Annotated in this window: 41 protein-coding genes, 2 pseudogenes and 1 riboswitch; of the genes and pseudogenes, 35 read left to right on the forward strand and 8 right to left on the reverse strand. The window is 40.1% G+C overall.

The window, feature by feature from the left end:
- Positions 1-310 precede the first annotated feature (310 nt).
- From AB7942_RS25420 to AB7942_RS25510, 19 genes and pseudogenes are all read left to right on the forward strand, one after another.
- Positions 311-1,546, forward strand: a complete 1,236-nt coding sequence (locus tag AB7942_RS25420; protein ID WP_369449014.1) for a Zn-dependent hydrolase — start codon at positions 311-313, stop codon at positions 1,544-1,546.
- A gap of 186 nt (positions 1,547-1,732) precedes the next feature.
- Positions 1,733-3,202, forward strand: a complete 1,470-nt coding sequence (locus tag AB7942_RS25425; protein ID WP_369449015.1) for a PstS family phosphate ABC transporter substrate-binding protein — start codon at positions 1,733-1,735, stop codon at positions 3,200-3,202.
- A gap of 280 nt (positions 3,203-3,482) precedes the next feature.
- Complete coding sequence (gene atoD, locus AB7942_RS25430) at positions 3,483-4,142, forward strand: acetate CoA-transferase subunit alpha (protein ID WP_369449016.1); 660 nt, start codon at positions 3,483-3,485, stop codon at positions 4,140-4,142.
- Positions 4,142-4,807 (forward strand): 3-oxoacid CoA-transferase subunit B, encoded by a 666-nt coding sequence (locus AB7942_RS25435; protein ID WP_369449017.1) that lies wholly within the window; start codon positions 4,142-4,144, stop codon positions 4,805-4,807. The genes atoD and AB7942_RS25435 overlap by 1 nt, the downstream gene beginning before the upstream one ends.
- Before the next feature lie 87 nt (positions 4,808-4,894).
- Positions 4,895-5,122 (forward strand): annotated as a pseudogene (locus AB7942_RS25440) (thiolase family protein); the annotation flags it as partial.
- 394 nt (positions 5,123-5,516) lie between these two features.
- Positions 5,517-6,956: a GntP family permease gene (locus tag AB7942_RS25445; protein WP_369449018.1), complete on the forward strand. Its 1,440-nt coding sequence runs from the start codon at positions 5,517-5,519 to the stop codon at positions 6,954-6,956.
- A gap of 56 nt (positions 6,957-7,012) precedes the next feature.
- Positions 7,013-7,798 (forward strand): 3-hydroxybutyrate dehydrogenase, encoded by a 786-nt coding sequence (locus AB7942_RS25450; RefSeq protein ID WP_369449019.1) that lies wholly within the window; start codon positions 7,013-7,015, stop codon positions 7,796-7,798.
- A 128-nt stretch (positions 7,799-7,926) separates the two neighbouring features.
- A complete protein-coding gene (locus AB7942_RS25455; RefSeq protein ID WP_369449020.1) occupies positions 7,927-9,348 on the forward strand; it encodes a sigma-54 interaction domain-containing protein in 1,422 nt (473 codons plus the stop codon).
- A 131-nt stretch (positions 9,349-9,479) separates the two neighbouring features.
- Entirely contained in the window at positions 9,480-11,096 is a 1,617-nt protein-coding gene (locus tag AB7942_RS25460; protein WP_369449021.1) for an ATP-binding protein, read from the forward strand.
- Positions 11,097-11,281: 185 nt separating this feature from the next.
- Positions 11,282-13,030 (forward strand): ABC transporter ATP-binding protein, encoded by a 1,749-nt coding sequence (locus AB7942_RS25465; RefSeq protein ID WP_369449022.1) that lies wholly within the window; start codon positions 11,282-11,284, stop codon positions 13,028-13,030.
- A gap of 23 nt (positions 13,031-13,053) precedes the next feature.
- Entirely contained in the window at positions 13,054-13,728 is a 675-nt protein-coding gene (locus AB7942_RS25470) for a response regulator transcription factor (protein ID WP_369449023.1), read from the forward strand.
- The gene (locus AB7942_RS25475) at positions 13,725-14,762 is read left to right on the forward strand and encodes a sensor histidine kinase (RefSeq protein WP_369449024.1); all 1,038 of its coding nucleotides are present in this window, start codon (positions 13,725-13,727) and stop codon (positions 14,760-14,762) included. The genes AB7942_RS25470 and AB7942_RS25475 overlap by 4 nt, the downstream gene beginning before the upstream one ends.
- 134 nt (positions 14,763-14,896) lie before the next feature.
- Entirely contained in the window at positions 14,897-17,089 is a 2,193-nt protein-coding gene (locus AB7942_RS25480; RefSeq protein ID WP_369449025.1) for an alpha-galactosidase, read from the forward strand.
- Between the two features lie 209 nt (positions 17,090-17,298).
- Positions 17,299-17,400, forward strand: a pseudogene (locus AB7942_RS25485) (aquaporin); the annotation flags it as partial.
- Positions 17,401-17,567: 167 nt separating this feature from the next.
- Entirely contained in the window at positions 17,568-19,058 is a 1,491-nt protein-coding gene (gene glpK, locus AB7942_RS25490) for a glycerol kinase GlpK (RefSeq protein ID WP_369449026.1), read from the forward strand.
- 43 nt (positions 19,059-19,101) lie between these two features.
- Positions 19,102-20,763: a glycerol-3-phosphate dehydrogenase/oxidase gene (locus AB7942_RS25495; RefSeq protein ID WP_369449047.1), complete on the forward strand. Its 1,662-nt coding sequence runs from the start codon at positions 19,102-19,104 to the stop codon at positions 20,761-20,763.
- A gap of 263 nt (positions 20,764-21,026) precedes the next feature.
- Positions 21,027-22,409 carry an L-cystine transporter gene (locus AB7942_RS25500; RefSeq protein ID WP_369449027.1) on the forward strand — a complete coding sequence of 461 codons (1,383 nt, stop codon included), beginning with the start codon at positions 21,027-21,029 and terminating at the stop codon, positions 22,407-22,409.
- A 250-nt stretch (positions 22,410-22,659) separates the two neighbouring features.
- Complete coding sequence (locus tag AB7942_RS25505) at positions 22,660-23,505, forward strand: VOC family protein (RefSeq protein WP_369449028.1); 846 nt, start codon at positions 22,660-22,662, stop codon at positions 23,503-23,505.
- Positions 23,506-23,527: 22 nt separating this feature from the next.
- Positions 23,528-24,598 carry an LLM class flavin-dependent oxidoreductase gene (locus tag AB7942_RS25510; protein WP_369449029.1) on the forward strand — a complete coding sequence of 357 codons (1,071 nt, stop codon included), beginning with the start codon at positions 23,528-23,530 and terminating at the stop codon, positions 24,596-24,598.
- A 164-nt stretch (positions 24,599-24,762) separates the two neighbouring features.
- Here the strand turns inward: AB7942_RS25510 and AB7942_RS25515 are convergent, their stop codons facing one another.
- Both AB7942_RS25515 and AB7942_RS25520 read right to left on the reverse strand, forming a co-directional pair.
- Complete coding sequence (locus AB7942_RS25515) at positions 24,763-24,942, reverse strand: DUF3934 family protein (RefSeq protein WP_369449030.1); 180 nt, start codon at positions 24,940-24,942, stop codon at positions 24,763-24,765.
- 94 nt (positions 24,943-25,036) lie between these two features.
- Positions 25,037-25,270 carry a hypothetical protein gene (locus AB7942_RS25520; RefSeq protein ID WP_369449031.1) on the reverse strand — a complete coding sequence of 78 codons (234 nt, stop codon included), beginning with the start codon at positions 25,268-25,270 and terminating at the stop codon, positions 25,037-25,039.
- Positions 25,271-25,612: 342 nt separating this feature from the next.
- Here AB7942_RS25520 and AB7942_RS25525 point away from each other — a divergent pair, with 342 nt between their 5' ends.
- From AB7942_RS25525 to ebgA, 9 genes are all read left to right on the forward strand, one after another.
- Positions 25,613-26,368: an NRDE family protein gene (locus AB7942_RS25525; protein WP_369449032.1), complete on the forward strand. Its 756-nt coding sequence runs from the start codon at positions 25,613-25,615 to the stop codon at positions 26,366-26,368.
- 243 nt (positions 26,369-26,611) lie between these two features.
- The gene (locus AB7942_RS25530) at positions 26,612-28,345 is read left to right on the forward strand and encodes a sensor histidine kinase (protein WP_369449033.1); all 1,734 of its coding nucleotides are present in this window, start codon (positions 26,612-26,614) and stop codon (positions 28,343-28,345) included.
- A complete protein-coding gene (locus AB7942_RS25535) occupies positions 28,323-29,117 on the forward strand; it encodes a response regulator transcription factor (RefSeq protein ID WP_369449034.1) in 795 nt (264 codons plus the stop codon). The genes AB7942_RS25530 and AB7942_RS25535 overlap by 23 nt, the downstream gene beginning before the upstream one ends.
- A 121-nt stretch (positions 29,118-29,238) precedes the next feature.
- A complete protein-coding gene (locus AB7942_RS25540) occupies positions 29,239-30,519 on the forward strand; it encodes an ABC transporter substrate-binding protein (protein WP_335400955.1) in 1,281 nt (426 codons plus the stop codon).
- A 20-nt stretch (positions 30,520-30,539) separates the two neighbouring features.
- A complete protein-coding gene (locus AB7942_RS25545; RefSeq protein ID WP_369449035.1) occupies positions 30,540-31,484 on the forward strand; it encodes a carbohydrate ABC transporter permease in 945 nt (314 codons plus the stop codon).
- Positions 31,485-31,520: 36 nt separating this feature from the next.
- Positions 31,521-32,351 (forward strand): carbohydrate ABC transporter permease, encoded by an 831-nt coding sequence (locus AB7942_RS25550; RefSeq protein WP_088085250.1) that lies wholly within the window; start codon positions 31,521-31,523, stop codon positions 32,349-32,351.
- 120 nt (positions 32,352-32,471) lie between these two features.
- Positions 32,472-33,770, forward strand: coding sequence for an MFS transporter (locus AB7942_RS25555; protein WP_369449036.1), 1,299 nt, complete (start codon positions 32,472-32,474; stop codon positions 33,768-33,770).
- Positions 33,771-33,785: 15 nt separating this feature from the next.
- Positions 33,786-35,489 (forward strand): amylo-alpha-1,6-glucosidase, encoded by a 1,704-nt coding sequence (locus AB7942_RS25560; protein ID WP_369449037.1) that lies wholly within the window; start codon positions 33,786-33,788, stop codon positions 35,487-35,489.
- A 73-nt stretch (positions 35,490-35,562) separates the two neighbouring features.
- Entirely contained in the window at positions 35,563-38,619 is a 3,057-nt protein-coding gene (gene ebgA / locus AB7942_RS25565) for a beta-galactosidase subunit alpha (protein ID WP_369449038.1), read from the forward strand.
- 97 nt (positions 38,620-38,716) lie between these two features.
- Here ebgA and AB7942_RS25570 read toward each other — a convergent pair whose 3' ends face one another.
- Positions 38,717-39,547: a metal-dependent hydrolase gene (locus AB7942_RS25570; protein ID WP_369449039.1), complete on the reverse strand. Its 831-nt coding sequence runs from the start codon at positions 39,545-39,547 to the stop codon at positions 38,717-38,719.
- A gap of 367 nt (positions 39,548-39,914) precedes the next feature.
- Here AB7942_RS25570 and AB7942_RS25575 point away from each other — a divergent pair, with 367 nt between their 5' ends.
- Positions 39,915-41,090 (forward strand): ABC transporter substrate-binding protein, encoded by a 1,176-nt coding sequence (locus tag AB7942_RS25575; protein WP_179195696.1) that lies wholly within the window; start codon positions 39,915-39,917, stop codon positions 41,088-41,090.
- Positions 41,091-41,150: 60 nt separating this feature from the next.
- Here AB7942_RS25575 and AB7942_RS25580 read toward each other — a convergent pair whose 3' ends face one another.
- From AB7942_RS25580 to AB7942_RS25590, 3 genes are read right to left on the reverse strand one after another with little or no spacing between them, the layout of a single operon-like run.
- On the reverse strand, positions 41,151-42,293 hold the full coding sequence (locus tag AB7942_RS25580) for a glycosyltransferase family 4 protein (protein WP_369449040.1): 1,143 nt from the start codon (positions 42,291-42,293) through the stop codon (positions 41,151-41,153).
- A gap of 22 nt (positions 42,294-42,315) precedes the next feature.
- A complete protein-coding gene (locus AB7942_RS25585; RefSeq protein ID WP_369449048.1) occupies positions 42,316-42,837 on the reverse strand; it encodes a phosphatase PAP2 family protein in 522 nt (173 codons plus the stop codon).
- Between the two features lie 35 nt (positions 42,838-42,872).
- On the reverse strand, positions 42,873-43,487 hold the full coding sequence (locus tag AB7942_RS25590) for a hypothetical protein (protein ID WP_369449041.1): 615 nt from the start codon (positions 43,485-43,487) through the stop codon (positions 42,873-42,875).
- 333 nt (positions 43,488-43,820) lie between these two features.
- On the opposite strand from AB7942_RS25590, the gene AB7942_RS25595 reads away from it, so the two are divergent.
- From AB7942_RS25595 to AB7942_RS25620, 6 genes are all read left to right on the forward strand, one after another.
- Entirely contained in the window at positions 43,821-44,711 is an 891-nt protein-coding gene (locus AB7942_RS25595) for an acyl-ACP desaturase (protein WP_369449049.1), read from the forward strand.
- An 88-nt stretch (positions 44,712-44,799) separates the two neighbouring features.
- Positions 44,800-44,899, forward strand: a riboswitch (purine riboswitch).
- A gap of 74 nt (positions 44,900-44,973) precedes the next feature.
- A complete protein-coding gene (gene add / locus AB7942_RS25600) occupies positions 44,974-45,969 on the forward strand; it encodes an adenosine deaminase (RefSeq protein WP_369449042.1) in 996 nt (331 codons plus the stop codon).
- Positions 45,970-46,134: 165 nt separating this feature from the next.
- On the forward strand, positions 46,135-46,542 hold the full coding sequence (locus AB7942_RS25605) for a hypothetical protein (protein WP_369449043.1): 408 nt from the start codon (positions 46,135-46,137) through the stop codon (positions 46,540-46,542).
- Position 46,543: 1 nt separating this feature from the next.
- On the forward strand, positions 46,544-47,230 hold the full coding sequence (locus AB7942_RS25610) for a PspA/IM30 family protein (RefSeq protein ID WP_369449044.1): 687 nt from the start codon (positions 46,544-46,546) through the stop codon (positions 47,228-47,230).
- A 147-nt stretch (positions 47,231-47,377) separates the two neighbouring features.
- Positions 47,378-48,052 carry a response regulator transcription factor gene (locus AB7942_RS25615; protein WP_335400979.1) on the forward strand — a complete coding sequence of 225 codons (675 nt, stop codon included), beginning with the start codon at positions 47,378-47,380 and terminating at the stop codon, positions 48,050-48,052.
- On the forward strand, positions 48,042-49,448 hold the full coding sequence (locus tag AB7942_RS25620) for a sensor histidine kinase (RefSeq protein WP_369449045.1): 1,407 nt from the start codon (positions 48,042-48,044) through the stop codon (positions 49,446-49,448). Before AB7942_RS25615 ends, AB7942_RS25620 begins: the two co-directional genes overlap by 11 nt.
- Before the next feature lie 88 nt (positions 49,449-49,536).
- On the opposite strand, the gene AB7942_RS25625 is transcribed toward AB7942_RS25620, so the two are convergent.
- Positions 49,537-50,346, reverse strand: coding sequence for a Cof-type HAD-IIB family hydrolase (locus AB7942_RS25625; RefSeq protein ID WP_335438306.1), 810 nt, complete (start codon positions 50,344-50,346; stop codon positions 49,537-49,539).
- Positions 50,347-50,544: 198 nt separating this feature from the next.
- A complete protein-coding gene (locus tag AB7942_RS25630; RefSeq protein WP_369449046.1) occupies positions 50,545-51,510 on the reverse strand; it encodes a LacI family DNA-binding transcriptional regulator in 966 nt (321 codons plus the stop codon).
- Between the last annotated feature and the right edge of the window lie 611 nt (positions 51,511-52,121).

Genomic DNA, 52,121 nt, shown 5'->3' on the forward strand with positions numbered 1-52,121 from the left:
CACCGTTCGTGGACAAATGTCCACGAACGGTGCCTGACACCTTTTTATATTTTGTGATGTTACCAATACATACAAACTATAAAACATTTTGTGTGTAAGATTTGATGTTTTGTCTAATGACAGGTCTAGGCAGTGGTGTATAATTAGGTTATTGACTGAATATTTACATAAATTTAGCAATAAGCTCACCTTGGGTCTTAGGACTGCTTCATAGTCGAAAGTCTGCAAATTTACGTATTTATACTCCACGAGATTTTTTAAACATTGAATTATGCACTTAATCTCAGATAAAAAAGGGGAGTGTTTAATCATGCAACGACAAAAATTATTGATTAATGGAGAAAGACTGAAGACGACATTGGAACAATTTGCAAACTTTGGCCGGACAGAAAACAATGGGGTCACAAGGTTGTCTTTATCAAAGGAAGATATTCGGGTAAGAGATTACTTCCGTTCCTGTTGCGAGGAATTAGGGTTGACAGTCAAGGTTGATGATATGGGCTGCATGTATGCGACACTGGCTGGAACAGAAGATAAGCCTCCAATTCTTATTGGATCCCATTTGGATTCGGTGAAAAAAGGCGGCCGTTTCGATGGTGTCTTAGGGGTAGTGGCTGGATTAGAAGTGGTTCGAACGTTGGTCGAGAATCAAATTAAACCACAAATTCCAGTAACGATTGTTAACTTTACGAATGAAGAAGGTGCGCGGTTTGAGCCTTCAATGATGGCTTCTGGTGTACTCTCTGGTAAATTTGAGAAGTTAGTTATGTTAAAAAAGGTAGATTCAGAGGGAGTTACTTTTGGGGAGGCTTTAAAGTCGAGCGGGTACGAAGGCGATGTGGAGAATCGATTGAAAGAGGCATCGGCCCTTTTAGAGCTCCACATTGAGCAAGGCCCAATCCTTGAAAAGGAAGCACTCACAATCGGTGTCGTCGAATGTGTAGTGGGAATGGCTTGCTATGAGATTGAAGTAACAGGGGAATCTGACCATGCCGGCACAACTCCAATGAATATGAGAAAAGATGCCTTGTTTGCCACTAATAACTTAATCAATGAAATCCGCAGGCGGTTAGGAGTTTTAGATGAAGATTTAGTCTTCACGATTGGCAGAGTAAACGTGTACCCAAGCATCCATACGGTCATTCCGAACAAGGTGGTCTTTACTCTTGAAGCACGCCACAAGGACATGGAAATTGTCCGCACGGTTAAAAACTTCATCGAAGCACTTCCGAATTTAAAGTCGTTAAATGAAGGCTGTGAGGTAAAAACAACAAAATTATGGGATCGGGACACGGTTTGGTTCGAACCAGAAGTCTGCCAACTTTTAGAAGAATCGGCACGGTCGCTCGGCTACTCTAATAGAAGAATGGTAAGTGGTGCCGGCCATGATGCGCAATTCATTGCGAGCTTTGTTCCAACGGCTATGCTATTTGTCCCTAGTATTAACGGCAAAAGCCATTGTGAAGAAGAGTTAACCACTTGGGAAGATTGCGAAAAAGGGATCAATGTTTTATTAGATACGGTTTTAACGATGATAGCAAAATAGTTTTTAATTAAATAAGCTAGTTTTAAAGGGACCTTTTCGTGATGCGGAAGGGTCTCTTTTTTTTTTTTTTTTTTGGTGATCTTTTTTTTAAAAAGTTCTGTATTGTAAAATTTGCCAATAAAGTGTAAAATTACACTATTATTTATTAACGATGTAACTACTTTGTTGGTAAAAAGGAGCGTTGATATGGGGAAAAAAGTAAAGTTCATATTGTTGTATTTTGGGATTGTGCCGCTTGTAGTTTCATTTGGAGAATTAGCAATACTGATGGAGTTTGATCATATCCTTTTAGCATCATTGCCTGTCTTGATTATCTTCGGATGCCTTGCTGGGTTTCTAGCTAGTAAAAAACTCCTTAAGCAGGCCAACTTGAAAGACTATCTGATCCTTGTCCTTGTTCTTGTTCCTCTTGCCTATACAGCAGTATTGTGGGCTGTATTTATGCTGATAAGCAGCGGGTTTTACGGAGGTGATGCTTGGTTGTACTATAGTATTTTTCATCTGGCCTTCGCACCAATCTATTTTATGGCCATCCTTTTGGGGGAAGGAAGATTATTTCTGTGGGCACCGTTAGCCTATGAATTTTCCTTTGTTTTAGGAGTATTGTTTGTCGTGTTGAAAAGGAGGTCACGCCCAGCCTTTAATAAAAAGCAACTTCTGTCTGTTGTGTTGGTGTTTGTGCTTGCAATGGGTACGGGTGCGGCTGTTCAATGGCACCGTAGTCAAACGGTCCTGCCATCGTATGGTTTTAAATATGGAGGGGGATATTCTAGTACGGATCTCTATACTTATGATGTTAACAACCCAGATAATATCCTGCCAAAGCTGAAAACTGCCTCAACCTTTACAATCAAAAACCCGAGTGAAATGCCTATTTTAGATGGAGCGGAAGCGGCGTTCCCGGTTTATTCTGCCTTTGCCAATGCAGCCTATGAAAATATCGAAAAGGTTTATCAAGAATACGGGGAGGTCGTCACCTTCACCAATACGATTTATGCTTATGAACGGCTTTTAACAGGAGATGTCGATATATACTTTGGAGCAGAGCCATCGAAACAACAGCAGCAAATGGCGAAAGAGGCAGGAAAAGAACTGGTTATGACCCCGATTGGTAAGGAAGCGTTTGTCTTCTTTGTTAATCCCGACAATAAGATTGATAGCTTAGCTGTTTCAGAGATTAAAGACATCTACTCGGGAAAAACAAAAAACTGGTCAAGATTCGGCGGCAAGAACGAAAAAATTATTGCCTTTCAACGCCCCGAAAATTCAGGAAGCCAAACCCTGTTGGAGAAAATAATGGGCGATACGCCAATTATGAAGCCCCTGAAAGAAGATGTACCTGAAGGGATGGGCGGGATTATTGAACAGGTTGCTGATTACCGAAACTACGACAACTCGATTGGTTTTTCATTTCGCTTCTTTGCAACCGGAATGAAGGCGAACACTGACATTAAACTACTTGCTATTAATGGGATTGAACCAACTCCTGAAAACATCGCGAGCGGTAAATACCCATTCACCGCCTCCCTTTACGCAATAACAGTGAAGGACAACAAAAAAATGCGAACAATCCAACCATTCCTGGAATGGATGCAGGGGCCACAAGGCCAAGAACTAGTGGAAGAGATTGGCTATATTAAAGTTGGGAAGGAATAGGGTATTAAAATAGGGTGTCAGGCACCGTCCGTGGACACTTCGTCGATTTGTCCACCTGACGCGCGCACTTACCGTTAATTTATAGGAAGAATAGTACTGTTTGGACAAAAAGTGAGGGGCACTTGGATGCACTTCGCTTTTTATTTTGCTCCTCGTAATTTTGATTTTCATAAAACTTCGGACATCGCCTTAAGGGACTCTATTTTTGGCACACTTCTTGCATATTAAATGAGTGTAACTAACACTAATTTCATTTAATTCTTTCAGGAGGTGCGTTAAAGTGAATAAAATTATTTCAATAGAGGAAATTTCCTCCATTCTGACAGATGGAATGACCATTATGGCAGGTGGGTTTATGGGGGTAGGTACACCACAAGAACTGGTAACTGCCATGCTTGAAGCAGATGTGAAGGATTTAACGCTAATCGCAAATGATACCGCTTTCATAGGAACGGGTGTAGGACCATTAATTGTAAACAAACGAGTAAAGAAAGTAATTGCATCACATATTGGCACAAACCCTGAAACCGGCAAACAAATGATTGCAGGTGAACTGGAAGTGGAACTAGTTCCCCAGGGAACACTTGCTGAACGCGTTCGCGCGGGAGGCTCTGGCCTTGGCGGAGTGTTGACTCCTACCGGTGTTGGAACTGTAGTCGAAGAAGGCAAAGAAAAGATCACCGTCGATGGCCGTGAATATTTACTCGAAAAACCGCTTCGCGATGAAGTTGCCCTGCTAAAAGCATATAAAGCAGATAAAGCGGGCAATTTGGTTTATCATCGTTCGGCCCGGAATTTTAACCCATTGATGGCCTTGGCGGCAGATCTCGTGATTGTTCAAGTAGAACAAATCGTTGAAGTTGGAGAAATTGACCCGGATGAAGTAATGACACCCGGAATCTTGGTTGATAAAATTTTCGTTCAGGGAGGTAGTCGATAATGATTAATACGCTCGTGAATCCAAAACAAGTGATCGCTGCTCGTGTTGCGAGGGAATTGCAAGATGGAGATGTAGTTAACCTGGGGATTGGACTGCCGACTATGGTCCCAAACTACCTGCCTGAAAATGTTAACGTCATTCTCCAATCTGAAAATGGATATATTGGACTCGGGCCTGTAGACGGAGATATTGATCCGGATTTGGTTAATGCGGGTGGGCAGCCTTCGGGTATTAATCCAGGAGGTGCGTTCTTCGACAGCCTTTTCTCATTCGAATTGATCCGTGGAGGACATGTGGACGTAACGGTCCTTGGAGGATTAGAGGTTGATGCGAAAGGCAACCTTGCTAACTGGATGGTTCCTGGAAAAATGGTGCCTGGTATGGGTGGAGCAATGGATTTAGTTACTGGAGCCAAGAAAGTTATTGTAGCAATGGAACATATGGCCAAAAACGGATCATCCAAAATATTAAAACAATGTCGATTGCCTTTGACTGGAAAGGGCGTAGTGGACCTGATTGTGACCGAACTAGCGGTCTTTCGTGTAACAGCTGAGGGATTGGTGCTTGAAGAACTTCAAGATGGTGTCAAACTTGATACCGTTAAGGAAAAAACAGAAGCTGCGTTTACGATCAATCCAGCTATCTTAAAAGCAAAAAACGGTTAATTAATGCGGAAAAGTATTCAATTTTTTGCAAATAAAGCAACCTACAACTTATTAGTACAGGATGGAAAGGTTTATGCGTGATGTTGTGTAAGTGCTGTTCGTACAGCGATTGGTAGTTTTATGGGGGCATTAAGAAACACCCCCGCCCCAGAATTAGGTGCGACTGTGATCAAAGAGGCCTTAAATCGTGCAGGTGTAACCGGTGAACAAGTGGATGAAGTCATCATGGGAAACGTGCTTCAAGCTAGTCTTGGTCAAGGTCCTGCCCGTCAAGCTTTCATCAAAGCGGGTTTGCCTATTGAAGTTTCTTCGATGGGGCGGCTGCCCTAGTTCTGATGATAGAAAATGAAAAGTAAATCGAGTTTCATAGATTCCGAGGGATTAGGCATTTATCAAATGCTGTTAAAGCCAGTGTTTTAAATAAACTGATTCCGAAAAAACGGAAAATTCCGGATTCGCGGAATCCGACCGCACTGAATTTTCCGAATTTACGGAATCATAAACGAAAGAATAAAAGGTGGTTTTTGGCAAGGTATAGTTATAAACTTTTAATTTAGTATAATACTTGTATGATAATAAAGAAATTTACATTTGAGAAATTAATAACCAATTTTGGCACGGAACTTGCATTTTATTAAGTGAACTTCAGCCTGTAAACGCTTACTAAGGGATGCTGAAGCTCATACAAAAATTAAAAAGGGGGATTTAAATGCAATTATTAATTATTCTTTTGTCGCTTGGCCTGTTAATGTTTGTTGCCTACCGTGGTTTTTCTGTTATCTTATTTGCTCCACTCTGTGCTCTTTTAGCTGTTTTACTAACAGACCCGAGCCATGTATTACCGTTCTTTTCCGGCGTGTTCATGGAAAAAATGGTCGGATTTATTAAATCATACTTCCCAGTTTTCTTATTAGGAGCTATTTTTGGAAAAGTGGTTGAAATGTCAGGGATTGCAGAATCGATTGCGAAAACGATCGTCCGTCTGCTCGGTGCGAAACGTGCGATGCTAACCATCATCCTATTGGGCGCCATTTTAACTTATAGCGGCGTAAGCTTATTCGTAGCTGTATTTGCTATTTACCCATTTGCAGCTCAAATGTTTAGAGAAGCAAATATCCCAAAACGCCTTATTCCAGGAACGATTGCCCTTGGTGCATTCACGTTCACAATGGATGCTTTACCGGGAACACCGCAAATTCAAAACGTTATTCCAATTCCGTTCTTTAAAACAGATATTTATGCGGCTCCAACTCTTGGAATTATCGGGGCTATTTTCGTCTTAACGCTAGGCTTGCTTTATTTAGAGATGAGAAGGAAGAAGGCAGCAAAAGCAGGTGAAGGTTATTATGGTTTTGAAGCCGAAACTGCCGCCGCTTTGGACCTGGCCGAATCAAATCAAAATGACGCAGCTGTTCCAGATTTAACAACTAATCAATCTGTTTTAAAACAAATTATGGCGTTTGTGCCGCTTGTATTGGTAGCGGTTACGAATAAACTCTTCATTACTTATATACCAAAATGGTATCCGAATGGATTTGATTTTTCTGCGATTGGCTTAAAAGCATATACAGTAGATGTACCGGTTGTTGCAGCGATTTGGGCAATTGAAATGGCGCTAGTCGTTGGAATTATCACATCACTTGCCTTTGATTGGAAGCGAGTAACGGTAAACTTTAAAGAAGGATTAAACCTAAGTATTGCCGGAGCCTTGCTTGCAACGATGAATACAGGTGCCGAATACGGTTTTGGCGGAGTTATTTCCTCACTTCCGGGCTTTGCAAAAATCAGCGATGGAATTTCTAGTACCTTTACGAATCCACTTGTAAATGGTGCGGTTACAACTAGTTCCCTTGCAGGTATTACTGGGTCCGCCTCAGGTGGTATGGGGATTGCGCTAGGAGCGATGGCTGATAAATACAATCAGGCGATTGCAGCAGCGAATATTCCACCAGAAGTAATGCACCGTGTCGTCGCGATGGCATCAGGTGGTATGGATACACTTCCACATAACGGAGCCGTCATTACCTTGCTTGCAGTTACAGGTTTAACGCACAAACAATCATACCGTGACATTTTTGCTATTACAGTCATTAAAACATTAGCCGTTTTCGTCATCATTGGTATCTACACCTTATTTGGGATTATCTAAAATCGTTGCTATAAATATAGAAAAATAGGTTTCTAATTATTAAGGAGGATGCTCGTATGAGCAAGTCATTAGAAGGAAAAACAGCATTTATTACAGGGTCTGCAAGTGGGATTGGATTAGAAATTGCGAAGACCTTTGCGATGGAAGGCGCAAAAGTGGTGATCTCAGATCTAAATGCTAGTAAAAGCGAAGAAGTGGCTGCTGAATTAAGGGAGCAAGGATTTGAAGCGTTATCGGCGCCATGTGATGTGACCGACGAGGAAGCATTTAAAAATAGTCTTCAGTCAGCTTATAAAGCGTTTGGCAGTATTGATATTTTAGTCAATAATGCAGGTATGCAGTTTGTATCACCAATTGAGGAATTTCCCACTGAGAAATTTGAATTGCTGGTAAAAATCATGTTAACCGCCCCATTTATTGGGATTAAACATGTATTCCCAATCATGAAGAAACACGGCTTTGGAAGAGTAATCAATATGGCTTCCATTAATGGGGTAATCGGATTTGCTGGCAAGGCTGCCTACAATAGTGCCAAACACGGCGTCATTGGTTTGACAAAGGTTGCGGCATTGGAAGGCGCCGCCGACGGAATCACCGTTAATGCTTTATGTCCTGGCTACGTTGATACCCCGCTCGTAAGAAACCAATTGGGAGATTTGGCTAAAACAAGGAATGTCAGCTTAGACAGTGTAATTGAAGAAGTACTCTTCCCGCTGGTTCCACAAAGAAGGCTATTATCCGTAACAGAAATTGCGGATTATGCGGTTTTTTTAGCAAGTGATAAAGGAAGAGGCGTTACAGGTCAAGCAGTTATTCTAGATGGCGGCTACACTGCACAATAATTCCAAAGAGAATCCTATTCGATTGATCGAATAGGATTTTATTATTGTATGAAAATGCTTCCAGTCGCTCAAACAAACGTCTAAATTTGGTATAATTTGAATATCTAATGTGCAAAGGTGGGAAAAGAATGTACCAAGGATTTGAGAAGATCCCCCAAAATTGGCATGAACAAATGATTCATCTATTAGCGGAACGAATCATAGTCGTCGATGATAATGGTATTATTCTTTATATAAATGAGGCGTATTGCCAGTTTTTAGGAACGACGATTAAAGATGCGATCAACCGACCTGTACAGGATGTCATCGAAAATACCCGCATGCACATCGTTGCCAAAACAGGACAAAAAGAGCTTGCTGCTCTTCATCCGATTAATGGAAGTGAAATGATAGCAAACCGTTTCCCGATAATTGAGGATGGTAAAATCGTCGGAGCGGTGGGAACAGTCATGTTTCGTTCCCCTGAGGAATGGCGAATGTATAGAACAAAAATACAGGGTCTAGTAGAAGAATTAAAGTACTATAAAACCAAACTGGAAAAAGAACTGAAAAGTAAGTACCAATTCAATGATTTAATTGGAAAAAGCTCTACTTTTCTAGCAACCAAAAAACTAGCAGAAAGAATATCAGGAAGCAACTCATCCGTTTTACTGATCGGGGATTCTGGCACGGGTAAGGAATTATTCGCTCATGCCATTCATAATAGCAGCATGCGTGCCTCCTTACCCTTTGTTGCGATAAATTGTGCTTCAATACCTGAACATTTACTAGAATCGGAACTGTTTGGTTATGATGACGGTGCGTTTACAGGAGCAAAGAAAGGCGGAAAGAAGGGGCAGTTCGAAATTGCCAACAATGGTTCAATTTTTCTAGATGAAATAGGCGACATGCCACTTTCGATGCAAAGTAAGCTTTTGAGGGTGTTGCAGGAAAAAGAGATTCAGCGAGTCGGAGCTCAAAAGTCTATTGCAGTAGATGTGCGAATCATTGCAGCAACACACCGGGATTTAGAGAAGCTGGTGGAAGAAGGAAAGTTTCGTCAGGATTTGTATTATCGATTAAATGTCATCAAAATAGAAATTCCCCCTCTTAGAGAACGAAAAGAGGATATTCCGCTAATCTCTCAAAGCTTATTGAAAAAGTTAGAGGGGAAATTTTACCGCAAAGGAATTGAGCTATCTACTGTGGTAGAAGAGAGACTAATGGAGCATTCATGGCCGGGAAACATCCGGGAACTTGAGAATGTCTTGGAACGATCCATCAATATTCTGGATGGGAAAACGATCGAAATGGTCCACCTGCCATTATACTTACGTGACATGGAACCGGAGACTAACTTTGTTAAGGGAGCTAATACCCAGAATCTTGAGAAGACACCAAAACCGCTATTACCGATTTTATCATTAAAAGAAACACTTGCTCATGCCGAGAAGAAAGCCATTTTAAATGCATTAGTGGTGACAAATGGCAATAAGCAGGAGGCCGCTAAACTACTGGAAATTGGGAAAACTAGCTTCTATGAGAAATGTAAATTGTATTCAATTAAATAGTAAATATTATCTATATAAAACTATTTGAAATTCTATTTTAAAATGAAAATTATTACTATGGTAATAGGCATAACACTAGTTTATGATAAGAGAGAATATTAAGGAAACCGTTTAGAATGGGTGGAAGTAACTTGATCCTGTTAGACTATATTGTTAATCTCGCAATTTTTTCACTGCTGGTAAGTACACCTTTAGTCATCTTCTCGTTCATCAAGCATAAACCATTTAAGCAAGTTCGCCTTTGGGGATCCGTGTATGCGGGAGTGGTTTCCTTGCTCCTCGTTATGCTGTCATTTCAACAACAGGGGTATTCATACGATATTAGGTATGCACCTGTTATTCTTGTTTTTGCCTATCTTGGACCACTCGCCGGATTCATTACTGGGCTAATTTCATTACTCGCAAGACTGATGACAAGTGGTCATTGGTACCCGGCCATTATCGGGTGGGTAAGTTTGATGATTGGTTTTTCAGTAATCCACTTCTATATTAAACGTCTCACAGCTTTAAAAAGAAGTTTTATTTTATTTGCTGCCTATATGGTGATTTATGGGATCACTGTTCTCACGTTCAAAATATTTATGAATGAACCTATCTTTCATTTTCAATATATAGTGTTTGTAATGATAGGAGTATTCATAGGAGGATTACTTATTGAGTCTTATGTCAATCTCCATAGATTGAATAATCGTTTAACAGATATGTATAAGATGGTAGAGGCAAGTGAATCAAAATACCGCCTCATTGCTGAGAATACTTCAGACCTCATCCTGGTTATCGATAAAAAGCAGGCGATCAGTTACTTCTCCCCTTCACACGAGATTGTTTTAGGGTACAAAAGCTGTGAGCTTGAAAGTTTCGAATTAGACTCGCTAGTACATCCGGACGATGTGAATATGTTCAGAAGTAAAATCCAAATGATGTATGAAAATAAAGAATCACAATCGATGGAATTCCGCTTAAAACACAAAGAAGAGCATTGGATTGAATTTGAGTCACGCTGTATGCCTGTTAAAGGAGAACACGATTCTATTAAGAATATTGTTATTATTAGCAGGGATGTCTCTGAACGGAAAAAGGCGGAAGACATTCTTTTGCGCTCTGAGAAGTTATCGATTGTCGGGGAATTAGCAGCAGGTGTGGCTCATGAAATACGAAATCCTCTAACAACCATAAAAGGCTTCATGCAGCTTTATAAAAGAGACGATAGTTCGATTGATGAATTGCTTCTAAGTGAACTGGATCGCATTGAAACCATTACAAGCCAACTGCTTACGCTGGGAAAACCACAAGCAGTGGAGTTAAACCGGACGAATGTCTTAGAATTGATTGAAGAGACACTTGTGCTTTTAGCCCCTGAGGCGATGATGAGTAATATCCAATTTAAACTCAAGTTTGAAGAATGCGCTTACTTTATTACATGTGAGAAAAATCAATTAAAGCAAGTCTTCCTTAATATCCTAAAGAATGCCATGGAGGCTATGAAAGAAGGGGGAGAAATTCAAATCCAACTTCGAAAAGGGCCAGAAGATGAGTGTATAATAACTGTTCAGGACCAAGGCTGCGGGATTCCAGAAGAACTCCTGCCTCGATTAGGCGAGCCGTTTTATACATTGAAAGAAAAGGGAACAGGCCTCGGACTTATGATTAGTCATAAAATTATCAAACAACACCAAGGAAGTCTTACTTTTAATAGTAATGGCATAAAAGGTACTATGGTCGAAATAAAATTACCATCTGCAAGTTGAGTATGATTATTTGGGTGTCAGGCACCACCCGTGGACATTTGTCCACGAGCGGTGCCTGACACCTTTTTATGCGTTTCCGTTTTTCGATAGTTCATATTCAATTCATATATTCTTTGTATAATCGAGTTTGTAATCGAAATGTAGACTTGAAATTAACGTGACCTATAGAAGGGATGTAAATATAAATGTCTGAAGTAAAGAGTCAAAGGGGTTGGCGCCAATTTATTCGATTGGTTCAACATACCAATCCGTCTAAATTGCTCCTTGGTATCGCCCTTTTATTAAGTGTAGGTACCACATTAGTGGGACTATTGGTCCCGCTGTTTACTAAAAATCTTATTAATGATTTTTCGATTAGTTCTTTAAGTACGGGTAGGATTATTCTTCTTGTTACTGCGCTTTTACTACAAGCAGTGGCTAGCGGGATATCCATCTATTTATTAAATCATCTCGGCCAATCAGTTGTGGCCGGGATTCGAGACCGTTTATGGAAAAAGCTGCTCGTCTTACCGGTACCGTTTTATGATGAAAATCAAACCGGCGAAACCGTCAGTAGAATGACCAATGATACAGCCGTGGTCAAAGGATTAATTACCGATCATCTTGCCAATTTCCTATCAGGAACGATTTCCATCATTGGTTCGATTGTTGTTTTGCTGCTATTGGATTGGAAAATGGCTTTGCTCATGTTTATAGCACTGCCGCTTGCTGCAGTAATATTAATGACACTTGGAAGAAAGATGCATCAGGTGTCAAAAGGGATGCAAACCGAAACAGCACGTTTTACCTCAGTTCTCCAGCAAGTTTTATCAGAAATACGATTAGTTAAAGCTTCCAACGCCGAGGCTATCGAGTATAAGAATGGTAAAAACGGGATCACCCAATTGTTTCAATATGGCTTGAAAGAGGCGAAGATTCAAGCATTAATCACCCCCCTGATTGGTTTAGTGATCATGGTATTACTAGTCGTCATTCTAGGTTACGGTGGAATGAGGGTATCATCGGGTGCATTAATGGCGGGTGATTTAGTTGCTTTTATTATGTATTTGTTTCAAATCGTCATGCCAATGGGGCAATTAGCCGCCTTCTTTACCCAATTTCAAAAAGCAACCGGTGCCACAGAACGAATTATCGCCATCATGGATATGAACGAGGAAGAAGACCATTCGAATCAGGATGTTCATAATGTGAATCAATCGATCACTGTAGAGGATCTGAACTATTCTTATAAAAATGGGGAAGACGTACTTAAGAATATTAGCTTTTCCGCAGAAGCAGGCAAGGTGACTGCGATTGTCGGTCCAAGCGGGAGCGGAAAAACGACCCTATTTTCTTTATTGGAGCGTTACTATCAACCGCAACAAGGCACTATTCGTCTGGGGCAAGAACCGATTAACCACTTCTCCCTGTATTCCTGGAGAAGTCAAATTGGCTATGTATCACAGGAAAGCCCGATTGTTGTGGGAACGATTCGTGATAATATTTGTTACGGAATGGATAAAAAAATTGAGCAAGCAGATATCGAAAGGGTGGCAAAAATGGCCTATGCGGACCAATTTATTGCGGAGCTGCCAAACGGGTATGATACAGAAGTTGGTGAAAGAGGAATAAAGTTATCGGGTGGGCAGCGTCAGCGGATTGCGATTGCTCGTGCCTTTTTAAGGGATCCCAAAATATTAATGTTAGATGAAGCAACTTCCAGTCTTGATAGCAAATCAGAACGTGTTGTTCAACAGGCATTGCAAAATTTAATGAAGGGAAGAACCACCCTCGTAATTGCGCATCGTCTGTCAACGGTGATCGATTCTGATCAAATTATCTTTTTGGATAAAGGGAAAATTACCGGAAGCGGTACACATGAACAACTTTTAAGAACTCACTCCTTGTATCGTGAATTTGCCGAGCAGCAATTACGGATCAACGAACCTGCTTAATAGAAGGAAAGGAATGAGGATGAATGACAAAAGTTCTAATGGTCGATGATGATGCCAATATTCGCGAACTAATCCAACTTTTTTTAAAAAAAGAAGGATTCGAACTTTATGAGGCATCAGATGGCGTAATGGCATTACAACTGATGGAAAAAGTAAAGATGAATTTAGCGATCATTGATATTATGATGCCAAATATGGATGGCTGGGAATTATGCAAAGAGCTGCGGGAGTTTAGTGATATTCCCATCTTAATGCTGACCGCCAAAGGGGAAACCTCACAAAAGCTGAAAGGATTCGAGTTGGGAGCGGACGATTATCTAGTAAAGCCCTTTGACCCAATGGAGTTAACCGCTCGAGTTAAAGCATTATTAAAACGGTATAATATAACGGTTTCACAAACGATTACGATTAATGAATTTAAGTTGAATCGAAAAACACATGAAATTTCTTTTAAAAATAAGGAATATACGATTCCGTTGAAAGAATTCGAGCTGTTGTTTAAACTGGCCAGCTATCCTGGAAAAACGTTTTCACGAGAGGTGCTCATTGAAGACATTTGGGGCTATGACTATGAAGGAGACGAACGAACGGTCGATGTTCATATTAAAAGGTTAAGGGAGCGTTTTCCAGAAGGAGAATTCCCGTTCCGGATTCAGACGATATGGGGATTAGGCTACCGCTTTGAGGTAAAATCATGAAAATCAAGCACTTTTTCCAACATGTATTTGGGATTGTCTTTTTCTTTGTATTTGTCTCTTTTGGTTTTTCAGCAGGCTATTTCATTGTCTCCGGAACTTATCGATTTTTCGATTTTCATACATCCTATTACCTACGTCATATGGCATCGGTAATTACTGGTTTATTGACGATGAGCTTAGTTGGTTTTCTTATATCTTTATTCACTCGTTCAAGGCGACGCAATCTCTTTCATGAAGTACTGGATGCGTTAAGTAGGATTTCTAAAGGTGATTTTAATGTATACCTCGATTTAAAGGCTGGTAAAAGAAATCAATTCACAAGTCTGATTGACCATATTAATCATATGGCTAAGCAATTAAAGCAGTTGGAAGAGATGCGGCAGGAGTTTATTTCTAATGTCTCACATGAAATTCAGTCTCCGCTGACGTCGATCATGGGTTTTGCAAGAGCACTTCAATATGGCCAGCTTTCGAGCGATGAAAGAAGTCATTATCTCAGTATTATTGAAACAGAAAGCAAAAGATTATCGAAATTAAGTGATAATCTTCTAAAACTAACCTCCCTAGAATCCAAGCATCATCCCTTTGAGCGACATAGCTATCGGTTAGACCAACAATTACGGACGATTATTTTGGCCTGTGAACCGCATTGGATAGAAAAGGAACTGGAACTGGATGTGTCCCTAGAGAAGGTCATTATCATTGCGGATGAAGATTTGATGAGCCAGGTATGGACCAATCTGATTCACAATAGTATTAAATTTACTGAAAAGCGCGGAAGGATTCGTGTCCATCTCCAGCAGGTCGATGAAAAAACGATCGTGAAAATTTCCGATACGGGGATTGGTATCTCGAAAAAAGACCAGGTCCATGTATTTGAACGATTCTACAAAGCAGATAAGGCAAGGGACCGGTCAAAAGGCGGCAGCGGTTTAGGACTATCCATTGTAAAAAAAATCATCGAAATGCACGAAGGAACCATCTGTGTTGACAGCGAAGAAGGGAAGGGAACCACCTTCACCATTACACTATAAAAGCCATTTTTGTGTTGTTTTGGGTGCCTGACACCCTTTTTAAATTTATTGTTCTGATATACATAGGGAAAATCATATTTATAGGAAGATAAGTAAGTAATTTAGGTTATCTAACAATGGAGGAATGAGCGCTCGTGCCAATTGATTGGGATGAAAAGGATAGGATTTTTCATTTGTACAATGGCAAGATTAGTTATTTGATTCAAATTGTCCATGGTAAATATCCCGCTCATTTGTATTGGGGAAAGATGGTTAAGACGCTGCATCCTTCTTCCATTCTGGCGTTTAAGGGCAGGGCTTTTTCGCCGACTACCGAACCTTCTCTTCCGCAATTTTCACTTGATATGCTACCACAGGAATATCCCGCTTTTGGGAACGGGGACTTTCGTTCGCCGGCTTATCAAATCCGTTCTGCTGACGGAAATACGGTAACGGACTTTGTCTTTGATTCTCATGAAATTTTTCAAGGAAAACATACGCTAGAGGGATTGCCGTCTGCTTATGTCGAGGAAAATTCTGATGCTGAAACATTAGTGCTAACATTGGTAGATTCCATGCTTGGGATCGGGATGAATCTACATTATACAATTTATCGTGATTTTGATGTGATAACGAGATCGGTCTCCTTTGAGCATCTTGGCAGCCATGATGTGGAAATACATAAGTGTATGAGTATGTCAGTCGACATTCATCAATCAGATTGGGATTGGCTGCACCTTTATGGAACATGGGGGCGTGAGCGTCACATCGAAAGGCAGCCACTCAACCACGGGATTCAAACGATTTCATCAGCTCGGGGTTCAAGCAGCCATCAACATCATCCTTTTGTTGCGCTGCTTTCAAAAGACACCAACGAAGAATATGGGGATGTATTTGGCATCAGTTTGGTCTACAGTGGGAATTTTCAAGCTTCCATCGAAGTGGACCCTTATCAAACTTCCAGACTTAGCATCGGCATAAACCCCTTTGATTTTACATGGGTGCTGAAGCCGGGGGAAACGTTTCAAACTCCTGAGGCTTTAATGGTTTATTCCTCGGACGGGCTTGGAGGAATGTCCAGGACTTATCATAAATTTCTGAGGGAAAGGGTTTGTCGTGGGGTATACCGCGACAAAACACGCCCAATTCTCATTAATAATTGGGAAGCTACCTATTTTCATTTTAATGAAAAAAAACTTATCGATCTTGCGGATGCAGCAAAGGAGTTGGGTATCGAACTGTTTGTACTGGATGATGGCTGGTTTGGGCATCGTGACAATGATAAAAGTTCGTTGGGTGATTGGTTTGTTTTTAAGAAAAAACTTCCGAATGGTTTAAACGGATTGGCTGATTATATCCAAAAAAAGGGGATGCAATTTGGGTTATGGGTCGAGCCGGAAATGGTTTCTCCTGACAGTAATTTGTATCGGAAGCATCCCGATTGGTGTATGCATGTGCCGGGACGGAACCGAACACAGTCCAGAAATCAATTAATTCTTGATTTAAGCCGGGAAGACGTATGTAATTTTTTAATCGAAACGCTGACCGAAGTCTTTAGCAGTGCTAAGATCTCCTATGTGAAATGGGATATGAATCGAAATATGACGGAGGTGGGTTCGGCTGCGCTTCCACCTCGCAGGCAAAAAGAAACCGCGCACCGTTATATGCTTGGCTTGTACCGAATTCTAGAAAAACTGACCGAACGATTTCCTAAGATTTTATTTGAAAGCTGTTCCGGAGGAGGCGGTCGCTTTGATCCTGGAATGCTCTATTATATGCCGCAAACCTGGACGAGTGATGATACTGATGCTGTTGAACGGCTTAAAATTCAATACGGAACAAGTCTCATTTATCCTGCCATTACAATGGGAGCACATGTATCAGATGTGCCGAATCACCAGGTCGGTAGAACCACACCGCTTTTAATGAGATGCCATGTGGCGATGGCTGCAAATTTGGGGTTTGAATTAAATATCGACAAGCTGAGTAGTGATGATAAGGAGGTGGTAATGGAGCAAATCAAACGATATCATCAAATCAAGGATATCGTCTGTTTTGGTGACTTATTCAGGCTGTTAAGTCCGTTTGATGGAATGGATTCGGCGTGGATGTATGTTTCACCGAATCAGGAAAGGGCTGCTGTTTTTTACTTTAAAACGTTGGCAACACCAAATCCACCGTTTTTCCGGCTGAAGTTGCGTGGGCTAAAGTCGGATGAGATATATAGAGTAAATAGAGGAGAACAGGAATATGTGGGCGATGAGCTAATGAAAATTGGATTAATGCTGCCAATGATAAAAAGAGATTTCACCTCGAGTATTTACCACATCGAAGCAATAGAAAAGTAATCAAATAAAAAATACGAGCTTTTACCTCAGATACCTCAATAAAATACACAATTTTTACATGCTATTTACCTGTGCAAAGGATTATTTTTGGTATGCTTAAATAGAAAATATAATATCAGGCTTAGAGACTTGGAGAAAGCCATAAAAACCCTTGGGAATGATTATTACTATTCCCATGCGTTTTTATGGCTTTTTTGTGTGCAAAAATTATTCTTGTTGTAGGAATAATAGCGATTGGTACAAATAAATTTACAGATAGACTATATCCACCTGATGTAGGCGTCCTGATTGTGAGTATCGGTTTGAGCCTTGTTTTAGTAAGCTGCCTTCCTAGGTGAAACAGAAACGAGTCTTTGGTTTATAATAGGGGCAATAGTAGTTGTTCTTGCAATAATTTCCGTAATTAGAAAGAAACCTCAGGAAAATGGTCCGGGTAGAAAAATCAGTGCATAATTTTAATTAAAGGGAGAGTTCATATATGGAAAAATACATTTTATCCTTAGATCAAGGTACAACAAGTTCACGTGCCATTCTTTTTAATAAAGAAGGAAAGATTGTCCAAGTCGCTCAGCAGGAATTTCAACAATTCTTCCCTCAACCAGGTTGGGTAGAACATAATGCAAATGAAATTTGGGGTTCGATCCTAGCGGTAATGGCTTCCTGTTTGGCAGGGGCTAACGTAATACCAGAACAAGTGGCCGGAATCGGTATTACAAACCAACGGGAAACAGCCGTTGTCTGGGATAAGGAAACAGGCCAACCGATATATCATGCGATTGTTTGGCAATCCCGCCAAACAGCAGCGATTTGTGAAGAATTAAAAGCAAAAGGACATGATCAATTATTTAGGGATAAAACAGGCCTTTTAATTGATGCTTATTTCTCTGGAACAAAAGTGAAATGGATTTTAGATAATGTAGAAGACGCGAGAGAAAAAGCAGACCGTGGAGAACTGCTTTTTGGAACAATTGATACATGGCTTATTTGGAAACTATCTGGTGGAAAAGCCCATGTAACAGATTACTCCAATGCATCGAGAACATTGATGTACAATATTCATGACCTTAAATGGGATGAAGAGTTATTAGAAATTCTTTCAGTTCCTGCTTCGATGCTTCCAGAAGTACGCCCATCATCACAAGTATACGCAGAAACAGTTGATTCCCATTTCTTTGGCTATAATGTGCCAATTGCCGGAGTTGCAGGTGACCAGCAAGCAGCATTATTCGGTCAGGCGTGTTATGAAAAAGGGATGGCGAAAAATACTTATGGAACTGGCTGCTTTATGTTGATGAATACCGGTGAACAAGCAGTAAAATCAGAGCACGGTTTGTTAACAACAATTGCATGGGGTATTAACGGAAAAGTGGAATATGCATTAGAAGGAAGTATCTTTGTTGCGGGGTCTGCTATCCAATGGCTTCGTGATGGGCTCCGTATGTTTAGAAGCGCTGAAGAGAGCGAGAAATTTGCTACTAGTGTAACATCTACTGACGGTATTTATGTCGTTCCAGCATTCGTGGGTTTAGGAACACCTTATTGGGATAGTGATGTCCGTGGTTCGGTCTTTGGCATAACTCGTGGTACAACGAAAGAACACTTTGTTCGCGCAACGTTAGAATCGCTAGCATATCAAACAAAGGATGTCTTAACGTCTATGGAAGCGGATTCAGGTATTTCGCTTAAAGCCTTGCGTGTAGACGGCGGCGCTGTTGCTAATAACTTCTTAATGCAATTCCAAAGCGATATGTTAGCTGTTCCAGTGGAACGTTCAGAAATAAAAGAAACGACAGCATTAGGAGCTGCTTATTTAGCAGGATTAGCGGTAGGTTATTGGGAAAGCCAAGAAGAAATCGCGACTCAATGGAATATGGATCAAGCATTTACACCAAATATGGCTGAAGAGGATAGAGACAATTTATATTCAGGTTGGAAAAAGGCTGTAAACGCAGCAAGGGCTTTTAAATAATTGTACTCTCTTTTTATCCCCATTGGAGGTAACCATAGTGGAAATGTTAAAATTCTCGAGTTCAAATAGAAACACAATCCTAAAGGAAATGGCCGCAGAAGAATTTGATGTACTTGTCATCGGTGGGGGAATTACAGGCGCTGGAATCGCATTAGATGCCGTAACAAGGGGAATGAAAACGGCATTAGTCGAAATGCAAGATTTTGCTGCTGGGACATCAAGCCGATCAACAAAGCTTGTTCACGGTGGTCTCAGGTATTTAAAACAATTTGAAGTGAAGATGGTCGCGGAAGTAGGGAAGGAACGGGCGATTGTTTATGAAAATGGCCCGCATGTAACTACACCAGAATGGATGCTCCTGCCAATGCATAAAGGTGGGACGTTTGGGAAATTCGGTACATCAATAGGACTACGAGTCTATGACTTTTTAGCAGGCGTAAAAAAAAGTGAACGAAGAAAAATTCTTTCTCCGGATGATACCATTCAGAAAGAGCCGCTGATTAAAAGAGAGGGATTAAAAGGCGGCGGATATTATGTGGAATATCGGACCGATGATGCCCGGTTAACCATCGAAGTCATAAAAGAAGCGGTCGCTCATGGTGTCAAAGCTGTAAACTATTCAAAAATGATTGAGCTTCTTTATCATGATGGTAAGGTGATTGGTGCTAAAGTTGAGGATCTATTAACTGGTACCGTTCATGATATTTACGCAAAACACATCATTAATGCCACTGGCCCTTGGGTCGATTCGCTCCGAAACATAGATCAGTCGTTATATGGAAAAAAACTGCGGCTCACCAAAGGGGTACATTTGGTGATGGATCAGTCGAGATTTCCCCTTAAACAGGCGGTGTATTTTGATACACCTGATGGCCGCATGGTATTTGCGATTCCAAGGGATGGGAAAACGTATGTGGGGACAACAGACACCTATTATGGCAACGATCCGATTCATCCGAAAATGACGGCAGATGACCGAGATTATATTATTAATGCAATTCATTATATGTTTCCAACCGTTGCTATTAAGGCGGAGGAGATTGAATCAAGCTGGGCAGGGGTAAGACCACTTATTTATGAAGAAGGCAAGGATCCCTCTGAAATTTCGCGAAAAGATGAAATTTGGGTATCGAATTCTGGCTTGGTTACAATCGCAGGCGGGAAGCTGACCGGATACAGAAAAATGGCAGAAACGGTGGTAGACTTGATCGCTAAACAGTGCGGCGAAGCAAGCCATATTGGATCTTGCCAAACAAAGCATTTACCTATTTCAGGAGGTCATATGGATGGGTCTCGTAACTTTGCTTCATTTATAGAGACCAAGGAAAAAGAAGGCGAGTTAAGTGGATTTTCAAAGGACCAATTCCGAAAATTAGTCCATCGTTATGGTTCCAATATTGATCGTATTTTTGAAATTGCAAAAACGTATGACCCAAATAACAAATTTGGCTTGCCGCTGGAGGTGTATGTTCAAATCATTTATTCCTTAGAGGAAGAAATGGCCGTAAAACCAGTGGACTTTTTTATCCGTCGAACGGGAGCTTTATTTTTTGATATTCAATGGGTACATGAGTGGAAAGAAGCAATCATTGGCTTAATGGAGGATGCTCTTGGATGGACATTGGAGGAGAAGGCCATGTTCAAAGATGAATTAGAAACCGCACTAAAGGATGCTATCCATCCGATTCCGACTGAAATGATATGAGTTTATCCGCCTTGCAGTCCTAATAGTACACGTAGCTTTTTGGATGATTGAAAAACTAATCAAACGTTTGATTGAATAATTTATGGGCTTGGAATATATAGGGTCGCCATGTCATATTATTTACCATATCAAACGTTTGATTGTTTTAAAGTATAAAGGTACAGAAATTACCGATGACGATAAAGACGACGACTATAATTCCGACTTAATACATTGGAATATTTGGTTTTCGATTTTTTCGAAAAATAAAGAGGAGGAATTCCATGAATACCTTTCTTATCATTGTAAATGTCGCGGTGCTGCTATTACTCATGTTTGGTTTATTTACGATGCAAAAAAAGCATGTTTCTTTTTCCAAGCGTGTTTTTAGTGCGTTGGGTTTAGGAATTATATTTGGTTTTATTATTCATCTCATTTATGGTACGACACATGAAGTAACGACAGGTTCGATTGATTGGTTTAACATAGTCGGGAATGGCTATGTAAAGCTATTACAAATGGTCGTTATGCCACTCATTTTTGTTTCGATTGTCGGGGCCTTTACAAAACTAAAATTAACGAAAAATATAGGGAAAATCAGTTTTCTTGTCATCGGCATCCTTCTTGCAACGACGGCCGTTTCTGCCGCGGTTGGCATTGGCTCAGCTTTAGGATTTGGTCTTGACGGGGTTCAGCTAACTGAAGGAGATGCAGAAGCAGCCCGGAATGCCCAGTTAGAGGAAAGAGCTGCAGGGATCGAAAATATGACACTCCCACAGCAAATCATTGAGTTAATCCCAAGCAATCCGTTTCAGGATTTAACTGGGGCCCGCGCAACATCGACGATTGCGGTTGTTATTTTTGCCGTATTTATTGGTATTGCTTACCTTGGAGTGAAGCGTAAGGACCCAGAGCATGGTGAATTTTTTGCAAAGATCATTGATACCTTCTACTCTGTTGTCATGAGAGTAGTCACACTGATTCTTCGTTTAACGCCATATGGTATCTTAGCGATCATAGCCAGGGTTACAGCAACGAGTGACTATGCCGCGATAGCAAAACTAGGTAAATTTGTGATTGCCTCGTATGTGGCGCTCATTATTGTGTTTATTGTCCATCTTCTCCTTTTATCATTTGCGAGACTAAGTCCTATAAATTATGTGAAAAAAGGGCTGCCAACCTTAACCTTTGCTTTCACCTCCCGGACTAGTGCAGGAACCTTGCCAATGACCATTAAAACACAAACAAAGGACTTTGGTGTATCCGAAGGGATCGCCAACTTCGCGGGTTCGTTTGGGCTAACAATCGGTCAAAACGGATGTGCAGGCGTTTATCCTGCGATGTTAGCAGTGATGGTTGCTCCAGCGGCAGATGTGGATCCAACAAGTATATCCTTTATTCTAACGCTCATTCTTGTGGTTGCGATTAGTTCGTTTGGTGTTGCTGGTGTAGGTGGCGGTGCAACCTTCGCAGCCTTAATCGTTTTATCAGTGATGAATCTCCCAATTGCGATTGTTGGTCTGCTTATTTCAGTTGAGCCTCTCATTGACATGGGACGTACAGCTCTAAATGTCAGCGGAGCGATGACATCAGGCATACTCACTAGTAAAGTAACAGGCGAGTTTGAAAACGAGGTTTACGAGCAGCCTAATATCGTCGAAGCATAAAAAACGAGAAGCAAGGTTCAAGGGCTTTTTCGCTTAGCGGAAGAGTCCTTTTTCTGTTGCAAGGGTAAAAAATAGGCTGGTCTTCCATATGCTCTTAATTTAAAATACTTGAATTCAAGATAAATTAAAGGTACACTGTAAGCATAGGAAATAGTAATCGGTTTAATGGAATGTAAAAGAACCATATTAATAAAAAGATTAATTTTTATAACATTCGTTTACAAATGAATAATGAAGGGATGAGGAGAAAATGGATAAATTTCATCAGGCACCAAATATATATGTCGGTGAGGTCAATATAAAAGTTAAAAACCTCGATTATGCGCTCACTTTTTATCAAAATATATTGGGCTTTCAAATATTGGAGAAATCAGATCGTAAAGCAGTCTTAACGACAGACGGAAAAAACCCATTATTAACGCTAGAGCAGCCGAAAGATGTGGTTGCGAAAACAGGACGTAGTTCAGGTTTGTATCATTTTGCGATCTTACTTCCATCACGAGCAGATTTATCTGTCTTTTTACGGCATATGATTCAAGCTGGATATCCACTGGGTGCTGCAGATCATTATGTAAGTGAGGCGTTATACCTTAACGATCCAGACGGAAATGGGATTGAAGTGTACCGAGATCGCCCTTCTTCAGAATGGAGATGGAACAACGGTTTAGTAGAAATGGCAACAGAAGAGCTTGATGGAAATGGAATTATCGCGGAGAGTGATGCGGAATGGAGCGGTCTCCCGGCGGGTACAGTTATGGGCCACATTCACCTTCACGTATCTAATTTGAAAAAAGCAGAAGAATTTTACACAAAAGGGCTTGGTTTTGAAATTGTTAGTTACTATCCACAAGCGGCATTCCTTTCCACGGGCCGTTATCATCATCATATTGCTATCAACACTTGGCAAGGTGAAGGGGCAGCGACGCCACCGAAAAACAGTGTCGGCTTAAATTGGTACTCGCTCGTTTTCCCTGATGAATCAGCAAGAGAGAATGCGATTAAACAGCTAAAGCAATTAGGTGCGCAGATATCGGAAGTAGCTGATTTCTTTGTAACGGAAGATCCTTCAGGAAATCAAATTCGATTAGTTTTATAAATGATTGAGGGAGGATATGAAGATGAAGCCAGATTCCAAAGATGAACATTCAGGTATGGAAATAGGGATCTATACATTGGGGGATTTAGTTCCGGATTGGGGAACAGGGAAGACTATCAGCACAAGACAGCGACTTGAAGAAATTATTGAAGCAGCGAAAATGGCTGATGAGGCCGGATTAGATGTAGTGGGCGTTGGTGAGCATCACCGCCTCGACTATGCTGTGTCTGCACCGCCCGTCGTCTTGTCCGCCATTTCGCAAGTTACAAAGCGAATTAAACTGGCAAGTGCTACAACTGTCTTAAGCACCGTCGATCCTGTTCGTCTCTTTGAGGATTTTGCGACACTTGATCTCCTGTCAAACGGACGGGCAGAAATTATTGCGGGGCGCGGGGCATTTATAGAATCTTTCCCGCTGTTCGGGTATGAGTTAGACGATTATGACCAGCTTTTTGAAGAGAACATCAAGCTCTTTCAGCAGCTGAATGCACAGGATCGAGTGACCTGGAATGGTCAATTTCGTTCTCCGTTGCAGGATGCGGAAATTGCTCCACGACCTTTACAGGAAAATATTCCATTGTGGGTAGGTGTTGGGGGCACTCCGTCTAGCGCAGCACGAGCAGGCAGATTAGGGACTAACTTAGCAATAGCGATACTTGGAGGCGAACATATTCGGTTTAAGCCGCTTGTAGATATTTACCGCCAGGCCGCCAGTCAAGCTGGCCATGATCCTGAGTCGATGAAGGTTGCAGTGACTGGTCATGCATTTATTTCGGAAACAACCCAAAAGGCAAAGGATGAGTTCTATCCGTATCATTCTAATTATTGGGGATACTTTAATCGCCAGCGTGGGATGAATACAAGAATGTCCAGAGAAGATTTTGAACGGATGGCCGGACCAGAAACGGCTTTATTTGTTGGCAGTTCCCAGCAGATCATTGAAAAAATCCTCCAACAATACGAGCTTTACGGACACCAGCGATTTATCGCCCAAATGGACATCGGCGGAATGCCCTTTAAACAAGTCGCCGAAAGCATCGAACGATTAGCAACAGAAGTAGCACCAGTCGTACGGAGGGAAACCAGCAAATAGGAAGGGATAAAGATGCTAAGAATAGGGTGTGAAAAATTAGGTGTCAGGCACCGCTCGTGGACATTTGTCCTCGTGTGGTGGACTGTCGTTTTTTTTGAAAAGGTCGTTTGCTGGGAAAAAAAGACTCGGGGGATGGGGTCCCCTGAGTCTTTGTATTATTATTATTATTTTTCGGATGCGTCACCTTTATTATTGCTGGTGTTGTTTCCGTCATTTGCTTTTTTAACACCTTTGCTGACATATGGTTTGGCGCTTTTCGCTTTTTTGACACCTGCTTGCCAACGAGTCCAGCCCTTCTTGCCGGTTCCTCTGCCTGTTCCGCCTTTCCCTTTCGCACTACTCATTTAACCACTCCATTATTAAAGTACGTTCATCTAACGTCGTTGGTTAGTTTAACACAGTTCATGGTGATTTGCCCTCAAAAATATTAGTTTGTTGTTAATGATTGAAAAACCCTAAGGCAAATTTAATCCCTTCCTCAATTTCATTTGTTTCATACCCTAATAAGTCCTCATTGGTGACTTCTAATTTGGTTCTTGCTAAGGAATAGCCGCTGTCCAATTCTATATCAAGCACTATTTCATACCCGTTGGCTGTTTGGGTAATATCAATAATGTCGTATTCGCGAATAGCAGTCCCTGTTTCGTATTCTAAGGGCTCTAATTCTGACATGGAAACACACCTCCAAAATAAATTAGGTCGTAGCTATTATTATTTCCAACCTTGCGATTAAAATCAGGATTAGATTTATTTTCCTTATGCATTCTTAGCACTTAAAAGATACAAAACGCTTCGGGATTCCACTATGTTAAAAGGATTTTCTAGAGACATGGCGAATAATAACTTGTGGTTTATTTTTCCATATGGAGGTTATGGAGTGAATTTGGATACATTATACCTAATAGATCAAAAAGACGGTTTGGGCCTGGAGGTTAGTAAATTAGTTTCGATGATGAACGACATTAATCCAATAAAAAACCCCCGGTTAAATTATTTTTAAGGCTGTGATTGTATATGTGTTTAATCGTTTTTGCCTATAGAGTCCATCCTGTCTACAAGCTCCTTGTAGCGGCAAACCGAGATGAATTTTACGGGCGGCCTACTGCTCCTGCTCATTATTGGGAAGACAGACCTGACATCCTTGCCGGTAGAGATTTAGAAAAAATGGGCACTTGGATGGGAGTTACCACATCTGGACGTTTTGCGGCTTTGACCAATTATCGCGACCCAAAGGAAGAAACGGAAGGAAAGCGTTCGAGAGGTGAGTTGGTGGCCGATGCCTTGAAACATAAAGGAAGTATAAAGGATTATATGCAAAGTCTTGTAAAGAAAAAGGATCTGTATCCTGGCTATAACTTACTAGCAGGGGATGGAACGGAACTATATTATTATTCAAATAAAGGTCAGGAACTTTTGAAGGTGGAGCCTGGTATTTATGGAGTCAGCAACCATTTATTAAATACTGAATGGCCAAAGGTGCAAAAAGGCAAGGAAGGCATGTCCAAAATCATCAACGGGGAACAGGTCGAACTTGTAGAATGCCTTTTGAGTGTCCTCCAAAATGCAGATCAAGCTCCAGACGAACTTCTTCCGCACACAGGCGTTTCTTTAGAATGGGAAAGAATGCTTTCGCCATTGTTTATCAAAAGCGGAAACTACGGGACGAGAAGCTCGACCGTCATGTTGATGTCAGATAAAGAAATTCAATACGTGGAACGAGTCTTCACTAAGGATGGAATAAGTGATCAGCAATATAGGATTGAATTATAGAAACTTTTTGAATCTAAATGAAGGATCAAGGGAAGTTTTCTCTCTTTGATGCTTCATTTTTTATTTTCATAAAAGTGGTCGTAACTACCATCTTAAAACTCCGGAGATGTCTATGGAAATTGGAACAACTCTGGTTTATGATTAGGGAGATTTATGAAAACGATTACGAAAAAAAAGGGAAAGACATGCTGTTATGCAAAAAGTGATAACATACGAAAACCACTAGTCTTGAAGAGGGATAGGATGATCGAAGTTATTAAAAATATTACCTTAAAACTTAAGAATCAATTGTATGGAAGCTTTCGTACCAAGTTGATGCTGTTTTTCATCGTGGTGGCACTGATACCTCTCCTACTATTTGGCTATCTCTCCTATCAAAAGTCATCCACGATTGTGAATAAGCAATTTAATGATTATGAAAACTTTGCTGTATCACAGCTTGAAAAGCAATTAGAAAATACGATTAATCAGATGTTTGTCGTCTCAAACGATATTCATCAATATTTATCCGACCCTACCTTAATTGTTATCAAAGAAGAGATTCCAAGAACCTATGAAGGATTCATAGAGAAAAAGAACTTTGAAAGATTCCTTGAAGCCCATAGAACTTTTAATACAAAAGGAATCTACCTAATAACGAGTTCTGGCTATTATTACGGGGGAAACCATCTTAATTCACAAAAATTGTTTCAAATGCCGTTTTGGAAGGAAGCAAGTAAAATCAAACAAGGGGAGCGATGGATTGGATTTTATAAAGCTGATCATCATGATAACAGCAAACCGCCTGAACCAATAATTGGTCTAGTATTGCCCATCCAGAGCCAATATGGGATTTTAAAAGGAAGCAAATTGTTAATTGAGACAAATGCCGAGGAGCTTTTTTCATATATTAACTACCTTGAAAAAGACGTCCACGCCTTTGTAACCATTCATAATGAAAAGAATAAAGTCCTTTACCGAACAAAAGCAAAAGTGGAGCGGCTTTCAAGTGATATTGTTAGGGTGAAAAATATTGAAGCCTATGGCTGGAACATTGAAATCCGAGTCCCTGAAAAACTATTTTACCAATCCTCTGAGGTTATTTTTAACTATACTATGTTAGGCATTTTCTTTTTAATTATTCTCGCAATCCTACTAGCTTTGGTCTTTTCAGCACCGTTGGCAAAACGAATCAGAAAGCTGAAGGAATCGATGGAACTGGTAAGTGTGGGCGAACTGCAGACTCAGATTCCTGTTAAAGAACATGACGAAATTGGGAAATTAACAATCAGCTTTAATCAGATGGTCCAGCAAATTAATGAATTAATTGATGAAATCGGTGAGACGGAACGGTTAAAAAGGAAAGCAGAGTTAAGGGCGTTTCATTACCAAATAAATCCCCATTTGTTGTTTAATACACTAAACTCCATTCAGTGGAAGGCAAGGTTAAGTAATGCCAAGGAAGTTCAGCAAATGATTTACCATCTGACGGAGGTTCTTCATGAAAACCTTAATTTTTCTGATGAATTGATTCCGTTAAAAAAAGAGCTGGCTACGATAAGCCACTATTTGAAGGTGCAGGAAATCCGTTATGGACATATGTTTGATTACAATGAAAAGGTCAGCCCAGAATGCTCCGATTATTTAATTCCCAGGTTGTCTCTGCAGCCATTATTTGAAAATATTTTTTTCCATGCCTTTGAAGACGGACAGGGAATAATTGAATTAACTATTGAGGATAAATCAGACTTACTTGAACTTACCTTGAGTGATAATGGTAAAGGAATGAGTGAACAAACGGCCTTAAACTTACTTAATGAACAGTCGCCTAAGGATAAAGTCCGTGGAATAGGCGTGTTTAATGTTGATCAACGGCTAAAGCTTCATTTTGGAAATCAATATGGCCTTATTATAGAATCTAAACCGAAGCATGGAACAACGATCAAAATGTGCTGGCCAAAAAGGAGGATGAGCAATGATCAAAGTCATAGTAGTTGATGATGAATATATCGTCCGTAAAGGGTTAATGGCAACGGTGAACTGGCAGAAATATAATATGGAAGTAGTGGCGGATGCCTCCAATGGTCAGAAAGGCTGGGAAGTGTTTCTGGAGCATTCCCCTGAGGTAGTCATTACAGACATTGTCATGCCAGAACAAAATGGCATAGAACTTGCCCGAAAAATTAAACAAGCAGCCCCTGACACAAAAATCCTGCTATTAAGCTGCCACCGGGATTTCGAATATGCCCAGGAAGGCATTAGGTTGGGTGCTTCAGGTTATATTTTAAAAACGGCCTTTCAAGATGATGAATTTGAAGAATACCTAAAGCAATTCTCTGATGAAATAGAAAAATCACAACATAAAGAACAAGACTCTAGTCTAGCTGAAGCCGTAATAAATGAGGTTAATGAAAAATGGCCGGAACCGATTCAAAAAGCCGTTCAACTGATTACGAGAGACTTATCACAATCCCACTCTTCAGTTAATATTGCTTATGAAGTCGGCCTTAGTAGAAGCCATTTTAGTACCCTTTTTAGTAAGTCAGTAGGAGAAAGCTTCCATACATTCACAGAAAAGTTAAAGATCAATGCTGCTAGTGAATTACTTGAAACCACTTCTCTTACTTTACAGGAAATAGGAGAGAAAGTTGGGGTGCAAGACGGGAAATATTTTAGCAAATGGTTTAAAAAATGTACGGGATATACACCATCTGACTATCGTCTAACAAAAAGGAGAATCAATCCGGACAATTTTACCCCTATCACGTAATCTTCACAGAAAATTAAAACATTATTACTAACAATTTAAGATGAATTTCAGTATGAGACCGCTTTCATTAGAAGTACAATGAAGGCGGTTAATTTTTTATCTAAAGAGGGGGAAATTCAGAATGAGGAAAATCAGCATCCTGGCAATGATTTTATTATTAGTTAGCGTCTTCTCCTTGGCAGCATGTTCGAACAGCAGTTCAGGAGAAAATACTTCTGGAGGAACTGGTGAAGAGAAGGATGGTAAAGGAAATGTTACACTTCGCTTTGCAACCTGGGACTCTGGTGAGGCACTGAAAATTCAACAGGATATCGCCAAAAAATTTGAAGAAAAGAATCCCGGTGTAAAGGTTCAAGTGGAAGCTTACGGCGATGGCTTTGATCAGAAGCTGGCTGCTTCCTTTGGGGCAAAAAATCCACCGGATATGATGTATATGTGGAATTTTCCAGCATACTACGAGTCACTCGAGCCGCTTGACCAGTACATCGACGGCGATTCAGAAATGGATATGGATGATTTTTATCAGGGTTTATTTAATTATTCCAGCATGAATGGAAAAATTTACGGCATGCCTGCTGGTTTTACAACACGGGTTGTGTATTATAACAAAGATTTATTTGATGCAGCTAACGTCCCTTATCCAAAGGATGGCTGGTCATGGGATGATTTTAAAGAAATTTCAAAAAAATTATCTGATCCAAGCAAAAAGCAATACGGTTTTGGGATAGTGCCAGAGCCAGATACCTATGATCTCCAAGGGTTGGTATGGAGCAATGGCGGCAGCTTCATTAGTAAAGACGGGAAAGAAGTTAAGGGCTATATGAACAGTCCTGAAACAATCGAATCAATCAAAGTTTTAAGTAACCTTCTTAAGGATAAAAGCGCTGTTCTTGTTGGCGGGAAAAATCAGCAAAGTGGCGATGATATTTTCAAAGCAGGAAAAATCGCCATGTGGGAAAGCGGTATTTGGCCTTTAGAAGGATTTAAAGAAGCTAAGATTAATTTCGGAACGGTTGAAGTTCCGTCATTTGGCGACAAGCCGGCAAAAGGGGTTATTGCTTCATCAGCCGTTTCGGTAGCGAAGGATTCTAAACATAAAGACCTTGCTTACAAATTTGTGAAATTTTATTCCTCAGCGGAAGCGATTAAAATGCGTACTGCTGATTTACCAGTTCGAATCAGTGTGGTAAAGGAATTGAATATGGAGCAGGATCCATTAATAAGCCCGTTCTATAAGATGCTTGAACGTTCTGACGATACACCAGCATTTCTTTTGAATAAGAATTGGAATGAAATCAACCGTAACCTGTCTGCAGCCGTAAATGCGGTGATGCTTGGGCAAGATGCTGATAAACTACTAAATAAAGCTGTTCACGATTCTGAGAAATACATGAAGAAGTAGACTAAATAAATGGGGTGTTCATGTTGAATTCTTTACCTGCTTCTCCCACACCCTATGTGGAAATAAATAAGAAAAAGAAAATAAAGTGGGACAAGATTGTCCCACTTCTATTTATCTCCCCATGGGTAATCGGGTTTCTTGCCTTCACGCTAGGACCTTTATTATATTCACTATTTATCAGTTTTTATGATTGGCCGGTTGTCGGTGAGGCGACATTTATCGGACTTGATAACTATAAGACCATGTTTATGGATGATCCCCTGTTTTGGAAATCACTAGGGGTAACGGTGAAATTCGCCGCATTGTTCGTCCCTTTAAATATCATTGTAGCCCTAGTTTTAGCTATTTTGTTGAATCAAAACATAAAAGGCCACTCCTTTTTCCGAACCTTTTTCTACCTTCCATCCGTCATTTCCGGCGTAGCCCTTGCGATGATTTGGGCTTGGGTTTTCAACGGTGAATACGGTATTCTAAATTACTTTCTTTCCTTGGTTGATATCACAGGTCCTAACTGGCTCAATGAGACGGGCTGGGCACTTATTGCGATGGTGATTGCAAGCCTTTGGGGTCAAGGTACGATGATGTTAATCTTCCTGGCAGGTTTAAAAGGCATTTCGGGTGAACTTTATGAAGCTGCATCCATCGATGGAGCTAATAAAATAACTCAGTTTTTCAAAATTACCTTACCGCTCTTGACGCCAACCATTCTATTTAATGTCATCACAACGATTATTGCTGCCTTTCAACAATTGACGTTAGCCCTGCTATTAACGGGCGGAGGGCCGCTCAATTCAACTTATTTTTACGCAATGTATGTTTATGAAAATGCCTTTAAATATTTTAAAATGGGCTATTCTTCCGCAAATGCGTGGTTTATGTTTTTGATTGTTTTAGGTTTAACAATGCTTGTGTTTAAATCCTCGTCTGCCTGGGTGTACTACGAAGGAGAAGTGAAGAAGAAATAAAATCGCAGCCAATCTATTGATACGAGGAGGTTTACTATGAAAATGAAAAGCAGGGTTGAAAAAACCTTTATATACGGTCTCTTAATCTTTTTCTCGCTATTATTTTTGGCGCCATTATTTTGGATGGTGACGACTTCGTTAAAATCGCCAGAAGAACTCTATCTGTTCCCGCCAAAGTGGATTCCTTCCAGTCTTCATTTTGAGAATTTTAAAGAAGCATGGATTTCTCAGCCATTTACACAATTTCTGATGAATTCACTAACGGTAACAATCTTGGCAACTCTTGGCCAAATTGTTTCCTCATCGCTAGTGGCCTATGGGTTTGCAAGATTTACATTTAAAGGAAGAGACTTCTTGTTTATGGTGCTTCTTGCCACGATGATGATTCCGTGGGAAGTGACGATGATTCCTTTGTATATGGAATTTAACTTCCTTGGCTGGATTAACACGTTGAAACCGTTGATTGTTCCTGCCTGGTTCGGTGCCCCATTTTATATCTTCTTGATGCGTCAGTTTATCATGGGCATACCAAAAGAACTGGATGAAGCAGCAAGAATAGATGGTGCCAACTCTTTTCAAATTTTTTATAAAATTTATCTTCCGCTCATGAAACCGGTATTAATCTTAGTTGGGGTGTTCAGCATGTTGAATTGCTGGAACGATTACCTAGGACCGCTTGTGTTTTTGAATGATCAGAGCAAATATACACTAACGCTTGGACTTGCGCAGTTCAAAGGAATGTTTGGCGTTGATATGGAAGGAATCATGGCAATAACCTTTCTAATCAGCATACCACCGCTTGTTCTCTTCTTCGCGGCACAGCGCTATATAGTGGAGGATGTTTCTAAGTCAGGGGTAAAGGGATAACAAGTATTTATTTGTTTCGCAAAACAGGAACTAATCAGAAGGGATAAGCCCCTTCTGATTAGTTTATTGAAGGGGAGATTCCTCAGAAATTTTTTTGAAAATGAAAGGTTGAAACACTCTATGATACAGTCATTAAGATTTCTTACTATGCCGTCTGGTGTGAAACGTTTCTTGGCCACTGAATCACTGTACGGGCTGAGCATTGGAATGTTTACCTTGATCTTGAATCTTCATTTAATTGAAATGGGTATTACAGAAAAGCAAATTGGACTCATCACATCGATGGGGATCTTAGTAATGGGAATCTTTGCAATTCCTGTGAGCATCTTGGCTAAAAAAGCAGGTCGGAAAAAGCTGCTCGTTACAGGGATAACAAGTATTGCCATTGGATGCAGCATTTTTGCTTTTGCAGAAGGCTTTGGATTCTTTTTTTTGGCTCAATTTGTGGTTTCCATTGGCCTAACACTTGTGGAAACGACGGAAATACAGTTGTTGTTCCATTATAGCCGTTCAAAAAGGGAAGAAACCCAAGCCTATAGCTTTTTATTCGCAGTCTTTACTGCGTTTACGGGAGCGGGAACACTAATTGGCGGTTTTTTGCCTAATTGGATTGAACTTTCAGAGAAGGGCTACCAAAATACATTAATTACTACCTCAATATTGTTTCTATTATTAGCCTGTGTAAGAGGAGGCCTGCTTCCTGCAGAGCAGCGAAGGAAAAAAGTTACACGGGAGGATTTAAACCAGCGAAGGGAAACAGGTTCTGAACCGAATGCTTTCCTTCAAAGGCAAGGTAAGCATTCGAGTGATTTTCAGCAAAAATTGCTGTTATTTGCTGTCTTCGCACTGATTACTGGCGGTGCAGTATCTTGCCTCCAGCCTTACCTGAATTTATTTATTAAGTTCCGTTTCGATTTCTCGAATGAGGCTGTGTCGATGCTGCTGGCTCTAAATGGTCTGGCATTGTTTATAGGTTCTATTTTCTCACCTTCATTGATTGACCGCTTCGGGGTGAAAAAGACATTTCTTTATATTTACATGGTGAATATCCTTCTTTGTTTTATTTTATTTTTAAACATCCATCCTTATTTCTTTTCGACACTTTTATTAGTAAGGGGTGGAGTTTTTACCATGCTGACCAATCTGGTTGACAGTCTATCGATGTCATCATTTAAAGATGAGGAACGTGATTTGTATGCGGGAATGAGAGCCGTATTCCGTAGCATTGGATCCGCTTTAGCCGCATTTCTAGTCGGAACCATCCTAGCTGGAAAGAACTATACACTTCCATTTATTTTGGCAGGACTGCTTCTCTTGCTCGGATATGCGTACTTTACTTATATTATCAGGCCGAAATTCTTTGAAGCAGATCAAGAATTTCAGAAGAACACCCAGGAAGGGATAACACATGAATGTTGAAAGAGAGTGAAGCTTATGTTTGATATAAAAAAAATTCCCTTCAGCCGTTATGGTTCATTTATTACAATTTCCCGAAATCACCAAGAGGAGGGTGACAGCCCCCTCTACCTCCGTAATATCCGAAATGGGGACAATGAGTTTGGCGAGGTATTCCGTATTGATCTTATTCATGAGGGGAACCTCGTGCCATATAAGGCAGTACTAAGTCCGAGCATGCTCCGGCTCGAAAATGCGGAAGGTTATGCAGAATTTTGTATAACAGAAGCCCGAGTTTTACAGATAAGAAGTCATAGCGTGGGGGTCAGACTGACAGGAATTACCGGAGCTTATGATTATGCGGTTCCTGTGGAAGATGATCGTTGGGAAGTTAATCACTCCCGTCAGGAAATGCGGTATATGCTTACTTCGATAAAAGGACGCCTCGTCGTGGATGCACCTTTTATTGAACAGCGTTGTGAAAAAATTATTGTCGACTTTCTTCCAGAGTCGGACATGGGGGAAATGGAAGGTGTGATTGAGGAGTTTATGACGGTTTACACAGCCCGTTCCTACTCGGCTTTTACAGAAGGGCACGATAACGTTTTAAAGGAATATGAATCATGGGTCGATAATACCCTTGAGATACCTGAAAAGTATGTCCGAGGGAAAGAAATGGCGGCCTATGTTACCTGGTCATGCGTGGTGGCGCCTGAAGGAATGCTGACTAGGCCTGCGATGTACATGTCGAAGAACTGGATGACAAATATTTGGAGCTGGGATCACTGCTTTAATGCCCTGGCGTTAGCAAAAAATAACCCCGACCTCGCCTGGGACCAGCTTATGATCTTTTTTGATTTGCAGGATAAATCCGGAATGCTTCCAGACTTTGTCAATAACAGGTCTGCGTTGTGGAATTTCACAAAACCGCCTATCCATGGCTGGACACTAAGGCGCATGTGGGAACAAAACGATTTTGTTTCAGCGGAGAAACTGCTAGAAGTTTATCAGCCGCTTGTTAAATGGACGGAGTGGTGGCTGACTTTCCAGGACAGTGACAAAGACGGGATTCCGCAATACAATCACGGAAATGACAGTGGTTGGGATAATAGTACAATTTTCCACAAAGGGACTCCGGTTGAAAGTCCCGACCTTTCATCCTTTCTAGTGCTGCAAATGGAAGTTTTGTCGGAAATAGCCTGTAAGCTTGGAAAAAATGAGGAAGCTAGAAAATGGATGGATGAGTCGCAAGCATTGTTAAATAGAATGATTGAACATTTTTGGAACGGACAACGATTTGTAGCAAAACGGTCAGGCACACATGAAATCATCGAATCTGACAGTCTAGTTTTGTATGTTCCTCTGATTCTTGGAGATAGGCTTCCGCCGGAAATCTTAAAGAAATTGGTAGAAGATATAAAGACCAAGGGGTTTTTAACAGAATATGGATTGGCAACCGAGCTGCCAAACAGTCCATTTTACAGGGAAGATGGTTATTGGCGAGGCCCAATCTGGGCACCAACAACTATGCTTCTAGTAGATGGTTTGGTCTCATCCGGTGAAAAGAAATTAGCTCTCGAGGTGGCAGAGAAATTCTGTTCAATGGCAACCAAGTCAGGCATGGCGGAAAACTATGACGCTCTAACTGGATCTGGACTTCGTGATCCGGCATTTACATGGACCTCGAGCGTATTCCTTATTCTTGGACAACATCTTAGTCAAGAGGATTCAATAAAGGATTAAAGAGAAGGTAAGTCGACTACATCTCAAAGCACAGCGTTTTGTAATAAAAACATATTAACGATTGAGAGGTTATATGATGAAAAAACTAAAAAGATGGGAAAACATCCATACAGATGGCATAAACCGTTTAAGTGCCCGTGCTCATTTTATCAGCTATCCTTCACTTAGTGCGGCTGAAACACATGATGTGGCCAATAGTCACTACTATCAAAACCTTAACGGAATATGGAAATTTGTATTCCTCGAAGCTCCCGAATATTGGCCGGATGGCTTTTATGATGACGATTTGGATACGAAAGTTTGGGACGAAATTGCTGTTCCTGGCAACTGGCAAATGCAAGGCTACGGGAAGATGCATTATTCTGATTTGTGGTACAATTTTCCGATTATTCCGCCCCGTGTCCCAACCGAAAACCCAACGGGCATTTATCGTCGAGAGTTTGAGTTCGATCGCAATTTGGATGAAGAACAATTAATCCTTCGTTTTAATGGTGTCGATTCTGCCTTCGAATTGTATGTAAATGGAGAATTTGCTGGTTATAGTAAGGGGGCTCGGATTCAATCAGAATTTGATATTACGAAACTATGCAGACAAGGTGCAAACACCATCACTGTCCGCGTCTTCCAGTGGTCAGATGGGACCTATCTTGAAGACCAGGATATGTGGTGGCTGAGCGGGATCTTCCGTGATGTTGAACTATATACCCGGCCGGTTTCTGGAGTATATGACTTTACCGTAACGACAGAGTTTGATAGAGAATGGAAGAATGCGACCTTAACTGTTTTGGCTGAACTGACGGAACAGCGCAACCAAATCATTACTTATGAATTAATTGATCCAGAAGGTAAGCCAGTTTTTATCGAGGAAAAAAAGGCAAACGAGCCTTTAAGCAGGTATATAGTGTCACCTTTAAAATGGAGTGCAGAGCAGCCCTATTTATACAACCTCTATATGACAGTAATGGAAGATGGAAAAATGATTGAGGTGGTACATCAGCATGTAGGATTCCGCTCGATAGTCATGGCAGAGGATACATTCCTCGTAAATGATGTGGCCATTAAGTTCAAGGGCGTGAATCGTCATGACTACAACCCGAGGACAGGCCGAGTGGTGACGAGAGAGGAAATTGAGCGCGACATCAAGATAATGAAGCAAAACAATATCAACGCCATACGTACGGCTCATTATCCGAATGCCCCATACCTTTATGATCTTTGTGATCAATACGGGCTGTATGTGATTGATGAAACGGATTTAGAATGTCACGGGTTTGAATTGACAGGAAGGTATGATTGGATTAGTAATGATTCAGACTGGGAAACGGCATATGTTTCGAGGATTGAGCGGATGATTAAGCGTGATAAAAACCATCCTTGTATTATCATGTGGTCACTAGGGAATGAGTCTGGATTTGGTGATAATTTCCGAGCTATGGCCAAGCGAGCAAAGGAAATGGATCCAACGCGCCTTGTTCATTATGAGGGAGATTTTGAAGCAGAGGTGACCGATGTATACAGCACGATGTATACATGGCTTGAACATAAGGAAAGAAGGACAATGGATCAGGTTATTGAAAAGTCTAAAAAACCACATATTCTTTGTGAATATGCCCATGCTATGGGGAATGGGCCTGGAAATCTCAAAGAATATCAAGACTTATTTTATAAGTATGATAAACTCCAAGGCGGATTCGTTTGGGAATGGTTTGACCACGGAATTGAAGCTGTAGCAGAGGATGGTACAGTTTACTATCAGTATGGCGGTGATTTTGGAGATGACCCGACGAATGGAAACTTCTGTATCGATGGGTTAATCATGCCGGATGGTTCACTTTCCCCAAGTCTATATGAGTATAAAAAAGTGATTGAACCAGTTCAAACAGAATGTATTGATATCGAGAAGGGCCTTTTCCGTCTGATGAATCGATATGATTTCTTATCATTAGCTCATTTGGATTTAACATGTTCGTTATTTGAGGATGATCGATTGGTTGATTCCTTTGATGTAGAGCTTCCAAAACTAGCTGGGCGTGAAATAGCAGAGATTCATTTGCCAGTTGGACAGGACATAGAAAAAGTTAGTGGAGCCCATTACTATTTTGTATTTTCGTATAAATTAAATCAGGATACACCTTGGGCACCGAAAGGACATGAATTAGCGAACGCTTCCTTTGTGCTCCCAGGAAAGTCAAAATCACCAAAAGCTCACGGTGATGGCGAGCTCCTCATTAAAAAAGAGGGAGCGCTTCTAAATGTTAGTGGCACTGATTTTACCATCACGTTCGATTGCGTCAAAGGAACACTAAAACAAGTTACCCGAAATGGGAAAATCCAGATTGAAAAGGGTCCGCAGTTCAACTTCTGGCGTGCACCAATTGACAATGATATGTACTTGCTTACTGATTATCGAACAAAATACTTCATGCATCTCGGACATGAAATTGTTGAGGATATCCGCTATGAGTTGAAAGACGGAGTATTCGAATGGGATACAGATTCACTGTACGGTACAACAAACAGTTCTTGGTACTATCAAATAAACTATCAATATAGAATCTATCCGGATGGTGATATTCTTTGCAGTATAAATGGAATTGCATCCGGTATGAAAGAAAATGCACCGGTCATGATTCCGCGTCTCGGTGTGAATATGCGCTTGACTAAAGAGTTTACCAATACTCAGTGGCGCGGCCGAGGACCTGGTGAAAGTTATGTGGATTCGAAGCAAGCAAATCACTTAGGCGTTTACCGTCAAACAGTTGATGAGTTGTTCACAAACTACGTGAAACCGCAAGAAAACGGCAACCGTTCTGATTGTGACTGGGTTAGCATAACAGATCGTCAGTCTAATGGCCTCATTTTCATCGCTGATGACAAATTTGACTTCAGTGCTTCACACTATGAAGTTAGTGACCTAGAACTTGCAAAGCATACAGTCGATTTAAAGCCGCGTGACTATGTAGTCTTGAATATAGACTACAAACAAAATGGCCTCGGCAGCAACTCCTGCGGCCAGGACCAACTAGAAAAATATCGTTGTAAATTCGAAGACTTTACCCTTTCATTTCGGATTTCTTCCTTCAATACTAAAAATACCACAGCTGTAGTGCTTGGAAGAGAACAGAGCTAAAGGTGTCAGGCACCACCCGTGGACATTTGTCCACGAACGGTGCCTGACACTCTTTTATTTAAAAAGGAGGCACCCTCTCAAAGGGTGCCCCGTCTCATTATGAGAATTCCTTATTAACTAAAGCTTCTGACCAAAGGTTTTTATCGAACTCTGTTTCTTCTCCATAAGAGAGTGTAATCACGGCTGTCTTTGGATAGTCCTTTAATAATTCCTTTAACTCGTTGTCTTTATCAATCATAAAATCAACAACAGGGAAGGCCTTTAATAATTGGGTTAATGATTCAGGAGAGGTAGCTGTTTCATGTGTCGGAAAGGTATGACTGGGAATCACATATTTAACTTTTAATAAATTTTTTACAGCATAGGCGGCTTCTTTTGGTCCCATTGTAAAATGGCCGCTTGAAGAAAGGATTGCAATTTCCGGCTCATATACATCTTGAATCAACTTTATATCTGACATTAATGCCGTATCACCAGAGTGGTAAAGGGTATAATCATCTTTAAAGTCAAAAATATAACCTGCTGACTCACCGGCATATACTGGTTGGCCTTGGGTTTCACCGTAAGAAGATGTATGTTTTGCCTGGACCATGGTTACATTTACATCCTCAAAGGAAACAGAACCTCCTAAATTAATGGGAAGGACATTTTTAATTCCTTGCTGCAAAAGGATGAGTGCCAGCTCGTATTGTGCCACAATCATAATATCAGGTTTATGTTCAACCAACTTCGTAAGACCGCTTGTATGATCGAAATGGCCATGGGTTAAAAATACACAATCAATAGATTGGTAGAAATCAGCAGTATTTAATTGCGGAGGAAAGCCAGGATTTAAATCAAAGAATGGATCAATAAGATACTTTTTCCCAACCTTACTTTTTAGAACGTACATGGCATGGCCAAGCCGTAATATTTTCAGAGCAAACACCCCCATAACCTTTAGAATGAGACCTCATATACCATATTATTTTTTCGAATGAATAATAAGAACCATATTCGGATTATTCATACGTCGATAAAATTTAAGTATAATGTTTTGTGAACCACAAAACATGATTTGAATAGTATTTATTGGTGATACTCAAAAGAAAGCGCTACCAAAAACAATATTAATCAAAAAAATCAGAAATATTTAAATAAATCGAATAATATACTAGACGAATCGAAAAAATTGTTTTAAAATAATATTTATCAATTAGTTAAGACAGTAAACAAAAGTATTTTGAATCATAAAAGGCTATCAATCTACGCTTTGTTATGTCAGAAAAATCAGAAAAAAGAAAGAGGTCATTATAATGAAGAAAAAATGGGCAAAAATGTTTATGGCTTCCACTTTATTAGCTGGAATACTTGCAGGTTGTTCAGGAGCACCAAAAAGTTCAGGCAGTGACAGTAAAACGATTAAAGTTGGAGTTAACTTAGAGTTATCCGGAGGGGTTGCTTCTTACGGGGAGTCACTTGAGAACGGTATCGATATTGCAGTTGATGAGATTAATAAAGCTGGTGGAGTAAAGGGTAAAAAGCTAGAGATTATTAAAGTGGATAACAAATCCGAAGCAGCAGAAGCTACAAACGGTGCCATTAAATTAACAAGTCAAGACAAAGTAACAGCCATTATTGGTGCAGCTACAAGTGGTGATACGGTGGCACAGGCTCAAATCGCAAATGATACAAAAACAATTCTTTTAACTCCATCGGGAACAAGTCCAAACGTAACCGTGGGTGATAATGGAAAATTGAACGAATTCGTCTTCCGTACTTCCTTTATTGATCCATTCCAAGGGATCGTTGCAGCGAATTTCGCTACGAAGGAATTAAATTTAAAAAATGCAGCTATTTTTGCAGATAGTGCTAGTGATTATGCGAAAGGTTTAGCAGCTTCATTCAAAGAGACATATGAAAAGGCTGGCGGTAAAGTGGTTGCCGAAGAGGCATATGTTGCGAAAGATACTGATTTCCGTGCAACCTTAACTCGAATTAAAGCCAAAAATCCAGAATTCATTTTTATTCCTGGATACTATGAAGAAGTTGGTTTAATCGTGAAACAAGCTCGTGAAATGGGTATCACTGTTCCATTAATGGGTGCAGACGGCTGGGATTCACCGAAGTTAGTGGAATTGGCTGGAGCGGACGCATTAAACAATACATTTATCACGAACCATTACACATCTGAAGATCCAGATAAAAATATTCAAAAATTCGTAACGACTTACAAAGAAAAGTTCAATGGTGAATCACCTAATGCATTTAATGCACTTGGCTATGACACTGTTTATCTATTAGCTGATGCGATTGAGCGTGCTGGCGGTACGGATACTACAAAAATTAAAGAAGCATTAGAGAAAACAAAAGATTTGTCTAGGATTACAGGTAAGATCACTATCGATAAAGACCACAATCCAATTAAATCAGCAACTGTTTTAGAATATAAAGACGGTAAGCAAGTGTTTAACACTAAAGTTAATCCATAAAATTGCGAAAAGTGAAATGGAAGGACAGGCCTTCCATTTCACTTTTTTTATTTTTCTTAATCATGCATACTTTTGCCCGTTTTGTTCTTCGATTACATTCGTATAATGCCAAGTCAGATTTTCAAAAATCCGATCCCATCTCTGTGTTAAGGCGTAATCTCTTCCGGCGATTCCCATCTGTTCTCGCAATCCATCATCCGTTAAAATCTGAATAATGGCATCTCTAAATTCCTGAACATTACCTGGTTTACATAAATCACCTGTAATCCCTGCTTTAATTATATTCTTAACACCTCCAGACTTTGCTCCTATGACAGGTGTTCCACTCGCAAGGGACTCTAGAACAACATTTCCAAAGGTCTCAGTTGGTGAGGGAAAAACCAATAGATCAGATGCTGAATAGACTTCGGCTAAGCTTTTTCCATATAAGTATCCTGTAAAGGTCATATTAGCTACTGCTTGGGCTTGCAGTTCCTCACGTAATGGGCCATCACCAACGATTAACCAATGTAATTTTTCATTTATTTCAGCTGGGATTGATTTTGCGACTGCAAATAGTGTTTTGATATCTTTCTCTGGTGCCAATCTGCCAACATAGGTAAGCAGGTATTTTCCTTGTGTACTGTAATGACACTGAACCGCGTTTTTATCATAATAGGGGTGATAAAGCTGGCAATCCACACCTCTAGGCCATAGTTCTAAGTTTGAAAATCCGTGGTGCTTAAGCTGTAGGAATGTTTCAGTTGAGGGGACAAAGAGTTTTCTGCATGTTCGATGGAACCAGAGCATGTATTTCCAGTGGATTTTTGAAAGAAAGTGAAGGTCATAATAGTGTAAATAATGATCAAAATTGGTGTGATAGGAACCAACAAGGGGAATGTTTAATTTCTTAGAAAAATAAATACCACAAAGGCCGATATTAAAGGGGGTTGCAACATGAATTAAATCAGGAGAGAAATGTTGTAACTCTGACTTGATTTGAAGAAGGTTTGGAAAAGCTAAGCGGCATTCAGGGTATAAGAAAAAGGAACGGCTTTTAAAAAGATGAATATTCGTAGAACTATAGTCGTTGGAATTTGAATCGGGTGCAAAAATTTTAAAATCAATATTCTGATCTTCAAAATAGGTAGTCAATCGTTTAAGCGTCCCAGCAACCCCGTTGATGTCTGGATAAAAGGTATCTGTGAAAATAGCAATTTTCATATAATCCCTCCTAATTGAACTCTCAAACCCACAATAAATAAAAGCATAGGCTCCCGGATAGGGTCCCTAGAATTCCTCCCGCAATCACATCGGAAGGATAGTGAAGACCTAAGTAAATTCTAGATATGCCTACACATAGCCCTAAAGGGATTAGGACATAAGAAAGTAGAGGTATGAATAAGACATATGGCGTCACAAGAGAAAATATTGCCGTCGTATGCCCTGAAGGAAAAGAATGATCTTGTAATGGGTTAGCAGGAAACTTTGTTTTTTCAATCATTAAATAGGGTCTTTTACGAGGAAATAGCAACTTTACAAAATGCACAGGTATATGACTGGCTGATAAAGCAAGTGCGCTAGCAATGGCAATCAATCTGATTTCCCTTGGCGAGAGGATTAAGAGAAAAAGTGTGGCCGCAATAGTTATTCTAGCTCCACCAAGGTGTGTAACCGTGCGGAAAAAAAGATTTAATAGCTTTTTATCAAAATGGCTGTTTACCTTTTGCAGGACCCTGCATTCAAAACCATAAAATACATGTAGCATTTTTATCATTGTCTATTCCCCTTTGCATTCGATGCTTATATAATTATTTCAGCACTTCGGATGTCCGTTATTATTATTGGGATTTTCAATGGTTGATAAATTTTTTCGATTATTGTTGCTGCTTCAGGATGATTGGTTCCAATTACGATTAGGTCACCGTGGAAAAAATCTTGGATTGCAGAACCTTCCCGAAGAAACCCGGAATTGGTGACAACGTTTGCGAGTACGTTAGGGGGCTTGCTTCTATTAATAATTTGTTGGATAAGATCGTTTGTGCCGACTGGGACTTTGCTTATTGTACAAATGGTTACATCATTTTCGATATAGTGAGCAATCGTGTGTGAAACTACATGGATGTATTTTAGATCCCGTGACCCATCATGTTTTTTTGGTGCTCCGACCGCGATAAAAATGACTTCAGCCTCTGAATAGGCTTGATGATGGCTCACTGTAAACTTCAGTTGACCGTTATGGAGATTTTTTTCTAATAGAGACTCAAGACCAGGCTCAAAAATTGGAGAACGACCATTTTGGAGCATGTCAATTTTCTCTTTCTTAATGTCTATACATGTCACCATATGCCCTAATTCTGCTAAGCAAGCACTTGTGACCAGCCCTGCATATCCTGCTCCAGCAACGGTAATCTTCATCCAATCCCTCCAATTGATATTATTTACTTTATTGTATAAGGGAATAGAGAATTTTTTCTTAAGCTGGTGTTAAAAGAATGTAAAGAAATTGTAAGATTCAGCATCTTCATCATGAATAGAGTGCCTGACACCTGAGAATATTAAAAATCCCTTCATTAGATAAATTCAGAATAGTGTGCTATAATTTGCTTGGTAGTAGGTACTAATATCAGATATTAAAATAACTATATTTCCAGATTTTATAAGTGATTTATAAGTGGTCCTATTTTTCGAATTTGGAATGAGCGCTTGTCAGGAAACCTAAACAAACTTTTACAACAACGGGGGATTATGATGTTAACAAATGATTTGGACTTTAGGTTAGAGCCTAAACTTATTGATTTATACGAAGAACATAAAAAACGGTCTGAAAAAATAGATTGGGGTTACCATGATTTCTTACCATGGGATAAGGCAATGGATTTTCGACGTGTTCCCTGGGATGAAAGCCAGGTCACACTGCCTCCATCCATTATTACTGCGGTTGAAACGGCTCTTTTAACCGAAGTAAACCTGCCATGGTTTACCTCTCATCTCGATCAAACGTTTAAAGGTTCTTTAACGGTTATTAAAGATTTTGTCCATACTTGGACTGCGGAAGAAGATCAGCATTCAAACCTGATTGAAACGTATTTATTAATTACGCGCAATGTAGATCCGATGCGACTCCACCAATTACACAAACAAACGGTTGAGAATGGCTGGAATCCTGATTACCATACTCCTTTTGAAACCATGGTTTATACCTCGTTACAAGAACTCGCAACCATGGTTTTTTATAATAATGTTGCCAAAGTAGCTGGTTTGCATGATAAGGATTTAGCTAGTCTGCTTCGCCGTCTGGCAAAGGATGAAACGTTGCATTATGCCTTTTATCGAGATGTGATTAAATTTCATCTCCAATTGGAACCCAATTACTGTTATCATTTAGGACATGTCATTAAGAATTTTCAAATGCCTGGTACAGTAATGCCAGATTTTGAAGATCGCATGGCCATTATTGCAAAAGAGGCAAACTACGGCCCATTGGAATATTTTGATCAAGTTCTAGATGTGATTGTTGATTATTGGGAATTGGAAAAATTAAGACCGATTGCACCAGAAGCAGAAAAAGCTAGACTGGACATTCTAAATTATCACGCCCGGTTGAAAAGAGTAAGAGATCGTTTTTATAAAAATAAATAAGGTACTTCCAAATAAAAAGGGAAATATTGCCGGTTTAATCGAAACTTAAACTCTTGACAATAAAAATAGGATTTATTATTCTTGAGCAATAGTAACTTAATAAAAATTTCGTATAACTCCAATGATATGGTTTGGAGGTCTCTACCAGGAACCAATAATTCCTGATTACGAAGAAGATACATGGATGTGTATTTTCTTCGTAATCAGGAATTTTTTTTTTTCACTTTTTTACCAAACAAAAATTAGGAGGGAAAGATCCAACATGAATTTCGCAACCTTACCCAAAATTGAACTTCACTGCCATTTAGATGGGAGTCTAAGACCTGAAACAATTATTGATATCGCAAAGAGAGAGAGTATCAGTTTACCCTCTATGAGAATAGACGAGATTAAAAGGGAGCTGATTGCTCCATTAGATTGCAAATCCCTGGATGAATATTTAGAGAAATTTTCTATTCCTAATTTAGTTATGCAGTCAGAGGAAAATCTAAGAAGGATTACCTTTGAACTTTTTGAGGATGCAGCACGGGAAAATGTAAAATACATGGAAGTAAGATTTGCGCCACTCCTTCATACAGCAGGGGGATTAGACGTTGAAGAAATCATTCAAAGCGTCTTATCTGGAATGAAGGATGCCGAAAAGCAATATGAGATAAAGGGAAATTTGATTCTTTCTTGTATGAGAACGATGCCTGCTGACCGTGCTTTTGAGGTCGTTGAGAAGGGGAAGAAATTCCTTGGAGAAGGTGTAGTGGCCATCGATTTATGCGCATCGGAAGAGGAAGGATTTTGTGGAAGATTCGTAGAACCGATCGCCTTAGCTAGAGAATATGGTTATAGAGTAACGATCCATGCTGGTGAAACAGGCATAGGGAAAAACGTATTAGAGGCAGTTGAGCTTTTAGGTGCAGAGAGAATTGGACACGGCGTATTCATAAAGGATTGTGCTGAAGCATACAACATTGTGAAGGAAAAACATGTCGTCCTTGAAATGTGCCCAACCAGTAATGTACAAACAAAAGCAGTGGACCAGTTTAGTGAACATCCAATCTACCAGTTTCATAAGGATGGAATCAAGGTAACAGTTAATACGGACAACCGAACCGTTTCAGATACTACAATGGCGAATGAATGTAACATCGTATTTAAAGAATTCAATATTAATGAAAATGACTATAAGCAAATTTACCTTAATAGTGTCGAAGCAAGCTTTGCCGATTCCCAAACAAAGGAAATGCTAAAAAAATATATGCCCTGAGAAAAAAGTAGAATGAAAGGTGTCAGGCACCATGTGAATTTTTCACATGGTGCCTGACACCTTTTCTATTATTTTGAGAAATTTTAAATAACAGGACAGGCTTTCACCAAGTTTTCACTATTCTCTACTAGACTTCAGGTATCAAGTAGAAAGGAGGAAAGAGAGATGAATACGAAAGTGAAAAAAAGTATTTTCTGGGGCGTGACAATCGCCGCCATGATCTTGGTGGTCAATGTACTCCACTATTTATTTGGAGGTCATAGTCATAGTAGTTATGCAGCCGGACAGCATGGACATGGCCCAGGAAGCGCTATGGGGCAACAAGGTGGTTTTGGTTCTCACCAGGTTATGAACGGACCGCACCACGGCGGAGGATTTCCTTGGCTCGGCCTTCTCATTGGACTAGCTGTTGTGGTTTTCTTAGTGAGAAGGTTTAGAAAGAAGGCAAAGGCCTCATCGATGAAACAATTTATTAACACACCAGTGGGTTCACATATACCGGTAATAAATCAAAATGCAAGTATTTTAGATACATGGGAAAAAAATATAACCAATAAAAAGGAGAATGTGTAAAATGGGTATTTTTAAAAGAGTGAAGACGATAACGATGGCAGAAATCAATGGGTTACTAGATGGAATCGAGGATCCAATTGCGATGTTAAATGAATATTCACGAGAAATGGAGCAAGAAATTCTAAAAGGCCAGAAAGCCTTGTCTCGTCAAATTTTTGTGGAGAATAAACAAGCTGCTCTCATTTTGGAAACCGGAGGATTAGTAGCAAAGCGTACGCGTCAAGCGAAACTAGCGATTGAACAGGGTGAGGATGGAATCGCGAAGTTAGCGGTGCAAGAGAAACTAGTCCATGAAAAGCAGCTAGACCTTTACAAGCAACAATATGAAGCGGTTAAAGCCCAAACTCAAATTCTTATCGAAAAATTAAATGACCTGAAAGAGACCTATAACCAAATGCAGCATAAGAAAATCCTTTTAGCATCCCGTGCGAATGTGGCGCAGTCGATGAAGCAGATTCAAAATGTAACAGTGTCCTTCCAAACTGACAACATTACAAGAGGTGTGGCCCGTGCGGAAGAACGGATTTTAATGATGGAAGCAGAGGTACAAGCTGGTCAGCAGTTTTCCGCACCGTTAGGCCAGTATGATGCGGCGTACAGCAACTTTGTAAACGAGGAAGAATTGGAAAAGGAACTTGAAAAGCTAAAAAATGAAAAAGTAATGCAATTAGAAGAAATCGTAAAATAGGACGAGAAAGGAGCACCCATTTATTTATGGTGCTTCTTTTTTTATATCATTATCTTTTCTTAAGCAAACTTTAAGATTGCGATGCTAGATTTGTGTTACTAGATGAATAGATTCATCTAAAAATCTATCTCAAAAGGGGTTCATACCATGAATATATTATTAGCAGAAGATGATATACGTCTCGGAGAGCTGATCGTTTATATGCTCAAAAAAAAGGGCGGATACCAGGTTGAGTGGGTAGTAGACGGGGAAGATGCCTACTATTACGCCACCTCTGCTCACTACGATGTAGTAATCATGGACTGGATGATGCCAAATGGGACGGGTGTAGAAATTTGCAGCCGATTGCGGAAACAGGGTTATTCGGGTGCGATTCTGATGTTAACCGCCAAAGATACCGTTGGTGACCGAATCGAGGGATTAGATTCTGGTGCCGATGATTACCTTGTCAAACCTTTCGAAATTGACGAACTTTTAGCTCGGCTGCGTGCACTTTCCCGACGGAATTATGCACCAATTTTGGAGGACGAGATCCAAATTCATGGATTGGTTCTGAATAGGAAAAGCCATATTGTACGTTTGGATCGAGAGGAAATTCAACTGAGCCCTCGTGAATTTCAGTTATTAGATTTAATGGTGAAAAATAAGGGACAGGTCCTGCCGCGTGAAGTAATTCTTGAGCGAATCTGGGGCTTTGATTCAGAGGTAGCCCCTAAAACCATAGATGCGACAGTCAAATTAATCCGAAAGAAACTCCAATCTTTCGGAAAACAAAATTTGCTTCAAAGCATCAGAGGGGTAGGGTATAAGTTTGGTAACTAAATTCAGCTCATTCATACAGACATTCACGAACCTAGGTGAAAAAGATATTTTTAAGAGCACACAAGGCCGATTAACACGCATGTATAGTGGACTGCTCATGCTCTTTCTTGTCTTTTTTATTGCGATCGTTTATATCGTCCTACACGTTGTTATCCTAAACAATCAGGAACGAGAACTTCAATCATTAGTGAATCAGGAAGCAAACTTCATTGAGAGTTATTTATTAAAAGATGAACAGAATGATCTCCAAGGAATGGATGACCAAGAGTTGGTGTTTGCTGGAGTCAATCAGTTCTTTTATTATGTGGTTAATTCTAAGGGAGAAATCATCATGGGGAATGAATCGGATCCCCGCTTGCGCTCTGATTTACTGCAGCTAATAAATGGAAGATTTCAAAGCGAAAGAGAAATTCGAAAGGAAACACTACATGATGAAGGAAATTCAAACGGAAGGGGAATGAAGGGGGGCTTTCATCCGCGTGAGGCACCTAAAGATATTCGGCTAATAATTACAAGTCGAGCCATTTACGACAAAGGTCAATTTATTGGGCAGTTGTATGTGGGAAAAGACATTACATTTACTTATCAGCTATTCCGCTCTCTATTGCTGATTCTGATAGCAATAGGCATCTTGTTTTTGGGTATTGCCATCTATATGAGTGTGGTAATGTCAAAAAGAGCGATGATTCCGATTAGCGGCGCATTTACAAGGCAGCGCGAATTCGTGGCAGATGCCTCACATGAATTACGAACACCATTAAGTGTCTTGCTCTCATCGATCGATGCGGTGGAAATGACAATCGAACCTCAACAGAGAGACATGGTAGAGAAAATACTTTCGAATATGAGGCAAGAAGTGAGGCGGATGACACATTTGGTGAGCGATCTATTAACCTTAGCCCGTTCCGACTCAAATACAATCCAACTTAGTCTAGAGACCTTTGACTTCCGTCCTCAGGCAGAAACTGCAATTGAGTCCGTTCGTCCGCTGGCAGTTTCCAAGCAAATCAAGCTCCACTTGAATACACTTGGTTCGCTGATTACAGTCGGCGATCCGCAAAGACTATCACAGCTATTATATATACTTTTAGACAATGCGATAAAATACACCCCGCAGGGCGGTGAAGTTAAGCTCTCATTATCAATAGTAGGACAACAGCTTTGTATCTCTGTTCAGGACACAGGAATCGGAATTAGGCCAGAGGATTATCAGCGTATTTTCGAACGTTTTTACAGGTCCGATAAATCTCGTTCCCGGCAAATGGAAGGGCATGGTTTGGGGCTTTCCATCGCCAAGTGGATCGTTGACACACATAAAGGAACCATTAAAGTTTCGAGTGAACTTGGCAAAGGAAGTACATTTATGATTCATATCCCACTTGTTTTTAATGCATAAATATATGGCGAACGGTGCCTGACACTGTCCGCCATAAGATATTTGAATGACTTATAACTTTCTAAAAAACTACCAATTCGGACAGGTGCTATCTTTTGTTTTCATACTCTACAGCTGCCTCTTTTTCTAAAAGACCCACCTGTATAAGACCATTTAGAATCCCGTGATTAGAAGATGTCGTTGTGATTAAATCGGCTGCAGCCTTTGCTTCGGGAACTCCATTACCCATAGCAATTCCCGTTCCAATCATCGTTAACATCTCCAGGTCATTCAAACCATCTCCAAACGCAAAACAATTCTCATTATTGATATCTAAATACTCTTGCAGTTTGCGAATACCGACCGCTTTTGAGGCGCCTTTTGGAAGGAAATCATAAGCATAATCATGCCATTTGACGAAGTGGAAATCAGGGAAACGGTCGATATATAGATCCTCGTCCCCGCTATTACAGTAAAGATGTCCTTGATATATAGGCCTATTTTTATAAAATCCTTCATCAACTTTAGGATAGGACATCATCAATGAATCAAAACTAGATTCAATAAGTGGATGGTTTCCTTCGCTGACCCTATAATCATCGTGGCCGCAGTAAGCAAGGGCATGCCCTTTACTTGCTGTCATAGTGGTAATGGATTGAAGCAGCTCATCATTGATTGGATTCGCGTATATTTCTTGCCCTTCAAACACGACATATTGTCCATTCATGGAAATAAAAGAATCGATATTTAATTCTTTTTGAATCCAATAAAACATCTTCGGTACACGACCAGTGGCGATAACAGTGTGAACTCCTTTTTCCTGAAGTAAACGAACGGCCTTCTTTGTAGAATCCGGAATCACTTTATCCTCGTCAAGCAGCGTACCATCAATATCAAAAAAAACAATAGGCTTTGTCATTTTCTCCCCCTCCGTTAAAACACAACACGGTCGTTACGCTCAGAGGATTCCGATCACGCCGACATCGTGTTGTGAGTTCCTGCAAAAACAGAATATTTTATGAAACGCGTTTCAGGTCAAGTGGTTTGTTAAAAAAATCTGTTTTCGCAGTTCCTTTAATGTAAGAATTCAAAGGGAGAGGACAATTGATACTTGAGATTACACCGTTTTTCGCTCAATTAATTTCACAGGAATTTCATTTTGTGCAATCTCTTCAATTTTGATGACTCCTTGTAAAAATAATTTCCGGCCGATATCCTCAAGGGGGATTTCAATTGTCGTGATATTCATCATTTTAGCAATGGGCTGATTATTGAAACCAATTAGTGCGAGGTCGTCTGGTATCCTAACATCTAAATTTTGCGCACAGGTTACAATCCCTGCCGCGACCTCATCGCTCGTCACTAGCAATGCTGTCGGAGGATTAGACATTTGTTTAATCCGAGTTATTACCTTTTCTCCATCCTCAAAGTGAAGACAATCCTCGAAAATATAGGAAGGGTCAAAAGGCAAATGATAGTTCTTGATAAAATGCATATACGCTAATTCCCTGTTTCTACTATTTGTTCCTGATTTCCGTCCGATGCAATAACCGATTTTATGATGACCTTTTTGATGCAAGTAATCTAAGGCGAAATGGAAACTTTTATAGTGATCCACAAATATGGAGGATACGTTTTTCCCTCTAGTATCTTCGCATAAAACAATGGGCCCAAAAGGCAAATGCGCTTCGATTGTCGACCAAGTACATATTCTCGAACAAATAATTAACGCATCAATCTGCTTTTGTTTTAGCATTTGAAGGGCTTCCGATTCCCTGGTCTCCACGTAATTGGTCTGAAATAAAACCAACTTGTAGTTGTTTTGTAACGCTTCATTCGCTATCCCTTTAATTAATAGTGCAAAGTAAGGGTGATCGATAAAAGGAACAACCACACCAACAAGAAAGGTTTTCCCCATACTTAAATGGACGGCATTAATATTTTGTTGGTAGTTACTCTGTTTAATCGCTTCTAAAACTGCACCCCTTTTTTCTTCACTTACATAAGGATGATTATTTAACACTCGAGAAACAGTTGCTACAGATACGCCTGCCATCTTCGCCACATCTTTAATGTTTGTCATACATGTACCTTCCTTGAGCGGTGCCTGACACCATTGCAATCCCGCGTTTTTCAGTTAATCTTTGCATAATTGTATAATATAACCAGGATGTTTTGTAGTATCAGTGGACGACAACAAGTGTATTGATGGAATCAATATAATAACGAAAGGTACCTGACACCTGATTAGCCAAATGCTAATCGAATAAGTAACATGGAGGTGGTATTTTCATGATCTAAATAATTAATTAGATTTTTAGTAGAATAGTAGTTGACTTTGGAAGGATACGATAGTAATATAGTAAATCTGATGAGGGTATTGCGAAAGAGGATAGGATCTTCTTAAAAAATAATCCTTCACCAGTTGACAAAAATGACATTGATTGATATGATAAAAACCTCGCTGATTCAAATAAAGTTATTTCGAAATAATCCTTGACTTTATTGAAACGAGATGTTACAATGTTATTCTGTCACAAAATAGTTCTTTGAAAACTAAACAAAGCAGAAACGTCAACAAATTTTTTATTAGTGAATCTTTCGTCAGAAAGTGAAGCTAAGCCAACGTAACAAAATGAGCTAATCAACTTTCTTGGAGAGTTTGATCCTGGCTCAGGACGAACGCTGGCGGCG

Source organism: Neobacillus sp. BF23-41 (assembly GCF_041106275.1).

Bases quoted from the DNA above. Each gene is read 5' to 3' on its own strand.
- add (WP_369449042.1), top strand. From the start codon at position 44,974: ATGAATTTCGCAACCTTACCCAAAATTGAACTTCACTGCCATTTAGAT.
- AB7942_RS25525 (WP_369449032.1), top strand. From the start codon at position 25,613: ATGTGTTTAATCGTTTTTGCCTATAGAGTCCATCCTGTCTACAAGCTC.
- AB7942_RS25530 (WP_369449033.1), top strand. From the start codon at position 26,612: ATGATCGAAGTTATTAAAAATATTACCTTAAAACTTAAGAATCAATTG.
- AB7942_RS25495 (WP_369449047.1), top strand. From the start codon at position 19,102: ATGTTAAAATTCTCGAGTTCAAATAGAAACACAATCCTAAAGGAAATG.
- AB7942_RS25590 (WP_369449041.1), bottom strand. From the start codon at position 43,487: ATGAAGATTACCGTTGCTGGAGCAGGATATGCAGGGCTGGTCACAAGT.
- AB7942_RS25615 (WP_335400979.1), top strand. From the start codon at position 47,378: ATGAATATATTATTAGCAGAAGATGATATACGTCTCGGAGAGCTGATC.
- AB7942_RS25445 (WP_369449018.1), top strand. From the start codon at position 5,517: ATGCAATTATTAATTATTCTTTTGTCGCTTGGCCTGTTAATGTTTGTT.
- AB7942_RS25595 (WP_369449049.1), top strand. From the start codon at position 43,821: ATGTTAACAAATGATTTGGACTTTAGGTTAGAGCCTAAACTTATTGAT.
- AB7942_RS25550 (WP_088085250.1), top strand. From the start codon at position 31,521: ATGAAAATGAAAAGCAGGGTTGAAAAAACCTTTATATACGGTCTCTTA.
- AB7942_RS25435 (WP_369449017.1), top strand. From the start codon at position 4,142: ATGATTAATACGCTCGTGAATCCAAAACAAGTGATCGCTGCTCGTGTT.
- AB7942_RS25515 (WP_369449030.1), bottom strand. From the start codon at position 24,942: ATGAGTAGTGCGAAAGGGAAAGGCGGAACAGGCAGAGGAACCGGCAAG.
- AB7942_RS25465 (WP_369449022.1), top strand. From the start codon at position 11,282: ATGTCTGAAGTAAAGAGTCAAAGGGGTTGGCGCCAATTTATTCGATTG.
- AB7942_RS25500 (WP_369449027.1), top strand. From the start codon at position 21,027: ATGAATACCTTTCTTATCATTGTAAATGTCGCGGTGCTGCTATTACTC.
- ebgA (WP_369449038.1), top strand. From the start codon at position 35,563: ATGATGAAAAAACTAAAAAGATGGGAAAACATCCATACAGATGGCATA.
- AB7942_RS25455 (WP_369449020.1), top strand. From the start codon at position 7,927: ATGTACCAAGGATTTGAGAAGATCCCCCAAAATTGGCATGAACAAATG.
- glpK (WP_369449026.1), top strand. From the start codon at position 17,568: ATGGAAAAATACATTTTATCCTTAGATCAAGGTACAACAAGTTCACGT.
- AB7942_RS25545 (WP_369449035.1), top strand. From the start codon at position 30,540: ATGTTGAATTCTTTACCTGCTTCTCCCACACCCTATGTGGAAATAAAT.
- AB7942_RS25585 (WP_369449048.1), bottom strand. From the start codon at position 42,837: ATGCTACATGTATTTTATGGTTTTGAATGCAGGGTCCTGCAAAAGGTA.
- AB7942_RS25535 (WP_369449034.1), top strand. From the start codon at position 28,323: ATGATCAAAGTCATAGTAGTTGATGATGAATATATCGTCCGTAAAGGG.
- AB7942_RS25470 (WP_369449023.1), top strand. From the start codon at position 13,054: ATGACAAAAGTTCTAATGGTCGATGATGATGCCAATATTCGCGAACTA.
- AB7942_RS25425 (WP_369449015.1), top strand. From the start codon at position 1,733: ATGGGGAAAAAAGTAAAGTTCATATTGTTGTATTTTGGGATTGTGCCG.
- AB7942_RS25420 (WP_369449014.1), top strand. From the start codon at position 311: ATGCAACGACAAAAATTATTGATTAATGGAGAAAGACTGAAGACGACA.
- AB7942_RS25610 (WP_369449044.1), top strand. From the start codon at position 46,544: ATGGGTATTTTTAAAAGAGTGAAGACGATAACGATGGCAGAAATCAAT.
- AB7942_RS25540 (WP_335400955.1), top strand. From the start codon at position 29,239: ATGAGGAAAATCAGCATCCTGGCAATGATTTTATTATTAGTTAGCGTC.
- AB7942_RS25630 (WP_369449046.1), bottom strand. From the start codon at position 51,510: ATGACAAACATTAAAGATGTGGCGAAGATGGCAGGCGTATCTGTAGCA.
- AB7942_RS25475 (WP_369449024.1), top strand. From the start codon at position 13,725: ATGAAAATCAAGCACTTTTTCCAACATGTATTTGGGATTGTCTTTTTC.
- AB7942_RS25625 (WP_335438306.1), bottom strand. From the start codon at position 50,346: ATGACAAAGCCTATTGTTTTTTTTGATATTGATGGTACGCTGCTTGAC.
- AB7942_RS25580 (WP_369449040.1), bottom strand. From the start codon at position 42,293: ATGAAAATTGCTATTTTCACAGATACCTTTTATCCAGACATCAACGGG.
- AB7942_RS25450 (WP_369449019.1), top strand. From the start codon at position 7,013: ATGAGCAAGTCATTAGAAGGAAAAACAGCATTTATTACAGGGTCTGCA.
- AB7942_RS25575 (WP_179195696.1), top strand. From the start codon at position 39,915: ATGAAGAAAAAATGGGCAAAAATGTTTATGGCTTCCACTTTATTAGCT.
- AB7942_RS25505 (WP_369449028.1), top strand. From the start codon at position 22,660: ATGGATAAATTTCATCAGGCACCAAATATATATGTCGGTGAGGTCAAT.
- AB7942_RS25555 (WP_369449036.1), top strand. From the start codon at position 32,472: ATGATACAGTCATTAAGATTTCTTACTATGCCGTCTGGTGTGAAACGT.
- AB7942_RS25560 (WP_369449037.1), top strand. From the start codon at position 33,786: ATGTTTGATATAAAAAAAATTCCCTTCAGCCGTTATGGTTCATTTATT.
- AB7942_RS25510 (WP_369449029.1), top strand. From the start codon at position 23,528: ATGAAGCCAGATTCCAAAGATGAACATTCAGGTATGGAAATAGGGATC.
- AB7942_RS25605 (WP_369449043.1), top strand. From the start codon at position 46,135: ATGAATACGAAAGTGAAAAAAAGTATTTTCTGGGGCGTGACAATCGCC.
- AB7942_RS25520 (WP_369449031.1), bottom strand. From the start codon at position 25,270: ATGTCAGAATTAGAGCCCTTAGAATACGAAACAGGGACTGCTATTCGC.